This is a genomic window from Variovorax sp. GW531-E2, from assembly GCF_059423125.1.
The window spans coordinates 1-44,093 of record NZ_JBWKXQ010000059.1 but is presented as its reverse complement, the minus strand read 5'-3'; the positions used below and the strand labels follow the sequence as shown (position 1 = coordinate 44,093).

The following is a 44,093-nucleotide window of genomic DNA, read 5'->3' as shown; positions in this document are numbered from 1 at the left end:
ACCCCCAACACCGGCAGCACCCCGCCCCACCACGCGTGGCGCATCCGCACGCCGGGCCGGGCCAGCCGCTGCACCGTCACGAAGGCCGCCGCCGCGATGCACAGCGGAAACAGCACCTTGACCCAGAACATCGGCCAGAACATCGCCTGCACCAGGTCGGGCCGCAGCCCGTACTCGCCGAACAGGATCACGAACGACAGTGGCAGCGCGGCCAGCACCGCCAGCCCGATGCGCCCGCTGGCGCTGCGCCGCGGCACCGCCACCTCGCCGGCGGCCAGCAGATTGACGAGGTCGTCGGTCTTCATGGCGCGGCGCCTCCCCCGAACTTCGCGGCCAGGGCCTTGAGACCCCGGTGGATGCCGACCTTCACCGCCGACTCCGACATGCCCGTGAGGCTGGCCGTCTCGGCCACCGAGAGGCCTTCGATCTTCACGTGCACGATGGGCAGGCGCTGGCGTTCGGGCAGGGTCTGCAGCAGCCCGCCGAGGTCGCGCTTCGCATCGCTGGCCTCAGTGGCCGACGCGGCGAACACGGCCAGGTCGTCGTCCAGCGGGTCATGCAGGTCCTCGCGGACCGACTTGGCGCGCAGCAAGTCGATCATCTTGTAGCGCGCAATGGCATGCACCCAGGCCGTCAGCGGCTGGTCGCTCTGGTAGGTGTGGCGCTGGTTGTGCATGGCGAGCAGGCATTCCTGGACGAGGTCTTCCACTTCATCGGGCCAGCCGAACAGGCGCTTGCCCAGAAAAGCACGCAGGTGCGCGCTCAGTTTCTGCAGGAACTCGCGGTACGCGCCGGCGTCGCCATCGAGGCCGCGAAGGAACAGGCGGCGCAAGGCCGCTTCCGCGTCGCTCGGTGTCGTCCTGCTGTCTACGGTGTTTCGTGCCATCGGGCCGGCCGGTTACAGCCTGGTGAAAAAAGATTGCAAGGGATTGTGCCGCGCCCCCGGGGCGAGGCTTGCGCTAAGCTGCCCCGATGCTGGCCGGACTCGTCTCGCACCCCTGGGCCTACCCGGCGCTGGAGGCGGCGCACATCGTGGGCATCGCGCTGCTGTTCGGCGGCCTGCTGGTGTTCGAGCTGCGCGCCCTCGGCCTGGCCCGCGAGCTGCCGGCGCCGCTGCTGGCGCGCCTCACGCTGCGCCCCGCCCTGCTGGGCTTCGGCCTGTGCGCACTGACCGGCCTGACCATGTTCGCGAGCCAGCCGGGCGAGTTGCTGAACAACACGGCCTTTCGCGTCAAGCTGCTGCTGATCCTGCTGGCCGGTCTCAACGCCGCCTGGTTCCACCTGCGCGGCGACCTCGGCGGGCAGAGCGGATTCGCCAGGTTTCAATGCCTCCTGTCTTTGGGGTTTTGGCTCGCTGTCATCATCTGCGGGCGCTGGATTGCCTATGTCTGACCAAGGAGAACGCGATGCTGCATCGACGCATGTTCGTGACCGGTTCGATCGCACTGGCCCTGCCCGCCTGGGCCCACCACGGCTGGAGCAGTTTTGACCAGGAGCGCCCGCTCTATCTGGAAGGCCGCGCCACCAAGGTGAGCTGGCGCAATCCGCACGGCGAGCTGGAGATCGAGCTGCCCGAGAACCTCGCGCTGCCGCCCGACCTGAAGCAGCGGCCCGTGCCGAAGCAAAGCGCAACGGTCGACGGCGCGGCGCTGCTGGCCAAGGCGCAGCTGCCGACGCGACGCGACCGCAAGTGGCAGGTCGAGCTGGCCCCGCTCACGCGGCTGCAGGCCTGGGGCGTCGAGGAGATCAAGCCCGGCACGCCGGTGGCCGTGCTGGGCTTCACCTTCACCGGTGAGAAAGGCGACGCGGTGCTGCGCGCCGAGTACCTGTTCGTGCACGGCAAGACCTACGGCCTGCGCTCCTCGCCTGCCTGAACTCCCGCGCTGCAACAGCGCGGCGGGAGCGCACGGGCCCTCGCTTGCCAGCCGCACAAGTGCTCGGTACATTGCATTTTTTGAGGGCCTCAAATGTCCGCAGACAGTACCGCGCTCCCTTCCGCCTTGCCGACAGCGACTGGCGCGAGCCCGACGCAGAACCCTCCGCTCCACCCCTCGTCCTCGACCGGCCACATCCGCCTGACCTCGCATGCCGGCGGCTTCGGCGCGCTGCCGATCCACTGGGGCGCGGCCACCGCCACCGAGCGTGGCCCCGTGGTCGGCACCACCACCAAGCGCGCGCACCGCAACGTCATCGGCACGCACAGCGGCTCGTACAGCGTGTACCGCGCGCTGGCCGTGGCGGCCGGCGCCCTGAAGCGCGAACACAAGGCCGACCTCACCAACACCGCGCCCACCGACGTCATCGGCCCGTATCCGCAGTGGAGCGAGCCCGGGCGCATCGTCTCGCTCGACCCCTGGGGTGCGCTGGTGGCCGACGTGTTCTCCACCGAACTCGCGGCCGGCTACGACATCCGCCCGACCATCGCGATCACCAAGGCCCACGTGATCCTGCCCGAGGTGATCGAGGCGCTGCAAAGCGGGCGCCTCAAGGCCGACGGCCATTTCCTCACCACGGGCGGCGCCGCGATGGTCACCAAGGCGGCCATCGAACCCGTGTGGTACCTGCCCGAGGTGGCGCGCCGCTTCGGCTGCTCCGAAACCGACCTGCGCCGCACGCTCTTCGAGGAGACCGGCGGCATGTACCCCGAGCTCGTCACGCGCTCCGACCTCGAGGTGTTCCTGCCGCCCATCGGCGGGCAGACGCTCTACATCTTCGGCAACCCGCGCGACCTGGCCAACCCCGACGTGGAACTCACCGCCCGCATTCATGACGAGTGCAACGGCTCCGACGTGTTCGGCTCCGACATCTGCACCTGCCGCCCCTACCTCACGCACGCCATCGAAGAGTGCATCCAGGGCGCGCAGCGCGGCGGCGTGGGGCTCATCGCCTACTCGCGCAAGGAAGGCCGCGCGCTCGGCGAAGTGACCAAGTTCCTGGTCTACAACGCCCGCAAGCGCCAGGTCGGCGGCGACACGGCCGACCAGTATTTCGCGCGCACCGAGTGCGTTGCCGGCGTGCAGGACATGCGCTTCCAGGAGCTGATGCCCGACGTCTTCCACTGGCTGGGCATCAAGAAGATCCACCGCCTCGTGTCGATGAGCAACATGAAGTTCGACGCCATCACCGGCTCGGGCATCGAGATCGGCGAGCGCGTGAACATTCCCGACGAACTGATCCCGGCCGACGCCCGTGTCGAGATGGACGCCAAGATGGCGGCCGGCTACTTCACCCCCGGCCCGGTGCCGGACGCAGAGGAACTGAAAAAGGCCAAGGGCCGGGGATTGAGCGAATGAGCCGAAGCACCGACATCGACCTGCCCGCCGACGGTTCCGGCAGCCTGCGCCCCGGCGGCGCGGGCAATGTCGACCCGTCGATCGAATTCACTCCCGACACCGGCCACCCGGCCGGCGCCGCCAGCCTGCTGCGCACCACCACCGCCATCCGCCAGCGCGCGGGCGCCCTGCTGGCACGCGCGCGCCGCGGCGAGTCGCAGTGGTTCCGCATCGGCAGCGACGACGCGCTCGAAGACGCGGCGCGCACCGTGGCCGAGGTCACGCGCGAGCGCTACCCCTGGGACACCATCCCGTACCACAGCCGCTGGCGCCACTTCGAGGCCGGCGGCGTCGACCGCCGCCTGCAGCTCGACGCGCTGCTCGGCAAGGGCCTCGACGCCCGCCAGCGCGCCCGCGCCCACATCGACCTCACGCTGGTGAGCGTGCTGCTCGACGCCGGCGCCGGCCCGACCTGGCACTACACCGAACCGGCCACCGGCCTGCGCTTCACGCGCTCCGAAGGGCTGGGCGTGGCGTGCTTCCATGCGTTCACCAGCGGGCTCTTCTCGTCCGACCCGAACCACCCGCTGCAGGCCGACGCGGCCGGCCTGCGCGGCCTCGTGACCGAGCGCCTGGGCGACGCCTTCCAGGTGAGCGAGGTCAATCCGCTCGTCGGCCTGGCCGGGCGCGCCGTGCTGCTGCGCCGCCTGGGCGAGGCCATGAGCGAGCAGCCCGAGACCTTCGGCGACGATGGCCGGCCCGCCGGTCTTTTTGACGCACTCGTGGCCCCGCTGGGCGCGGCCTCGCCGCCCACGGCCGAGATCACGGCGCACCAGATTTTGTCGCTGCTGCTCGACACGCTGTCGCACATCTGGCCCTCGGCCAACGCCATCGACAGCCTGGCGGCCGACGGCAGCGACAACGCGGGCGGCATCGGCTCGGGCGACCCGGCCTTCGCGCTGGGCGACTGCTGGCGCCACAGCGCCGTCGCCGGCCCCGGGCTCACCAACGGCTGGATGCCGTTCCACAAGCTGTCGCAGTGGCTCACGTACTCGCTGCTCGAGCCCTTCGAATGGGCCGGCGTGAAGGTGCGCCACCTCGACGCGCTCACCGCCCTGCCCGAATACCGCAACGGCGGCCTGCTGATCGACAGCGGCGTGATCGTGCCGCGCGAGCCGGCCTTTCTCACCCGCCGCTGGAAGGCCGGCGACGAGTTCATCGTCGAATGGCGCGCCCTCACCGTGGCGCTGCTCGACGAAATCGCCCCGCGCGTGCGCAAGGTGCTCGACCGCACCGAGGAAGAGCTGCCCCTGGCCTGCGTGCTCGAAGGCGGCACCTGGGCCGCGGGCCGGGTGCTGGCACAGCGCTTGCGAAACGGTGCGCCACCGCTGCAGATCGAGAGCGACGGCACCGTCTTCTAGTCTTTTAGACTCTCCTGTTTTCCGCAACGGCACACCAAAAGAAGACTCCAATGAGCAACGTCCACCTCGTCGACCACCCTCTCGTCCAGCACAAGCTCACGCTGATGCGCCGCAAGGACGCCTCCACCAACAGCTTTCGCCGGCTCTTGAATGAAATCAGCATGCTGATGGCCTACGAGGTCACGCGCGACATGCCGATGCAGGACATCGAGGTCGAGACCCCGCTGGAGACCATGCAGGCCAAGGTCATCGACGGCAAGAAGGTGGTGCTGGTGTCGATCCTGCGGGCCGGCACGGGCATCCTGGACGGCATGCTCACGGTGGTGCCGGGCGCGCGCGTCGGCCACATCGGCCTGTACCGCGACCCCAAGACGCTCACGGCCGTCGAGTACTACTTCAAGATGCCCGGCGAGATGGAAAACCGCGACGTGATCGTGGTCGACCCCATGCTGGCCACCGGCAACTCGGCCGTGGCCGCGGTCGAGCGGTTGAAGGAACTCAACCCCAAGTCGATCAAGTTCGTCTGCCTGCTGACCTGCCCCGAAGGCGTGAAGACGATGCAGACCGCGCACCCCGACGTGCCGATCTACACCGCCGCCATCGACCGCGAGCTGGACAGCCACGGCTACATCCTGCCGGGCCTGGGCGACGCCGGCGACCGCATCTTCGGCACTAAATAGGCTCGCCCCCAGGCTTCGCGCACTTCGTGTCGCTTCGCCAACCCCCTACCGGGGGCAACACCTGAGGCCCGGCGGAGCCGGTTCCTCGGTGTTTGCTGGAAGGGAGCCCGCCGCGAGGGCGGGCTCTGTTGGTGGGCATGGGGATTGCAGGGTGGTTCTTTTATTTCAATCGAGGAGAAGACCGTGACAGCACGCCGTCAATTGATCGTTCGTTCCATCGCCGTCGCCGCAGCGCTTGCCGCGGGCGCCCCGGGCCTTGCGCTCGCGCAGGCCAAGCTCAAGGTGGCTGCCGTGTACACGGTGCCGTTCGAGCAGCAATGGGTGGGCCGCATCCACAAGGCGCTGAAGGCGGCCGAGGCGCGGGGGGAGATCGAGTACAAGGCCACCGAAAACGTGAGCAATGCCGACTACGAGCGCGTGATGCGCGAGTACGCCACGGGCGGCAACCAGCTGATCCTGGGCGAGGTGTTCGGGGTGGAAGCGGCGGCGCGCAAGGTCGCGAAGGACTTCCCCAAGGTGGCGTTCCTCATGGGCTCGTCGCTGAAGCCGCAGGCGCCGAACTTCTCGGTGTTCGACAACTACATCCAGGAGCCGGCCTACCTCAGCGGCATGGTCGCGGGCGGCATGACCAAGAGCAACCGCATCGGCATGGTCGGCGGCTTCCCGATTCCCGAGGTGAACCGGCTCATGAACGCGTTCATGGCGGGCGCGAAGGAAACGAACCCGAAGGTGGAGTTCAGCGTGAGCTTCATCAACAGCTGGTTCGACCCCCCGAAGGCCAAGGAAGCGGCCTTCGCGATGATCGACAAGGGCGCCGACATCATGTACGCCGAGCGCTTCGGCGTGTCGGACGCGGCCAAGGAAAAAGGCAAGCTCGCCATCGGCAACGTGATCGACACGCAGGCCCAGTACCCCGACACGGTGGTGGCCTCGGCGCTGTGGAACTTCGAGCCCTCGGCCGACCGCGCGATCAAGCTGGTGAAGGAAGGCAAGTTCGCCGCCGAAGACTACGGTGTGTACTCGCACATGAAGCACAAGGGCTCCGAGCTCGCGCCGCTGGGCACCTTCGAGAAGAAGGTGCCGGCCGACGTCGTGGCCAAGGTGAAGGCGAAGCAGGCCGACATCCTGGCCGGCAAGTTCACCGTGAAGGTGGACGACGCCCAGCCGAAGTCCACCGCCAAGTAACAAGCAGACAGACAAGCGAGCAGACCCGAACCCATGAAGCGTGCGCGATGGCAGACCGCAATCCATGGCGTGGCCATCGCGGCGTTGGCCGCCGGGCTCGCCGCCTGTCAACCTGAGCCGACGGCCCCGGCCACCGCCCCGGCGGCCGAGGCGCCCGCATCGGCCGCCTCGGCACCCGCTGCCGTTGCGCCGCCTGTGGTCGCGGCGCCGGTCGGCATTCCGGCCGCGCTGCAGGCACGCGCCGACGCCCTGCTCGCCGCGCACCGCCAGATGATCGTGCTGATGACCGGCGAGCGTGCGCTCGACGCGGCCGAGAAGCGCGCCGTCAGCGCCGTCGGGCAGCAGCTGTTCCACGAGATGCAGGAGCGCCAGCAGGCGCTGATCGCCCAGGCCGCGGACATGACAGACCCTGCCGCCGTGGCGGGCCTGAACGCGCTGCTCGACCGCATCGAAAGCGAGCCTAGCTGGTTCGATGCCGACCGGCTGGCGTTCAAGGAGTTTCTTTCGGAGCTGAGCACGCGCTACAGCCAGGCGCAGTCGCTGTCCGGGCTCAAGCTCGGCCGCCGCGCCAGCGAAGACCTGGCCGTGCTCGCCGAGATCGAGCAGGCCTATGACCGCGAGCTGAAAGACGTGTTCGGCCGCTTCGCGCAGCGCGGCATCGAGCCCAAGCGCGAGAAGTGGGCCGACTACGTGGCCAAGTTGCAGGGCCTGTACTCGCGCGAGCAGATCCTGAAAGACTTCGGCGCCATCGTTCCCTACACGCAGCCCCCAGGCGGCGCCAAGGAAAAGGACCGCGCGGACGCACGCGAGATCTTCGGCACCTCGCTGCCCGCCAAGACCGTCGTGCTGACCTTCGACGACGGCCCGCACGCCAAACACACCGACGAGATCCTCGAAATCCTGAAGCGCTACGACGCGCCCGCCATCTTCTTCCAGCTCGGGCGCAACCTGGGCAAGCTCGACGCGCAGGGCAAGGCCCAGCTCAGCGCCACCGGCGCGGCGGCCAAGCGCGTGCTGGCCGCCGGCCACGTGCTCGCCAACCACAGCTTCAGCCACGGCATGATGGCCAAGATGACGGACGACGCGGTGCGCGTCGAAGCCAGCGAGACCGAAACGCTGCTCGATGCCACCGGCCGGCCGCAGTCCACCCTCTTTCGCTTTCCGTACGGCGCGCGCAACGAGGCCAAGCTGAGCACGGTCGAGGCGCTCAAGCTGCGCTCCATGATGTGGACTGTCGACTCCATGGACTGGGCCGACCCGGTGCCCAAGTCGATCGCCGACCGCGTGCTGGCCGAGGTCGACAAGGCCAAGCGCGGCGTCATCCTGTTCCACGACATCCAGGGCCGCACCGTGCAGGCCCTGCCCACGGTGCTCGACCAGCTGGTGGCCGACGGCTACCGCTTCGCCACCTGGCGCGACGGCAAGTTCGTCGTCAGCGCATCGAAAAAGACCGCGCCCGACGACGGCGTGGCCGCCACCTCGGGCGACACGCTCTACCGCGAAAGCCACGCGCTGGTGATCGGCATCGACAAGTACGCCAAGTGGCCCGGCCTGCACCACGCGGTGCCCGACGCCAAGGCGATGGAGCAGCTGCTCGTGACGCGCTTCGGCTTCAAGCCCGAGAACATCACGGCGCTGTACGACGACCAGGCCACGCGCGCCAACATCCTGCGCGCGCTGAACGAAAAGCTGACCGACGGCAAGCGCGTGAAGCGCGACGACCGCGTGCTGGTGTTCTTTGCCGGCCACGGCAGCACCCGCAAGCTCGCGAGCGGGCGCGACGTCGGCTACATCGTGCCGGTCGACGCCACGCTGGACAACCTGCCGTCCGACGCCATCTCGATGCCGCAGCTGCAGGAGGTGGCCGAGGCGCTGTCGGCCAAGCACGTGCTGTTCCTCGTGGACGCCTGCTACTCGGGCCTGGGCCTCACGCGCGGCGGCGCGGCGCAGGGCAACAGGAATTTCCTGACCGACAACGCGCGCCGCATCGGCCGCCAGATGCTCACCGCCGGCGGCGCCGACCAGCAGGTGGCCGACGACGGCCCCGGCGGCCACTCGGTCTTCACCTGGACGATGCTGCAGGCGCTGTCGGGCAAGGCCGACATGAACGGCGACAACGTCATCACCGGCACCGAGCTCGCGGCCTACGTGGCGCCGGCGGTCTCGGCCATCGCGCGGCAGACGCCGGCCTTCGGCAGCCTGCCGGGCTCGGAGGGCGGCGAGTTCGTGTTCGCGCTGCCCGTCGAGCGCGAAGGCCTCAGTGGCGACAGCCTGCAGCTCGACGCCGCCGCCAGCCAGGTCAACAAGCGCATCGACCAGGCCAACGAGCAGGCCGTGCATGCGGCCGCAACACCCAAGGCGGCCAAGGCCGGCCCGGCCGCCGTCGAAGTGGTGGTGAAGAACCTCGAAGGCGCCGACACCAAGCTGACCATGCCGGCCGCCGCGCCGCTCACGCCGCGCGTGGCCGCCCAGCGCGCCAACGACCGCGGCCTGCAGCTGTACCGCGAGCGCCGCTACGACGAGGCAGAAGCCGCCTTCACCGAGGCGCTGAAGCTGCAGCCGCGTTTTGCACTCGCGGCCAACAACCTGGGCTTCGTGTACTTCAAGCGCGGCAAGCCGGTCGAGGCCGCGCGCTGGTTCGAGCAGGCCATCGACATGGACGGCAGCCGCGCCCTCGCCTACCTGAACCTGGGCGACGCCTACCTGCAGGCCGGCAACGACGCCAAGGCGCTCGCCGCCTACACCACCTTCGTCGGCCTGGCACCGAAGCACGCGCGCGTCGCCGCGCTGCAAGCCTGGATCGCCACGCCCGACGCCGCACACCGCCCCTCACTCCCGCCCACCAACTCCTGATGACCATGACGAACACTTCCTCGCTTCTCCAGCGCCTGCGCGGCCCGGTCCTGGCCGCCGCGCTCGGCCTCGTGCTGACGGGCTGCGTCGGCGTCTACAAGTCGGACGTCGTGAGCATCAACAGCAGCACGCGGCTGGACGACACGCCGCGCCTGGCCGTGATCTCGGCCTTCGAGCCCGAGCTCAAGCTGCTGCTCACGCGCCTGCAAGGCCCCCGCAAACACAGCGTGAACGGCGTCGAATTCACCACCGGCACGCTCGAAGGCAAGCCCGTGGTGCTGTTCCTCTCGGGCATCAGCATGACGAACGCGACCATGAACACGCAGCTCGTGCTCAACCGCTTTCGCATCAGCGGCATCGTGTTCAGCGGCATCGCGGGCGGCGTGAACCCGTCGCTGCACGTGGGCGATGTGACCGTGCCGGCCCAGTGGGGCCAGTACCTCGAGGTGCTCATGGCGCGCGAAACCGCGCCCGGCAAGTACAGCGCGCCGCCCTTCATCACCGACGCCACGCTGCCCAACTTCGGCATGAACTTCCCGCGCCCGGTCGAGGTGCGCTCGGCCGCCAGGCCGGGCATTGAGCGCAAGTTCTGGTTCGCGGCCGATCCGAAGATGCTCGAGGTGGCACGCAGCATCCGCAACGTCGAGCTGGCGAACTGCGGCGCCGGCAAGTGCCTGCCGCGCAAGCCGCAGCTGGTGGTGGGCGGCAACGGCGTGTCGGGCCAGGCCTTCATGGACAACAAGGCCTACCGCGAATACACCTACAAGACCTTCCAGGCCAACGTGCTCGACATGGAAACCGCGGCCGTGGGCATGGTCGCCTACAGCAACGGCGTGCCCTACATCGCCTTCCGCTCGCTCAGCGACCTCGCGGGCGGCGGCGACGGCGAGAACGAGATGGGCACCTTCATGAGCATCGCGGCCGACAACTCGGCCAAGGTCATGCTGGCCTTCCTGGCCGCGTGGAAGTGACGGTGGCGCCCGGGCGCCTGCCTCGTCTTGTCTTGCTGCCGGGCATGGACGGCACCGGCGATCTCTTCGCGCCGCTGGCGCAGGCCCTGGGGCCGCAGGCCGCCATCGACGTCGTGCGCTACCCGGGCCGCGAGGTGCTGGGCTACGACGAACTCGAGCCGCTGGTGCGCGCGCAACTGCCCACTAAGCAGCCCTTCGTGCTGCTCGGCGAATCGTTTTCCGGGCCGCTGGCCATCTCCCTCGCGGCCTCGCGCCCGCCGGGGTTGCGCGGCCTCATCCTGTGCTGCAGCTTCGCGCGCCGGCCCGCGCCCGGCCTGGCGCTGATGCGCGCGGGCCTGCTCGACCTGTCGATGCGCCTGCTGCATTCGAAGCTCATGCGCGCGCCGATGCGGCACCTGCTGCTGGGCGGCTCGGCGTCGCCGCACCTGTCGGACATGCTCCAGGCCTCGCTGAAGCAGGTGTCGGTCGCGGTCATGACCCACCGCATGAAGGAAGTGCAGCGCGTCGACGTGCGCGACAAGCTGCCGTTGGTGCGTGTGCCGGCGATGTACCTGCAGGCGCTGCAGGACCGCGTGGTGCCGCGCCGCGCGGTGGCCGCCATTCAGCGCGGGCTGTCGGCGTTGCACCTGGTGCAGCTCGACGGCCCCCACGGCCTGCTGCAAGCCTCGCCCGTCGCCTCCGCCCGGGCCATCGAGAATTTCTGCCGCGACCTGCCGTCGCCACCTGTCTGCCCATGAACCCCACCGTGCTCCGCCTCCAGGGCATCACCAAGCGCTTCGGCCCGCTCGTGGCCAACGACGCCATCTCCCTCGACCTGCAGGCCGGCGAAGTGCTCGCGCTGCTGGGCGAGAACGGTGCCGGCAAGTCGACGCTGATGTCGATCCTGTTCGGCCACTACGTCGCCGACGAAGGCCGCATCGAGGTCTTCGGCTCGCCCCTGCCGCCCGGCAACCCCAAGGCCGCGCTGGCCGCCGGCGTGGGCATGGTGCACCAGCACTTCACGCTGGCCGACAACCTCAGCGTGCTCGACAACGTGACGATGGGCACCGAGCCGCTGTGGCGCCCGGTCTCGCGCCGTGCGGCGGCCCGTGCGCGGTTGCTCGAGGTGGCGCAGCGCTTCGGCCTGCCGGTGCAACCCGACGCGACCATCGGCAGCCTCTCGGTCGGCGAGCGCCAGCGCGTGGAAATCCTCAAGGCGCTGTACCGCGGCGCGCGCATCCTGATCCTCGACGAGCCGACCGCCGTGCTCACGCCGCAGGAGAGCGAGGCGCTGTTCGCCACGCTCGCGCAGATGGTGGCGCAGGGCCTGTCGGTGATCTTCATCAGCCACAAGCTCGGCGAGGTGCTGCGCGTGTCGCACCGCATCGCGGTGCTGCGCGGCGGCAAGCTGGTCGCCGAGGCGCGCACGGCCGACACCACGCAGGCGCAGCTCGCGCTGTGGATGGTCGGCCACGCGGTCGAGGCACCGCAGCGCCGGCCCGCCAAGTCGGTGGGCGACGCGGTCTGCGTGCTCGATCACGTGAGCACTGCGTCAGCGAAAGACGGCGGACAGGATCGCCTGCGCGAGGTGTCGCTCACGCTGCGCGCGGGCGAAATCACCGCCATCGCGGGCGTCTCCGGCAACGGCCAGGTCGCGCTCGCCGAGCTGCTGAGCGGCACGCGACGCGCCGTCTCCGGCACCGCGCAATTCATGGGCCGTGCGCTGCCGCCCTCGCCCGCCCGGCTGGTGCAGCGCGGCGTGGCACGCATCCCTGAAGACCGCCACGCGGTCGGCGTGGTCGGCGATTTGCCGGTGTGGGAGAACGCCGTGTCCGAGCGGCTGCGCAGCCCGGTGTTCTCGCGCTGGTCGTTCATCGTCCGGCGCGCCGCCGCGCGGCTGCACGCCCGGCGCATCGAGAAAGCCTTCGACGTGCGCGGCGCCGGCCTGATGTCGCCGGCCCGTTCGCTCTCGGGCGGCAACATGCAGAAACTGATCCTGGGGCGGGCGCTGCTGGCGCCCGAGCAAGTGGAACAAGACACCGACAACAAGAAGTACCCGAACCGCGCTCCGCGCCTCATCGTGGCGCACCAGCCGACCTGGGGCCTGGACATCGGCGCCGTCGCCTACGTGCAGCAGCAGCTCATTGCCGCGCGCGATGCCGGCGCAGCGGTGCTCGTCATTTCCGATGACCTCGACGAAGTGCTCGCGCTCGGCGACCGCGTGGCCGTGATGCACGGCGGCCACCTCGGCGAAGCGCGCCCGGCCGCGGCCTGGACGCGCGAGGCCATCGGCCTGGCGATGGCCGGCGCCACGGCGCCGCAACGCCCGGGAGCCGCCGCATGATGCGCCTCGAACGACGCCACGAAAGCTCGCGCGCCGCGCTGGTGCTGGCCCCCATCGGCGCGGTCGTGTTCACGCTGCTGGTGAGCGCGCTGCTCGTGCGCTGGGCCGGCGCGCCGGTCGGGCGCACCTACGCGCTGCTGCTGCAAGGCGGCTTCGGCTCGGTGTTCGCATGGAGCGAGACGCTGACGCGGGCCATTCCGCTGATCCTCACCGGACTGGCCGCGACGGTCGCGTTCAAGGCGCGGCTCTTCAACATCGGCGCCGAGGGGCAGCTGTTCGCGGGCGCGCTCGCCGCCGTGGCCGTGGGCGGCATGCACGGCGGCACCGGCTTCGAGTTGTCGCCGTGGGTGCTGTTCCCATTGATGATGCTGGCCGCTGCGGTGGCCGGCGCGCTGATGCTGCTGGGCCCGGCGCTCATGAAGAACAAGCTCGGCGTCGACGAGGTCGTGACCACGCTGCTCATCAACTTCATCGTGTTGCTTGGCGTGTCGGCGCTGCTCGACGGGCCGATGAAAGACCCGACGGCGATGGGCTGGCCGCAGAGCGTGTCGCTGCAGTCCGACCTGGAGCTGGGCAAGCTCATCGCGCAGACGCGCGTGCACACCGGGCTGCTGTGGGCGGTGTCGCTCGCGGTGATCGTGTGGGCGATCTTCAAGTACACGGTGCTGGGTTTCGACATCCGCGCGGTCGGTGCGAATGCGCGCGCCGCCGCCTTCGCCGGCGTGCCGGTGACGCGCACCGTGGTGATGGTGGCGCTGCTCTCGGGCGCGCTGGCCGGGCTGGCCGGCGCCATCGAGGTGGCGGGCCGCACGAGCTACGTCACGCTCGACATGTCGCCGGGCTACGGCTACACGGGCATCGTGATCGCGATGCTCGCCGGGCTGCACCCGCTGGGCGTGATCGCCGCCGGCGTGTTCGTGGCCGGCGTGCTGGTCGGTGCCGACACCATGAGCCGCGCCGTGGGCGTGCCGACCTACATCGCCGACGTGATCGTCGCGGCCTCGCTGATCGCGGTGCTGGTGGCCACGCTGCTCACGCAGTACCGCGTGCGGGTGACGAAATGACCGACCTGCTCGACATTCTTTCCAACCCCGCCTTCTGGGTCGCGGTGCTGCGCATCGCCACGCCGCTCATCCTGGGCACGCTGGGCGTGCTGCTGTGCGAGCGCGCGGGCGTGCTCAACCTGGGCATCGAGGGGATCATGGTCGCGGGCGCCTTCACCGGCTGGCTCGCGGTGTACGCCGGCGCGCCGCTGTGGGCCGGCGTCGGCGTGGCCGCGCTCACGGGCATGGTGTTCGGATTGCTGCACGCCTTTTTGACCGTCGGGCTCGCGCTGTCGCAGCACGTCTCGGGGCTGGGCATCACGCTCTTGGCCACGGCGCTGAGCTACTTCGGCTACCGCGTGAGCTTTCCGAAGGTGAACACGCCGCCGACCATCACGCCCTTCGCGCCGATGGACTGGCTGCCCGTGCCCATCCTTGGCGCGCAGACCGCGCTCACGCTGTTCGCGCTGCTGCTGGTGCCGGCGGTGGCCTGGGTGCTGTACCGCACGCCGCTGGGCCTGGCGCTGCGCATGGTAGGCGAGAACCCGCAGGCGGCCGAGAGCCAGGGCGTGTCGGTCGCGGCCACGCGCACCGGCGCCATCGTGGCGGGCTCGGCGCTGATGGGCGTGGCCGGCGCGTTCCTCACGCTGTCGGCCTTCAACGCCTTCTTCTTCAACATGGTGAATGGCCGCGGCTGGATCTGCGTGGCGCTGGTGGTGTTCGCGTCGTGGCGACCCGGCAAGGCCCTGCTCGGCGCGCTGCTGTTCGCCTTCTTCGACGCGCTGCAGCTGCGGCTGCAACAATCGGGCGATGCCGTGCTGCCTTACCAGCTGTACCTGATGCTGCCCTACCTGCTGTCGATCCTGGCGCTGGTGCTGGTCGCGCGCAAGGCCAGCTACCCGCAGGCACTGATGAAACCCTATCGCAAGGGAGAACGCTGACATGCCGATGACGCAGCCCCGCCTCCGTCGCCTGCTGGCCACCGCGCTGCTCGCCCTGGCCGGCAACGGCGCTCATGCATTGGGTGCCGACTACGGCCCCGAGCGCTTCGCCACCCACGACGCCGTCACCTGGGTGCAGACCTGCGGCACCTGGGGCTCCGACCACCACGGCACCTACCGCGTGATCCACGCCGAAGCCTTCGCCCAGTCGTTCCTCTACGTGCAGTGGATGGCGCGCGGCGAGGCCGACCGCAGCTACAGCCTGTACGCCGTGCACACGACCGCCATCGCCGAGCTCGACAACGACCACGCGGAAATCTCCCTGAGCGAACTCACCTGCCGCGCCACGCCGCGCGGCATCGTGGTGACGGCCAAGGCCGACTCGGGCCACGACGACAAGCTGCGCCGCGTGACCATCGAGGTCGGGCCGGCCGCAGGGCAATACCGCTTCCGCGCGCAGCGCACGCGCTGAGCGCATGGACACCACACTCAGCCTGGACGCCACGAACGGTTGCATCGCGGCCTTCGGAATTGCCATCAGCGCAGGACTGGCCGCAAGCGCCCTTCCCACCGTTTTCACACAAGCGCGTGCCGCCATGCCCATCGACGGCAACCTCATCGATTGCACCCTCGCCCACGCGACCGGCTTTGTCGGCAACGTAGAGCTGGAACTCAACCTGCGTTTCGAAGAAGAAGCACTGGTCAGTGCAAGCCTCACGCTGACGCCCCACCGATTTCGCCAGCTCGATGACGAAGCCTTCTACAACAGCGTCGATGACCGGTATCGCTATCACCAACGCTGGTTGAGATCACAGGGCATTCCGGACATCTCACAGGTCTTTCCCTGGGGTATCGCGGGTGTCGCCAGGGACAAGAGCGAGAACGTCCATCTCTATGTTCTCTATCGCAAGGTCCCACCGCCGCATCGAGACGCAAAATAACGCGCTACAGACTGAAGACACCCCACCGATGCTCGACCTCCTCATCACCAACGCCACCCTCCCCGACGGCCGCACCGGCATGTCGGTCGCCGTGCAGGACGGCCGCATCGCCGAGGTCACTCCCGGCCTGGCCGCGCCCGCGCATGAAACGCTCGACGCCCAGGGCCTGCTGCTCGCGCCGCATTTCGTCGACCCGCATTTCCACATGGACGCCACGCTGAGCTACGGCCAGCCGCGCGTCAACCAGAGCGGCACGCTGCTCGAAGGCATTGCGCTGTGGGGCGAGCTCAAGCCGCTGCTCACGGCCGACGCGCTCATCGAACGTGCGCTCGCGTACTGCGACTGGGCCGTGGCCAAGGGCCTGCTGGCGATCCGCTCGCACGTGGACACCAGCGACCCCAGCCTGCTCGCGGTCGATGCGCTGCTCGACGTGAAGCGCCAGGTGGCGCCCTACATCGACCTGCAGCTGGTGGCCTTTCCACAAGACGGCGTGCTGCGCTCGCCGGGCGGCGTCGACAACCTCACGCGCGCGCTCGACAAGGGCGTGGACGTGGTCGGCGGCATTCCGCATTTCGAGCGCACCATGGCCGACGGCGCGGCCAGCGTGAAGCTGCTGTGCGAGCTGGCCGCCGAGCGCAGCAAGCTGGTCGACATGCACTGCGACGAGTCGGACGACCCGCTCTCGCGCCACATCGAGACGCTGGCCGCCGAGACGCTGCGCCTGGGCCTGCAGGGCCGCGTGACGGGCTCGCACTGCACGTCGATGCACTCGATGGACAACTACTACGTGAGCAAGCTGCTGCCGCTCATCGCCGAGAGCGGCGTGAGCGTGGTGTCGAACCCGCTCATCAACATCACGCTGCAGGGCCGCCACGACAGCTACCCCAAGCGCCGCGGCATGACGCGCGTGCCCGAGCTGCTGGCCGCCGGCGTGAACGTCGCCTTCGGCCACGACTGCGTGATGGACCCGTGGTACGGCATGGGCTCGGGCGACATGCTCGAGGTGGCCCACATGGGCCTGCACGTGGCGCAGATGACCGGCCAGGCCGGCATCCACCAGTGCTTCGAGGCCGTGACCACGCGCGCGGCGCGCGTGATGCACCTGGACGGCTACGGCCTGGAAGCCGGCTGCGACGCCAGCTTCGTGCTGCTGCAGGCACGCGACCCGGTCGAGGCCATCCGCCTGCGCGCGACGCGGCTCAAGGTGTTCCGCAAGGGCCGGCTGCTGGCCGAGACGCCCGCGGCCACGGCCGCGCTGCACCTGCCGGGGCGCGGCGACCGCACGCGCTGGATGCTCGGCGAGCGCTGATCCGGCGGCGGCTGGACAGGCGCCGCGCCTGCCGCGAACATCCGGGTTCCCCGATGACAAGGACACCCGACATGAGCGCCCCACCCCTGCTGCGCACGCTGTTCCAGTACCACGCGTGGGCCAACGACGAGCTGCTGGACCGTATGGCCAGCCTCGACCCCGTGCAGCACGCCGACGCCCGGCATGCCGCGATCCGCGTGGTCAACCATGCGCATGTGGTGAACCGGATCTTCGCGGGCCACCTCACGGGCACGCCGCACGGCTTCACCGACGACAACACGCCCGAAACGCCCACGCTGGCCGACCTGCGCGCGGCCGTGGCCGAGTCCGACCGCTGGTACCTCGCCTACCTGGACACGCTCACGCCTGCGCTGCTGGCCGAGCCGCTGCCCTTCGTGTTCACCGACGGCGACAAGGGCCGCATGACGCGCGAAGAAATGCTGGCCCATGTCGTGACGCACAACGGCTACCACCGGGGCGAAGCCGGCCGGCTGCTGGCGCAATGCGCGGTGCGCCCGCCGCGCGACACGCTGGCGGTGCACCTGCACCGCAGCGAACCCGCGCGCCGCGAACGCTCCTAGGTCAGGCGGCGTGGGTGGTCGCGACGGTCATCTCGACCTCGACCGTCGCGTTCTTCGGCAGCGCATAGACGCCGACCGCCGTGCGCACATGCACGCCGGCCTCGCCGAACACGCGGTGCAGCAGGTCGGACGCGGCATCGGCCACCTCGCTTTGCTGCGTGAAGTCGGCGGTGCACTGCACGAACACGCCCACGCGCAGCACCTTCTCGACCGCATCGAGCGAGCCGAGTGCGCGGCGCAGCAGCGCGAGGCTGCGCAGCGCGCAGATCTGGGCGCCTTCGCGCGCGGTGTCGAGCGACACGGCATCGCCCACGCGGCCGGTGACGACCACCGTGGTGCCCACGCGCGGCACCTGGCCGCTGAGGTAGACGGTGCGGCCGTCGCGCACCAGCGGCACGTAATGGCCGCCGGCCAGGATCTCGCCGTCGAAGCGGTGGCCCAGTTCGGTGGCGATCAGGTCGGCGATCTGGTCGCGGCTGTGTGGTTCTGTCATCGGATGTCCAGGAAAACGGGCTGTCATTGTCGCCAACCGGTCCGGTGCGAACCGATACAGATCACGCCGACCGCGGGCAGAACAGTTCAGCCTTCGAATGCCAGGAACACCCGCCCGCCCTCGATCTTCACCGGGTAGGTGCGCAGGTCTTCGGTGAGCGGCGCGCACATCGCCTTGCCGCTGCGCACGTCGAAGCGGCCCTGGTGCAGCGGGCATTCGATCTCGTGGCCTTCCAGGAAACCGTCGCACAGCCGCGCATGGCCGTGCGTGCAGATGTTGTCGGTGGCGTGGATGCCGTCGTCGGTGCCGTACAGCGCGATGTCGCGCCCCTGCACCTCGATGCCGACCACGTCGTCGGCGGGAACGTCGTCGACCGCCGCGGCGTCGACCCAGGTCATCGTGCTCATCGTGTGCTCCCTTTTCTCAATCGGGCTTGAGGCCGGCGCGGTCGATCACCGGCTTCCAGCGGCGCAGTTCCTCGTCCATGAACTTCGACAAACCTTCGGGCGTGCTGCCCACGGGGTCGAAGTACGCGGTCTGCAGGCGCTTGACTGTCTCGGGGTCTTTCAGCGCGGCGGCAATCTCACGGCTCATGCGCTGCACCACGTCGTTCGGCGTGCCCTTGGGCGCCATGTAGGCGAACCACGGCACGGCCTGGATGTCGGGCAGGCCCGATTCGCGCAGCGTGGGCAGCTCGGGCAGCAAGGCCGAACGCTCGGCCGAGGTGACGGCCAGCGCCTTCAGGCGGCCGGCCTTGGCCTGCGGCATCACCGTGACCGGCGGCAGGCAGGCGTACTGCACGTCGCCCTGCACGATGGCCGTCACGGCCTGGCCCGACGAGGCATACGGAATGTGCACCGCGAACGACTGCGTCTTCGCCTTGATGAGCTCCACGCCCAGGTGCGAGATCGAGCCGTTGCCGGTCGAGGCGAAGTTGAACTTGCCGGGGTTCTTCTTCATCGCCGCCAGCCAGCCCTTGACCGAATCGACGCCCATCGAATTCGAGACCGCGCAGACGTTCGGCGTGGTCGCGGCCAGCGACACCGGCACGAGGTCCTTGAACGGGTCGTACGGCAGGTTCTTGTAGAGGATGGTGTTGTAGACCAGCGGCGCGTTCACCGACAGCAGGAAGGTGTAGCCGTCGGGCTGCGCCTTCGAGACGGAATCGGTGCCGCTGTTGCCGCCCGCGCCGGGCTTGTTCTCGACGATCAGCGGCTGGCCGATGCGCGCCGCGAGCTTATCGTTGACGATGCGCGCCAGGATGTCGGGCGACGAACCCGCCGCGAACGGCACCACGATGCGCACGGGGCGCTGCGGCCAGTCCTGCGCATGGGCGGCCGCGGCCAGGGCCACGGCGGTGAAGGCGACGAAGAGGCGTGCGCGCGTCATGGCTGCCCCTCCACGTCGACCATGCCCACGTGGTCCTGCTGCTCGCGCGCGATGAAGCCGGCGATGAGCGCGCGGTAGGCGGCCTCGACCACCTCGGGGTAGGCGCCCTCCTTCTCGGCCAGCGCCTTCACCTTGTCGATCACTTCCTGCTGGCGCTGCGGCGCCGACACCTGGAAGGCGTCGCGCTTGAAGCGCGCGGCGTCCTTCACGTAGCGGCCGCGCTCGGCCAGCAGCGCGACGATCTGGCGGTCGAGCCGGTCGATGTTCTCGCGCACCTCGGCCAAGTTGGCGCACAGCGGCACGTAGGCCGGGTCGGTGAAGCGGCGCAGGGGCGCACCGTGGGTCTCTGGTTCTTTTTCTGGCATGGCTCTGTTTCAGATGGGGTAAATGATGGAATTCGGGATCATTTCGCTGTCGAACACGCACAGGCGCGACGCGAACTTCAGGCCTTCGGGCGTAGGCACGACCTTGTCGATGTAGCGCCCGACATTGAACACGGTCGACGGCCCATCGAGCTTGGTGCGGAACACCGCGTAGTTGGCCTCGCTGTGGATGGTGCCGTCGTCGTCGACGCGGTGCACCAGCGGCAGGCCCACCACGTGGCGCTGGTAGTACGGGTCGTGGAACAGCGTCTCCTTGATGCCGTAGACGCGGTCCTCGAGCATGCCCCGGCTTTCGAACGAGAGCGTGGCCAGCGGCAGGCCGCGTTCGTGGTTCTCGCGCGGCTGCAGGCGGTAGCTGCACTGCTCGGTGAAGAACGCGGGCCACAGGTCCCAGTCGCCCGAATCGACGGCGTGCGCGTACGCCGCATACAGGCGCGACAGGTCGAGGTAGGTGGACGTATCGAGCGTGCTCATGCGGCCTCCATTACTTCGCGCCAGTAGCGGTACATGCCGCGGATCAGCGTCTCGGTCACCATGTGGTCGGTGTTCTCCACCTCGCGCCCGCCGAGCTCGGCCAGCGTGCGGTGGTAGGGCTTCTGCTCGAAGCCTTCCTGCGAGAACTCGATCACCTCGCCGTCGTCGGCCGACACGAAGCCCGCCGGCCCGAACAGGTTGGCCTGGCGCAGGCGGCGCTGCGTCATCTCGGGCGTGTCGTCCTCGAAGCCGAAATGCGTCCAGACGAAATCGAAGGCGTCGTGGCCCACGGGCTGGATGTGGCGCGTCGACACGCTGTTGACCTGCTGCTGCAGGATCAGGCTGGGGAACAGCGTCATCATCACCGCCGTCGGCCCGCCCCACCAGGGCTCGGGCACGATGTCGAGAAAGCGCGGGTCTTTCAGCTGCATGCTTTCCTTGAAGCTCGACACCTGCGTCACCTGCGCGGCCTTGCCGGCGCTGCCGCGCGTGGAGATCATGGCGGCGTGGCGCCCGCGCGTGTCCATCTTCAGCTCCGACTTGTTGTCGGCGCGCCAGAGCCCGAAGGTCACGAACCAGGTGTGCAGCAGGCCCGGGTGGTACGGGTCCTTGATGTTCTCCTGCATGAGCTTCCAGTTGCCCGGAATGCGCTGGCGGCTGTAGCCCAGGATGGTGAGCTTGCGGCCGTCGAACAGGCGGTCGAAGTAATGCAGGATGTCGGGGCCGAGAAAGTCTTCGAACGATTCGATGTCGTGGTCGAATGACGCGAACACCACGCCGCCGCGCGACGCGACCTTGAGCTTGTTCAGGCCGTGGTCCTCGGTCTTGAAGTCGGCCGGCATGCCGCCGTGGACCTTGCCGTCCTGCTTCACGCCACGGCGAAACGGCACGCCCTGCAGGTCGCCCTTGAGCGTGTAGTTCCACTGGTGATACGGGCAGACGAACTCTTTCTTGTTGCCGTGGCGCTCTCGGCAGAACTGCATGCCGCGGTGGGCGCAGACGTTCTCGAACACGTGGATGGCGCCTTCTTCGTCGCGCGACAGGATGACCGAGCGCTCGCCGATGGCGGTGCGCTTGAAGTCGCCCGGGTTCGGAATCTCGGCTTCGAGGCCGACATAGCACCAGTGCTTGTCGTAGAAGAAGCGCTGCAGTTCCTTCTTGTGCAGCGCCTCGTCGGTGTAGGCCATGAAGGGAATGCGGCTGGTCTTTTCGCTCTCCCAGCGCAGTTCGATGGGGAAGACGGCTGGCGTGGTCATCGGGTCTCCTTTTCTCTTGTTCGGTTCTTCAGGTGCCTTGCAGATAGAAGGCATCGGCATGCGTCTGCTCGGGCGCCAGGCCGTGCGCCTGCACCAGCCGGCTCGCGGCCTCCACCATGGGCGGCGAACCGCACAGGTAGGCGCGCCAGCCTTCGAGCCCCGCGGGCAGGTCGGCGCGGATCGCGTCGGTGATGAGCCCCAGCCGCTGGCCGTCGCGCGCGGGGCCGGCGACCACCACCACGTGCACCTTCAGGCCGGGGTGCTGCGCCTGCAGTTCGCGCAGCTCGGGCAGGCCGTACACGTCGGCATCGGAACGCACGCCGAGGTAAAGGTGGATCGGCTGCACGAGCCCCGCCGCGACCGCGCCGCGCACGATCGACAGGATGGGCGCGAGCCCCGTGCCGCCCGCCGCGCAGAGCATCGGCCCGCGGTGCTTGGTCCGCAGGTAGGCGGTGCCCAGCGGGCCGCTCACGCGCACGGTGTCGCCCACGCGCAGCTGCTCGAAGATGTGGGCCGTGACGCGGCCGCCCGGCACGCGGCGCACATGGAATTCGAGCTCCGCGTCGCGGCTCAGCCCGGCCATCGAGTACGGCCGTGCCAACTCGGGGCCGAACTGCAGCTGCGCGTACTGGCCCGGCGAGAACGCCAGCGGCTTGTTGGGCTTGAGGCGCAGGCGGCGGATGTCGTGCGTGAGCACGTCGATGCCCGTGACCGTCGCCTTGAGCACGCGCGCCGGGTGCACCACCACCTCGTCGGGCTCGGGAATCTCGATGGTGCAGCTTTCGGTCAGCGTGCTCTGGCAGGCCAGCACGTAGCGCTCGCCCTGCCCGTCGGGCCGGATCGCGTCCTGGCCGCCGTCGAGCAGCTGACCCGACACCACCTTGCAGCGGCAGGTGCCGCAGCGCCCCGACATGCAGCTGTACGACACCGGCACCTGGTGCTCGCGCAGCACCTCGAGCAGGTTCGCGCCGGGGCGGACCTCGAGGGTGCGGGCAAGGGGGTGAATGTGCAGGTCCATCGTCGGGCTCTCTTTTTCTGGCGCCGGCGGCAGGGCCGGCTTGTCTCTGGGCACGGATGATGCGCGGCCTCTTCCGATTGACCAATAGAATCTGGTGAATCGGCTGTATCACCGGCATGAATAAAGGTGCGCCATGCAACTCAAGGACATCGACCTCAACCTGCTGCTGGTGTTCGACCGCATGCTGGCCGAGAAGCGCGTGTCGACCGTGGCCGAGTCGCTGGGCCTGTCGCAGCCCGCCATCAGCAACGCGCTGGCGCGCCTGCGCAAGCTGCTGGGCGACGAGCTTTTTCTGCGCACCGCGCGCGGCATGGAGCCCACGCCCTTCGCGCTGCAGCTGGCCGAGCCGGTGGCCTACGCCATGGGCGCGCTGCACACGGCACTCAACCAGCAGGTGGTGTTCGACCCCGCCACGAGCACGCGCAGCTTCACGCTCGCCATGACCGACATCGGCGAGATCTACTTCACGCCGCGCCTCATGGAAACGCTCTCGGCCGCCGCGCCGGGCGTGACCATCAGCACGCTGCGCAACAACACCGCGACCCACCTGCGCGACGACCTGGAGGCCGGCCATGTCGACATCGCCATCGGCCTGCTGCCGCAGCTCAAGTCGGGCGTGTTCCAGCGCCGGCTGTTCCTGCAGCGTTATGTGTGCCTGTTCGCCGGTACGCACCCGCTGGCGCGCAAGCGCAGCGTGTCACTGAAGGACTTCAGCGCAGCGGACCACGTGCAGGTGCAGGCCGCCGGCACGGGCCACGGCAAGGCCGACGACGTGATGGCGGCGCAGGGCATCCAGCGCCGCATCCGGCTCAAAGTGCCGCACTTCGTGGCCATCGGCCACATCCTGCAGTCGAGCGAGATGATCGCGACCGTGCCCGAGCGGCTGGCGCGCAGCATCGCCGAGCCCTTCGGCCTGGTGTGGCGACCGCACCCCGTGGCGCTGCCGCAGATCGCGATCAACCTGTTCTGGCACGCGAAGGTGCACCGCGACCCGGGCAACCAGTGGCTGCGCGGGCTGCTGTTCGATACCTTTGCGGATCAGGACGGCGCTTAGGCGGGCCAGCGGCCCAGCACCTCGTGCACGCCCTCGCCCACGTGGCTGTCGATGAGCACCAGCGAATGGGCGGCCCACCGCGCGGGCGCTTCGAGCGCGTGCTTTTCGAGCTTGCGCCGCGCATGGGCGACAGTCATGTGCGGCGTGAACGCGCGCGAGGGCTTCAGGCCGACATCGGCCAGCGCCTCGCCCAGGCGCTGCCTGAACGCGCACAACGCCGCGACGTTGGCCTCGTCGTCGGCGCACAGCACCAGCGCGCCCTTGGCGTAGCTCATGGACTTTTCGAAAACGACATCGAGCGCCGGCACGGGCACCGCGGCAGCCGCGGTCGATGCCTGGGCCACCTTGTCGGCGGGCACCTGGTCGTGGTTGCCGAGGTCGAGCAGCGTGACATGCAGGCGCGGCGCCTCGACCACCGTGCCCTTCAGGGCGTGTTGGGAGTTCATGCGCGCGCCGAGCGCGGCGATGGTTTCGGCGTCTTGCGGGGTGGGAAGCAGTGCGAAGAAAAGCGAGTGCGGCAGCGGCGCCTTGCGAGGGGCCTGGGTGCCGCGAGGCCGCGGCAGGGGCCGCGGCGGGGGATCGATTCCGGGAAGAAGAAGCTGAGCTGACATGTGTCGATCATCGCGCATGGCAAGGGCCCTTCATGAGGCCTTCAGCAAACGCGAAGCTCGTCTTCAGCTTGGTTTTTGAGAATCGTCGGACGGTGGCGGCAAGGCGAACAACGACAAGCCGCCCATCCACGCATTCATTCAATCGATCAATCAACCAACAGGATTTCATCTTGACGAAAACGCAAGCCCGCCTCGCACTCGCAGCCCTCTGGCTCGGCACCGCCTCCGTCGGCGCCTTCGCCGCCGGTCTGGACAAGGACACCGGGCTGTATGTCGGCGGCGCCATCGGCCGCTCCAGCTACAGCCTGTCGTCCTCGAAAAACGCCCCCGTGCCCGTGCCATGGGGCGGCAAGAAGGCCGACAAGAGCGGCACGTCCTACAAGCTGTATGGCGGCTACCGCCTGACCGAGCACTTCGGCGTGGAAGCCGGCTACGCCCGTCTCGGCAGCGTGAGCCAATGGAGCTCGGCCTACGGCGGCTCCCGGCTGCAGACCGGCACCGGCCAGGTCTTCTACGCCGCCGCCACCGCCCGCATGCCGCTGGGCGACGCCTTCGCCCTCAACGGCCGCCTCGGCGTGGCACGTGGACGCATCTCCGGCGACAACAAGTGGGCCCCGGCCAACCAGCGTATTTCGGGCAGCGGCACGGGCCTGATGGTCGGTGTCGGCGCCGAGTACCGCATGACGCAGAACCTCGCGATCACGGCCGACTACGACTACTTCGGCAAGCTGTCGAAGCAGGCCAAGGGCGGGATGTTCACGGTGGGGTTGAAGGCGAGCTTCTGATCATCGGGTCACCCGCCAAAGAAGAAAGGCGCCTTGCGGCGCCTTTCTTCTTTTCAGGAACTCATTCCCACTCGATCGTCGCCGGCGGCTTGCTCGACACGTCGTAGGTCACGCGGTTGATGCCGCGCACCTCGTTGATGATGCGGCCCGACACCTTCTTGAGCAGCGCGTACGGCAGCTCGGCCCAGTCGGCGGTCATGAAGTCGCTGGTCTGCACGGCGCGCAGCGCGACGACGTAGTCGTAGGTACGGCCGTCGCCCATCACGCCCACGCTCTTCACGGGCAGGAACACGGTGAAGGCCTGGCTCGTGAGGTCGTACCAGGTCTTGCCGGTCTCGGCGTCGGTGAAGTTGCGCAGCTCTTCGATGAAGATCGCGTCGGCACGGCGCAGCAGGTCGGCGTATTCCTTCTTCACTTCGCCCAGGATGCGCACGCCCAGACCCGGGCCGGGGAACGGGTGGCGGTACACCATCTCGGGCGGCAGGCCGAGGGCCACGCCGAGTTCGCGCACTTCGTCCTTGAACAGGTCGCGCAGCGGTTCGAGCAGCTTGAGGCCGAGCTGCTCGGGCAGGCCGCCCACGTTGTGGTGGCTCTTGATGGTGACGGCCTTCTTGCTCTTGGCGCCGCCCGACTCGATGACGTCGGGGTAGATCGTGCCCTGCGCCAGGAAGGTCGCGCCCTTGTGGCCGCCGTCGCCGGCCTTGAGTTTGGCGGCTTCCTGCTTGAACACGGTGACGAACTCGCCGCCGATGATCTTGCGCTTGGCTTCGGGGTCGCTCACGCCGGCGAGCTTGCCCAGGAACAGGTCGCTGGCATCGACGCGGATGACCTTCGCGTGCAGCTTGCCTTCGAACATCTCCATGACCATGTCGCCTTCGTTCAGGCGCAGCAGGCCGTGGTCGACGAACACGCAGGTGAGCTGGTCGCCGATGGCGCGGTGGATGAGCGCGGCAGCCACGCTCGAATCGACACCGCCCGAGAGGCCCAGGATGACTTCTTCATCGCCCACCTGCTCGCGGATCTTCTGCACGGCTTCGGCGATGTGGTCGCGCATGACCCAGTCGGGCTTGGCCTCGCAGATGCCGAGCACGAAGCGGTCGATGATGGCCTTGCCCTGCACCGTGTGCGTGACTTCAGGATGGAACTGCAGCGCGTAGTAGCGGCGCGCCTCGTCGGCCATGCCGGCGATGGGGCAGCTGTCGGTGCTGGCCATGAGCTTGAAGCCGGGCGGCAGCTCGGTGACCTTGTCGCCGTGGCTCATCCACACGTTGAGCATGCCGTGACCTTCGGGCGTGGTGAAGTCGGCGATGTCCTTCAGCAGCGCGGTGTGGCCATGGGCGCGCACGGCGGCGAAGCCGAACTCGCGCTTGTGGCCGCCTTCGACCTTGCCGCCGAGCTGGTGCGCCATGGTCTGCATGCCGTAGCAGATGCCGAGCACCGGAATGCCGAGGTCGAACACGGCTTGCGGGCACTTGTCGGTGGTCTCTTCGTACACGCTGGCGTGGCTGCCCGAGAGGATCACGCCCTTGAGGTGGCCGTCGGCCGCGTACTCGCGTACCCACTCGTCGGTGACGTCGCAGGGATGCACTTCGCTGAGCACGTGCGCTTCGCGCACGCGGCGTGCGATGAGCTGGGTGACTTGCGAGCCGAAGTCGAGGATGAGGATCTTGTCGTGTTGCATGGCGAAAGGACTCAGAGCGTTGAAATGTCGAACAGCTTGACGCCCGCGTGCGGCGCCGCCTGGATGAGGTGCTCGTCGAAGGTGGCGAGCGGAAGGTTGAGCGATTTGGCGAGCCAGAGGTAGCCCGCATCGTAGAGCGAGACGCCCGCGTCGATGGCCACGGCGAGCACGGCCTTGTGCTGGGCCGGCGCGAGGTCGTGCAACTCCACGCGGTGGCGGATGGCGTCGAGCACGCTCCACAAGCCCTCGACGGCCGATGCCGGGATGCGGCCGCTGCGCACGCCGTTGGCGAGGATGTTGGCGCACTCCCATTGCCAGGCATTGGGCGCCTGCGGCTCGACCTCGTCGCGGCGGATGGCGGCGTAGAGCCTGCGGGTGTGTTCGCTGGCCTGGTCGGGCAGCAGCCAGGCGGCAGTGACCGAGGCGTCCATGACGAAAGCGGTCATGGCTGGCGTCCCTGGTCCAGGAGTTCGCGGGTCGTGGGACCGGGCTGGATGGTGGCGTGCAGCGCGTCGATCTGCCCGAGCTCGCGGGCGATCTGCTCGTCGGTGATGACGGGTTTGCGCCGTACCGGCAGCATGCGCACGACTTCCTTGCCGTGGCGGGTGATGCGAACCTCCTCGCCCTTTTCGACCAGGTCGATCAGGGCCGAGAAGTTGTTCTTGGCTTCAGCGATGCCGATGGATTGCATTTGGGCCAGAAATTTTGAATCTGGCCCAAATTTTAAACCGAGTCTGGCCTGACTTTCAAGGTCTGGCCAGATTGGGCTTACTCAGCGCGGTAGTTCGGGGCTTCCTTCGTGATCTGCACGTCGTGGACGTGGCTCTCACGGATGCCGGCCGTGGTGATCTCGACGAACTCGGCCTTGTTCTGCATGTCCTCGATGGTCGCGCAGCCGCAGTAGCCCATGCTGGCGCGCACGCCGCCGGCCATCTGGTAGACGATGGAGACGATCGAGCCCTTGTAGGGCACGCGGCCTTCGATGCCTTCGGGCACGAGCTTGTCGGTGTTGGGGTTGCCGGTGGTCGATTCCTGGAAGTACCGGTCGGCACTGCCCTGCTGCATCGCGCCGATGGAGCCCATGCCGCGGTAGCTCTTGTAGCTGCGGCCCTGGTACAGCACGATTTCGCCCGGCGCCTCTTCGGTGCCGGCGAACATGCTGCCCATCATCACGGTGCTGGCGCCGGCCGCGATGGCCTTGGCGATGTCGCCCGAGTAGCGCACGCCGCCGTCGGAGATCAGCGGAATGCCCGTGCCGTGCAGCGCGGTGGCGACGCTGTCGACCGCCATGATCTGCGGCACGCCCACGCCGGCCACGATGCGGGTGGTGCAGATGGAACCCGGGCCGATGCCGACCTTGACGGCGTCGGCGCCGGCGTCGGCCAGTGCGCGTGCGGCGTCGCCGGTGGCGATGTTGCCGCCGATGACGTCGACCTGCGGATAGTTCTTCTTGACCCAGCGCACGCGCTCGATCACGCCGGCGCTGTGGCCGTGGGCGGTGTCGACCACGATGGCATCAACGCCGGCCTTCACCAGGGCTTCGACGCGCTCTTCGGTGCCGTCACCCACGCCGACCGCCGCGCCCACGCGCAGACGGCCGTTGGCGTCGCGTGCGGCATTGGGGAAGCTGGTCTGCTTGGTGATGTCCTTGACGGTGATGAGGCCCTTGAGCTCCCAGTCGCCGTTGATGACCAGCAGGCGCTCGAGCTTGTGCTTGTTCAGCAGCGCCTTGGCTTCGGCCAGCGTGGTGCCGTCGGGCACGGTGATGAGCCGGTCGCGCTGCGTCATGATTTCGCTGACGGGCACGTCGTAGCGGTTCTCGAAGCGCAGGTCGCGCCCCGTGACGATGCCGACGACCTTGCCGCCGTCGATCACCGGGAAACCCGAGATGCCGAGCTGGTCGGACAGTGCCATCACCTGGCGCACGGAGTGCGTCGGCGTGATCACCACCGGGTCGCGCAACACGCCCGACTCGTAGCGCTTGACGCGGGCCACTTCGGCGGCCTGTTGCTGCGCGGTGAGGTTCTTGTGCACGATGCCGATGCCACCCTCCTGCGCGATGGCGATCGCGAGGCGGGCTTCGGTCACGGTGTCCATGGCCGCCGAGACGAGCGGCAGGTTCAGCGTGATGTTGCGGGAGAACTTGGTGGCGAGAGACGTGTCCTTGGGCAGGACTTGGGAGAATGCTGGCACCAACAACACGTCGTCGAAGGTGAGCGCTTTGCCGAGAAGGCGCATGGGTGAGGCTCCAAAAGACGGATTGTAACGAGGCCCTCGCCCGCTTCGCCGGCGCGGGTTCTTTTTGACCGTTGCAAAACCGCCTATTCCGGATGTTGCAAAAAGTAAGGCCCAGCTAAACTCCGCGCATGAATCTCCTGCATTGGCTGGTACTGGGTTGCGCGTGCGCGCTGCCGCTCTCGGCGAGCGCGCAATGGCAATGGGTCGACAACAGCGGCAAGAAGGTCTTCAGCGACCAGCCGCCGCCCACCGACATCCCCGAAAAGAACATCCTGCGCCGCGCCGGCCCCTCGCCGTCGGCCCGGGCGCCCGCCCCGGCCACGCCGGCCGCCGAGGGAAGCAGCGAGACGGCGGCAGCCCCCAAGGCCGCGCCGCCGCCCAAGCCGACGGGCGTGGACAAGGAACTCGAGGAAAAGACCAAGAAGGCCGAGGCCGAGCAGAAGGCCAAGGAAGCGGCTGAAGCAGCCAAGATCGCCAAGGCCAAGGCCGACAACTGCGCCCGTGCGCGCGAGAACAAGAACACCATCGACAGCGGCATCCGCATCGCCAAGGTCAATGCCAAGGGCGAGCGCGAGTTCATGGACGACGCCGCACGCGCCGACGCGCAAAAGCGCGCTCAAACGGTCATCGACGCCGACTGCAAGTAAGCCGGCAACGGCGGCTGCTCAGTAGCCGTCCTTGCCGCCCTTGCGCTTGTTCGCAAACAGGCCCGTGCCGCGCGCCCCCTGGCGCTGGAAGCGTTCACGGCGCGCCACCTTCGGATCGACCGTGAGCGGACGGCACAGCTCGATGCGGTCGCCGTCCTTCAACGGCTGCTCCCACGCCACCGCCCGGCCCCAGATGCCCGGCGTCATGGCATGCCGCCAGTCCAGGTCGGGAAAGCGCTGCATGAGATCGCTGGCCTTCACCGCCTCGGCCACCGCGGTGCCGGGCGCGAGCTGCAGGACCTGCTCGAACACCTCGCGCGCCGCCGGCGAACAGCTCAGCGTGACCTCGATGCGGCGATCGGCCATCAGCCTTCGCCGTAGACCTGTTCGGCGCGCTTGACGAAGGCCTCGACCAGGCTCGAGGCGATGGTGTCGAACACCGGCCCCACCAGGGCCTGCAGCGCGAAGTTGCTGAAGCCGTAGCTCATCTGCAGCTCGACGCGGCAGGCGCGTTCACCCTGCTCGCCCACGGGGTGGAATTTCCAGGTGCCGTCGAGGTTGGAGAACGGCCCGTCGACCAGCTTCAGCTGCACCTCGCGGCCTGCGATGTGCGTGTTGCGGGTGGTGAAACTCTGGTGCAGCCCGGCGAAGGCCAGGCCGACTTCGGCGGTCATGCCGCCTTCGTCCTGCTCGATGACGCGCGACTTGTCGCACCAGGGCAGGAACTGCGGGTACTTCGCCACATCGGTGACGAGCGCGTACATTTCTTCGGCGCTGTACCAGATGAGGACGGACTTGTGGACTGTTTTCATAGAATCGGCACAGCGTGCGCGACGGATTGTATTGAAGCCATGCGCCCCCAACTTCTCGAGCCATGGCCACCAAGAAACAAGACACCTCCTCCCGCATCGCCGACAACAAGAAGGCCGCCTACAACTATTTCTTCGAAGAACGCTTCGAGGCCGGCATGGTCCTCGAGGGTTGGGAAGTCAAGTCGCTGCGTGAAGGCAAGGTGCAGCTGACCGACGGCTACGTGGTGATCCGCGACGGCGAGTTGTTCGTGGTCGGCTGCCAGATCAACCCGCTCAAGAGCGCCTCGACGCACGTCAATCCTGATTCGGTCCGCACCAAGAAGTTGCTGCTGCACAAGGAAGAGATCAAGCGCCTCGTCGGCAAGGTCGAGCAAAAGGGCTACACGCTGGTGCCGCTGAACCTGCACTGGAAGGCCGGCAAGGTGAAGTGCGAGATCGCGCTCGCCAAGGGCAAGGCCGAGCACGACAAGCGCGACACCATCAAGGACCGCGAAGGCAAGCGCGAAGTCGAGCGCGCGATGAAGAGCCGCAACCGCTGATTTTTCTTTTTTGGGCGGCATGGAATAAAACGCGCGCTGCGGGCGTTTGTGCGGTGTCATCGATCCTCGATGCCATCAACCCAGGAGTCTTTCCATGTCGCCTCTTCGCATGTCTTCCGCCGGCATCGCCGCCGCACTGCTCGGCAGCCTGCTCGCCCTCCCCGCGTTCGCCCAGCCCAAGGCCGCCGATGGCGCGCTGGTCGGTGCGAACGGCATGACGCTCTACACCTTCGACAAGGACACGGCCGGCAGCGGCAAGTCGGCCTGCAACGGCGGCTGCGCCACCAACTGGCCGCCCTTCATGGCAGCCGACAGCGACAAGCCGAGCGGCGACTTCACCATCGTCACGCGCGACGACGGCAAGAAGCAATGGGCCGCCAAGGGCTGGCCGCTGTACTACTGGGTGAAGGACACCAAGCCGGGCGACAAGACCGGCGACGGCGTCAACGGCACCTGGAAAACCGCCAAGCCCTGAGTCGGACAGGCTCCCGGCCCACCCATGGACGCCCGCCTGCTGGTCGAGCACATCCCGAGCCTGCGCCGCTATGCGCGCGCGCTCACGGGCAATGCCTGGGCGGCCGACGACCTGGTGCAGGACACGCTCGAGCGGGCCTGCGGCAAGTGGCGGCTCTGGGTGGTGGGCACCGACCTGCGCGCCTGGCTCTTCACGGTCATGCACAACCTCTTCGCCAGCCAGGTGCGACGCCGGCCGCCACCGCATGCGCTCGTGCCGCTGGACGATGTGGCGCCCGAGCAGTTGCAAGGCGGCGCTGACCCAAGCCTGGGCCTCGACCTGCAGCGCTGCCTGATGCAACTGCCCGAGGAGCAACGCGCCGTGCTGCTGCTGGTGACGCTCGAAGACCTGTCCTACGCCGAGGTGGCGAAGGTGCTCGGCATTCCGGTCGGCACCGTGATGTCGCGCCTCTCGCGCGCCCGCCTTCGCCTGCAGGAACTGATGGACGGCGCCGCCGCGTCCAGCCGCCCCGGCCTGCGCCGCCTCAAGTGATTTGAAGCACCCCGCCATGAACCACCCCACCCTGCCCCCCAACGACGACGAGCTGCACGCCTGGGTCGACGGCCAATTGCCGCCCGAACGTCGCGAGGCGGTCGAGGATGCGCTGGCGCGCGATCCGGAAGTGGCGGCCCGCGTGGCGGCCTGGCATGCCCAGCGCGACGCGTTGCGCCGCCTCCACGGCGGCCTGCTCGACGAACCCGTGCCTGCGCCGCTGATGGGCGTGCTCGAACGGCGCCGTGCCGAGGCCGGTCGCTCGACCCCCTGGCTGCGCTGGGGCGGCACGGCCGCGGGCCTGCTGGTCGCCTTCGCGGCCGGCTGGCTCGGCAATGCCCAGTGGTCGGGAGCACCGCGTGCGGCCGGGGCCTCCTTGGCGCGCGCACCGGCCGTGCGCGAGTTCGTGCGCGACGCCTCGGTGGCCCACGTCGTCTACACCCCCGAGAAGCGGCACCCCGTCGAAGTGGCCGCCGCCGAGCAGCAGCACCTGGTGCAGTGGCTGTCCAAGCGCCTCGACCACCCGCTCAAGGTGCCCGACCTGTCCTCGCTCGGCTACACGCTGGTCGGCGGACGCCTGCTGCCCGGCGAAACCGGCGCGCGCGCGCAGTTCATGTTCGAGGACGCGGCGGGTGAACGCATCACGCTGTACATCGGCACGCTCGACGCGCAGGCCGCAGATGCCACTGCCTCGCGCGAAACCGCCTTCCGTTTTGCTTCGGACAGCGCCGTGCCGAGCTTCTACTGGGTCGACCGGGGTTTCGGCTACGCCGTGGCCGGTCGCCTGCCGCGCGATGCGCTACTGAGACTCGCGACCCTGGCCTACCGCGAGTTATCGTAGCGACGGCATAAACTGCCGGTTCGCGCATTCACCTGGCTTGTTTTCGCGATTGATTTTTCAACTGAAGGAGAAACTGCATGAAATTGCTCAGCGCCTCGATCCTCGCAGCGGCACTGCTCGCCGGCTGCGGCGGCATGTCCACCAAGACCGCTGGAGCGCCCGACACGCCCACCCGCACCGCCGACGGCGTGCTGGTCGGCCCGAACGGCATGACGCTCTACACCTTCGCCCGCGACACCGCCAATGCCGGGACCTCTGCCTGCAACGGCCAATGCGCCACCAACTGGCCGCCGCTCGCCGTGGCCGACGCCGCCAAGCCCATGGGCGGCTACACCATCATCGTGCGTGAAGACGGCAAGAAGCAGTGGGCCTACAAGGGCTGGCCGCTGTACTACTGGGCCAAGGACACCAAGGCCGGCGACAAGACCGGTGACGGCGTGGCCAACGGTGCCTGGAAGGTTGCCCGTCCCTGATGCGGTCGATGTGATGGCGCCGGCCTGACCGGCGCCGCCACCCACGAAAGCCTCGGCATCCGCCGGGGCTTTTTTCATGGTGCACGGCAGAATGGCCCGATGACTTTTGCCGACACCACCCCGGATGCCTTCCACGCGCTTGTGTCTCACGGCCTCATCACCGACGCGCAGCACGATGCCGCGCTCGCACACCCCGAGGCCACAGCCCTGCCACCGATTCCCGGCCCCGCGCATGCACTGGCCTGGATGCGCCTCAAGAACCTGATCGCCGAGGAAGAACTGGATGCGGCTGTGGAACGCCTCGAAGCCGCCTCGCCGGCCGTCGCGGCGTTCACCGAAGCGGAAGACATCGCCTACGACGCAGACGACCTGCTGGACCTCGGCAAGACCGGCATCACGCACGAGGCCGTGATCGCGCTGTTCAACGAAGGACTGATCGACACCGAGACCCGCGACCTGGCGCTGCGTGCTGCGCCCCTGACCGGCGCGCCCGCCGCCCTGGGCCCCACACTGGGCTGGCTGGTGACCGACGGCCTGCTCGACACGGCGCCGTTCGAAGCGCTCCGCGCCCGTGTTGCCGCCGAGCCGGCCTTTGCGACGGCAGCCGACCATCGGCGCATCCTCGACGAGGCCCAGGCGATCGTCGCCGCCGACGAGCAGGAGACCGCCGACATGCTCAAAGAGTTCGCGCGCAGCCAGCAAGCCAGCTGGCGCAACTTCGGAATGATCGTGGTGGCCGTCGTGATCGTGATCGGCTGGTACCTCTTCGGCCGCTGAGGGCCAGCGGAGGGTCAGTGCGCGCCCGGCAGCGCGCTGTCCGCCAGCGTGGTGCGGCGCCCGCGCAGCGCGAGCAGCTCGTTGAACACCAGCGCGCCGATCACGAGCACGCCGCCCGTCAGCACGCTGGCCGCGGGCGTCTCGCCGGCGCCGAGCCAGGCCAGTGCGATGCCGAAGATCACCTCGAGCAGCGCCAGCAACGCCACCTCGGGCGCCTTGAGCACCTGCGCGCACAGCACCGAGAGCACGCAGGGAATCGCCAGCTGAAAGACACCCAGGAAGGCCAGCAGTCCCAGGTCATGGGGGCCGGCATGGAACGGCCAGGCCAGCGGCAAGGTGACGAGCGCGGAGAGGGTCGCGCCGATCAGCACCGCAGGCACCAGGTCGACATCCTGCCCCTTGGCGTGCGCATGCTGGACCACGGTCCATTGCGTCGCGCCGGCCAGCGGCACGCACAGCGCCACCAGCGTGCCGACGAGCGACCCACCGCCACCGCCCAGCAGCTGCGTGCCGTACATCCAGCCGATGCCCAGCCCGGCGACCACGATGGCCGCCCAGGTGCGCGCGGGAAGCTTGTGCCCGATGAAGAGGCGCGCGGCCAGTGCGGTGAACAGCGGCCCGAGCGACATCGTGACCAGCACGCTCGCGGTGGAGGTGAGGGTCAGCGCCACCATGAAGGCCGTGAACATCACGGCCCAGCAGACGCCCGAGATCCACAACGACCGCCCGCCGCGGCGCAGCAGCGAGAACACCGCCCGCCCCCGCCAAAGCGGCAAGATCACCAGCAGCGCCAGCATCGTGAAGAGGCTGCGCCAGAAGGTGATCTCGAAACTGTGCGCCTGCGCCAAGTGCCGCGTGACAACGCCCGCCGTGCCCCACATGAGGGTCACGACGACCATCAGCCCGACAGCGGCGCCGTGCGTCAAGCGCATGGCCGATCGAAGGCGATCAGCCGTTCGACGTGTCGCGGCCGGCGCGCTTGCGGTCGCTTTCCTTCAGGAAACGCTTGCGCAGGCGCACGCTCTTGGGCGTGATTTCGACCAGCTCGTCGTCCTCGATGAACTCGACGCCGTATTCCAGCGTGAGGTCGATTGGGGGCGTGATCTTGATCGCGTCTTCCTTGCCCGAGACGCGGAAGTTGGTCAGCTGCTTGGTGCGCGTGGCGTTCACGACCAGGTCGTTGTCGCGGCTGTGGATGCCGACGATCATGCCTTCGTACACCGGATCGTTCGCCTTCACGAACATGCGACCGCGGTCGTCCAGCTTGCCCAGCGCGTAGGTGAAGATTTCACCGTCGTCCATCGAGATCAGCACGCCGTTCTTGCGGCTGCCGATCTCGCCCTTGTGGGCTTCGTAGCTGTCGAAGATGTTGCTGATGAGGCCCGAGCCACGCGTCAGGTTCAGGAATTCGTTCGTGAAGCCGATGAGGCCACGCGCCGGAATGCGGTACTCCAGGCGCACGCGGCCACGGCCGTCCGGTTCCATGTTGACCAGCTCGCCCTTGCGTTCGCCCAGTGCCTGCATCACGCCACCCTGGTGGGTTTCCTCGATGTCGGCCGTGACCAATTCGATAGGCTCGTGCTTTTCGCCGTTCACGGTGCGGAACACCACGCGCGGCTTGGACACGGCCATTTCATAGCCTTCGCGGCGCATGTTTTCCAGCAGGATGGTCAGGTGCAGTTCGCCGCGGCCCATGACTTCGAAGATGCCTTCTTCGTCGGTCTCGCTCACGCGCAGGGCCACGTTGTGCTGCAGTTCCTTTTGCAGGCGGTCCCAGATCTGGCGGCTGGTCACGAACTTGCCTTCGCGGCCGGCCAGCGGGCTGGTGTTCACGCAGAAGTTCATGGTCAGGGTCGGTTCGTCGACCTTGAGCATGGGCAGCGGCGCAGGCTTGTCCTTGTCGGTAACGGTGACGCCGATGCCGATGTCGGCGATGCCGTTGATCAGCACGATTTCGCCGGGGCCGGCTTCGGTCGATTGCACGCGATCCAGGCCCTGGAAGGTCAGCACCTGGTTGACGCGGCCCTTGACGGTCTTGCCGTCCGGACCTTCCATGACCAGCACGTCGGTCATGGGCTTGAGCGTGCCCTGGCTGATGCGGCCCACGCCGATGCGGCCCACGAAGGTCGAGAAGTCGAGGGCGGAAATCTGCAGCTGCAGCGGCGCGTTCGGGTCACCCTTTTGCGACGGCACGTGCTTCAGGATGGTGTTGAACAGGGCCGACATGTCGGGGCCCCACTGCTCACCGGGGGCGCCTTCTTCGAGCGACGACCAGCCGTTGATGCCCGAGGCGTACACCACGGGGAAGTCGAGCTGTTCGTCGGTCGCGCCGAGCTTGTCGAACAGGTCGAAGGCGGCATTGACCACCTTGTCGGGGTTCGCGCCGGGCTTGTCGACCTTGTTCACGACCAGGATGGGCTTCAGGCCCAGGGCCAGCGCCTTCTTGGTCACGAAACGCGTCTGGGGCATCGGGCCTTCCTGCGCGTCGATCAGCAGCACCACGCCGTCGACCATCGACAGTGCGCGTTCCACTTCACCGCCGAAGTCCGCGTGGCCCGGGGTGTCGACGATGTTGATGTGCGTGCCTTCCCAGGTCACGGCGCAGTTCTTGGCCAGGATCGTGATGCCACGTTCCTTTTCGATCGCGTTGTTGTCCATCACCGTGTCGACGACCTTCTCGTGCTCGGCGAAGGTGCCCGACTGGCGCAGCAGCTGGTCGACCATGGTGGTCTTGCCATGGTCCACGTGGGCAATGATGGCGATATTGCGGATTTGCTTGGTACTCATGGTGTCGCTTCGGTCTGTGGTGCGTTCAAAAGAATTTGCTGAATTTCGATGGGGTTCAGCAAGCGCCCCGGGATCAGTTCGCCGGCGCTCACGTGGGCGGTGCCCAGGAACGCCTGCGGTTCGGTGCCGAACACGGCCACCGCCTCGGCATCGGCCCAGCCGCCGCGGCGGCGCAGGCCCGAGAGAAAACGTGCGGCATCTTCGGCCGCGAGCGTGACGCGGCTGTGGCCGTCGACCAGCGCTTCGGGAGGCAACAGGCGTGCCAGGCGCTCGTCTTCGGTCATGGCTTCGAGCGCTTCGATGGTGACGCACTGCGCCTGCCCGAAGCCGCCCGTGGCCGTGCGGCGCAGCGAGGTCAGGTGCGCGCCGCAACCCAGGGCCTCGCCGATGTCCTCGCCCAGGGTGCGAATGTAGGTGCCCTTGCTCACGCTCGCAACGATGCGAATGCTGGTGTCATCCAGCTGCGTCAGCGTGAGTTGGTGAATGACGACGTCGCGCGGCGCGCGCTCGATCTCGATGCCTTCGCGGGCGTACTCGTACAGCGCCTTGCCGTCTTTCTTGAGCGCGCTGTGCATCGGCGGCACCTGGCGGATCGGGCCGGTGAATTGGGCCTGGACACGGGCCAGGTCTTCTGGCGACACCTGCACCGGGCGTTCGGCGATCACCTCGCCCTCGGCGTCACCGGTGGCGGTCTTGACACCCAGGCGCGCGACCGCCTCGTAGGTCTTGTCGGCGTCCAGGTGCAGCTGGCTGAATTTGGTGGCGGCGCCGAAACACAGCGGCAGCACGCCTGTGGCGAGCGGATCGAGCGTGCCGGTGTGGCCCGCTTTTTCGGCGCGCAGCAACCACTTGGCCTTTTGCAAGGCCTGGTTGCTGGAAAACCCCAGCGGCTTGTCGAGCAGCAACACCCCATGCACAGGGCGCCGCTGCACCCGTGTGCGTGGCGCGTTCATCGCTAGTCGTCTTTCGAGCGCGAAGCAACGGCCTGTGCGATGAGCGCATTCATGTCGGCCGCACGCTCGGTGGTGCGGTCGAACAGAAAGTGCAGCGTCGGCACGGTGTGGATGTGCAGGCGCTTGAACAGGCCGTTGCGCAGGAAGCCCGCGGCCTGGTTCAGCGCTTCGGTGGTCTCGGCCACGTCGCCCGTGAGCAGGCTGAAGAAGACCTTCGCATGCGCATAGTCGGGCGTGACTTCGACCGCCTGGATCGTGACCATGCCCACGCGCGGGTCCTTCAACTCGCGCGCGATCAGCTCCGTCAGATCGCGCTGGATCTGGTCGGCGACCTTGAACGCGCGGTTGGGTGCGGCTGCTTTTCTTTTCGGCATGGCCTCTTTCGCGTCGAACGCTTACAGCGTCCGGGCGATTTCCTTGATCTCGAAGAATTCGAGCTGATCGCCCTCTTTGATGTCGTTGTAGTTCTTGAGCTTGATACCGCACTCAAAACCTTCGCGGACTTCGCGGACATCGTCCTTCATGCGCTTGATCGAGTCGACTTCGCCGGTGTAGATCACCACGTTGTCGCGCAGCAGGCGGAAATGCGCGCTGCGGTTGACCGAGCCCGAAGTGACGTACGAGCCGGCCACGGTGCCGATCTTCGAGGCCACGAACACCGTGCGGATCTCGGCCGAGCCGATGATCTCTTCGCGGCGCTCCGGTGCCAGCATGCCCGACATCGCGACCTTGATCTCGTCGACGGCGTCGTAAATGATGCTGTAGTAGTTCAGCTGAACGCCATTGCCTTCGGCCAGCTTGCGCGCACCGGCATCGGCACGCACGTTGAAGCCGATGACTACCGCCTTCGACGCGATCGCGAGGTTGATGTCGCTTTCGCTGATGCCGCCGACGCCGGCGTACACGATCTGCACCTTGACTTCTTCGGTCGCCAGCTTGAGCAGCGACTGGGCCAGTGCTTCCTGCGAGCCCTGAACGTCAGCCTTGATGATGATGCGCAGCGTCTGCACTTCGCCCGCCGACAGGTCGGTGAACATGTTCTGCAGGTTCGCGGCTTGCGCCCTCGCCAGCTTGGTGTTGCGGAACTTGCCGGCACGGTAGGTGGCGATTTCGCGCGCACGGCGCTCGTCGGCCATCACCATGAACTCGTCGCCCGCTTGCGGCACTTCGGTCAGACCCTGGATTTCGACCGGGATCGACGGACCTGCCGACTTGGTGGCCTTGCCGTCTTCGTCCAGCATGGCGCGCACGCGGCCATAGGTCGAGCCAGCCAGCACCACGTCGCCGGTCTTGAGCGTGCCGGACTGAACCAGCACGGTCGCGACCGGGCCGCGGCCCTTGTCGAGCTGGGCTTCGATGACCAGGCCCTTGGCGGCGGCATCCACCGGCGCCTTGAGTTCCAGCACTTCGGCCTGCAGCAGCACCTGCTCGAGCAGGTCGTCGATGCCCTGGCCGGTCTTGGCCGACACCGGCACGAACGGCACGTCGCCGCCGTACTCTTCGGGCACGACCTCTTCGGCCACCAGTTCCTGCTTCACGCGGTCCAGGTTGGCGTCGGGCTTGTCCACCTTGTTGATCGCAACCACGATCGGCACACCCGCCGCCTTCGCGTGCTTGATGGCTTCCTTGGTCTGGGGCATGACGCCGTCGTCGGCCGCCACCACCAGGATCACGATGTCGGTGGCCTGCGCACCGCGGGCACGCATGGCGGTGAACGCCTCGTGACCCGGGGTGTCGAGGAACGACACCATGCCGCGTTCGGTTTCGACGTGGTACGCACCAATGTGCTGCGTGATGCCGCCGGCTTCGCCCGCGGCGACCTTGGCGCGGCGGATGTAGTCCAGCAGCGAGGTCTTGCCGTGGTCGACGTGACCCATGACGGTCACGACCGGTGCGCGCGGCAGGGCTTCGGCCTGTTGCGCCGACACGTCCTCGTCGGTGAAGGCTTCGGGGTCGTCCAGCGCGGCAACCACCGCGTTGTGGCCCATTTCCTCCACGATGATCATCGCGGTGTCCTGGTCGAGCGACTGGTTGATGGTCGCCATCATGCCCAGCTTCATCAATTGCTTGATGACTTCCTGCGCCTTCACGGCCATCTTGTGCGCGAGCTCGGCGACCGTGATGGTCTCGGGCACGTGCACTTCGAGCACGCGCGCCTCGACCGGTGCGGCCGGTGCGTGCTGCTCGTCATGACCGCCACGGTCGTTGCCGCGACGGCCACGCGGGCCGCCGCGCCAGTTGCCGCGGCTGACACCGCCGCTGGCATCGCCGCGGGTCTTGATTTCCTTCTTCTTGGCAGGATCGCCGGCCCAGCTCGACGAGAGCTTGGCGGACTTGACTTCCTTGCCGGCACCGGCAGCGGCCGGCGCTGCGGCGCCAGGGGCCGCAGGGGCGCCCGGACGGCCCGGCGGCGTGGCTGGCTTGTGCAGCGTGCCCTTGACCGTCGACTTTTCAGGCTGCGGCTTCTCGGGCGCCTTGTGCGGCACCAGCACGCGGGCCGGTGCGTTCATCATGGCGCGGATGGCTTCGGCTTCGGCCAGGGCCTTGCGGCGACGCTCGTCGAGGTCCTTGGCGCGGGCGGCTTCTTCATCGGCACGGGCCTTCGATTCGGCGGCGGCCTTGGCCTTGGCGTCTTCCTTGGCTTGCGTGGCGGCGTTCTGGGCGGCCAGCTTGGTGTCGGCGGCCTGCTTTTCGGCAACGGCAGCGGTTTCTGCAGCTGCAGCAGCGGCAGCCACAGCGGCCGGTGCGGCCGGGGCAGCCACCGGCTGCTTCGCGGCTTCCTTGGCCGAAGCGGCGACGGCTTCAGCGGCCTTCTTCTCGGCGGCGATGCGCGCAGCTTCCTGCTCAGCCTGTTCGGCGCGCTCGGCCTTTTCGGCCTGCTCGCGTTCGCGGGCTTCGGTTTCTTCGCGCTGGCGACGCTTCTCGGCCAGCTCTTCTTCCTGGCGGCGGATCAGCTCGGCCTGGCGGCGTGCGTCTTCCTCGCGGCGGGCCAGTTCGGCTTCGTCGATCTGGGACGCGGCCGGTGCGGCGGACGTTTCGGCCGCCTGCTGCTGCGCGCCTTCGGCCGTGGCCGGGTGGCCTTCATCGCGCTGGATGAAGGTGCGCTTCTTGCGCACTTCGACCTGGATGGTGCGCGCGCGACCGGTGGCGTCGGCCTGCTTGATCTCGCTGGTCGATTTCTTGGTCAGCGTGATCTTCTTGCGCTCGGGCTCGGCCGTGCCGTGGCTGGCCTTCAGGAAGCCGAGCAAGCGCTGCTTGTCGGCCTCCGTGAGTGCATCGGTGGCGGCCGCTTTGGGCACGCCTGCGCTCTTGAGCTGGTCAAGCAAGGTTTCGGGAGTCTTCTTGAGCTCGTTCGCGAACTCGGCGACAGTGGTACTGGACATATTGCTTTCGTGCCTCCATACCGTCACTCTTGGCCGGCGAACCAATGTTCGCGGGCTTTCAAGATGAGGGCTTTGGCGTCATCGGCGCTCAGGCCGGTGATTTCGGTGAGTTCATCGACCGCGAGGTCGGCCAGGTCGTCACGGGTGTTCACACCCGCTTCAGCCAGCTGCGGAATCAGGTCGGGATTGAGGCCTTCGAGGTCGCGCAGGTTCTGCGAGACGGTTTCGACACCTTCTTCCTTGGCGATTTCCATGGTCAGCAACGCATCCTTTGCACGGGCGCGCAGCTCATTGATGGTGTCTTCGTCGAAGGCCTCGATCTCAAGCATCTCGGAGATCGGCACGTAGGCCACCTCTTCGAGGCTGTTGAAACCTTCCGAAATCAGGATGTCGGCGATTTCCTCGTCGACATCGAGCTTTTCCATGAAGAGCTTGCGGCTGGCATCGGTCTCGGTCGCCTGCTTCTGGGCCGACTCGTTCGCGTCCATGATGTTGATCTTCCAACCGGTGAGGTCGGAAGCCAGGCGCACGTTCTGGCCGCCGCGGCCGATGGCGATCGCGAGGTTTTCCTCGTCCACCACCACGTCCATGGCGTGTTTTTCTTCGTCGACCACGATCGACGAAACATTCGCCGGCGCCAGGGCGCCGATCACGAACTGGGCCGGGTCTTCGCTCCACAGCACGATGTCCACGCGTTCGCCGGCGAGCTCGTTCGTGACGGCGTTGACGCGGGTGCCGCGCACGCCGACGCAGGTGCCGATCGGGTCGACACGCTTGTCGTGCGAGAGCACGGCGATCTTGGCGCGCGAACCGGGGTCGCGGGCGCAACTCTTGATCTCAAGCAGGCCTTGCTCGATCTCGGGCACTTCCTGGCGGAACAGCTCGATCATGAACTCGGGGGCCGAGCGCGACAGGATGATCGGCGCGCCGCGCAGCGTCAGGTCGACCTCCATGATCATGGCCCGCACGCGGTCGCCGTTGCGCAGGTTTTCCTTGGCGATCATTTCGCTGCGGCGCAGGCGGCCTTCGACGCGCCCGGCTTCCACGATGATGTCGCCCTTGTCCAGACGCTTGACGGTACCCACGAAGATCTTGTCGCCGCGCGACATGAAGTCGTTGAGCAGCATCTCGCGCTCGGCGTCGCGGATCTTCTGCAGGATGACCTGCTTGGCAGCCATGGCACCGATGCGCCCGATCGGCACCGAATCGACGGATTCCTCGATGTATTCGTCGACCTCGATGTCGGGCATCTCCTCACGAGCCTCGAAGAGCAGGATCTCCTGGTCGGGCAGTTGCAGGCCGGCTTCGTCGGGAACGACGTGCCAGCGACGGAAAGTTTCGTAGTCGCCGCTGTCGCGATCGACCGCCACGCGGATATCCACGTCACCCTGATGGAGCTTCTTGGTGGCTTGCGCCAGTGCGGATTCGACCGCGCCGAAGACCACGTCGCGCTCGACGTTCTTCTCGCGCGAGATCGCATCCACCAACATCAACATTTCGCGATTCATGCCACCACTCCTCTTGTTCAGTCCGGAACGTTCGTTCCGTCGTCAATATCCGAAAAACCCGGTTGGGTTTTGGCCTTGCGGCCCTTGAAATCCACAATCGGCGCGAGCCGCGCATCGCGCAGCTCGTCCAATACGAAGCCCAGCGCATGCAACGGTGCAGGCGCGCGCTTCTTGCTCACTTTTTGACCCGGCTTGGTCTCGGGCGCATCGCTCCAGACGATCTGCCAACCCGAACCGCCTTCAGCACGCTCCAGCGTGCCGCGAAACTTCTTGCGATTGGCCGACACCTGGCCCGCCGCGGCAGCGCCCATGGGCGCCTTGAGGGTGATGTCGATCACCGCGCCCACGAATCGATCGAAATCCTGTTCATTGCGCAAGGGGCGATCGATACCGGGCGAGGAGACCTCGAGCCGCTTGTAATCGACCGCATCGACTTCCAGCGCGAATTGCAGCTGGCGCGTGACCTTCTCGCAGTCTTCCACCGTCACGAAGGGTTCGGGCACGCCGGCCGCCACATCTTCAGAGGTGGGGGGCGTCCAGGGCAAATCAATCGTCACGCGCAGCAATCCACCGGCCGAGCGTTCGACCTCGACCAGGTCGTAGCCGAGACCGGCCACGGTTTGTTCTACTGTTTGCTGCAATGCCACGTGTTTGAAAGCGCCTTCTGAATCAATGCCCAAGCCGCAGCACCCGCCCACCACGGATGCCACGACGCCAAATAATTGCTGCTTGAGAATGCATAGACCAAAAAAAACGGGCGGTTGGTACCCGCCCGTTTGGTCGTGAGCCTCGAATTATATGCTATTCGCGTGCATAAATGAAGGACATCGGTATTCAGGCGGCCACAGGGCGCCGGTATTTCGACCAGACCACGGCAAACAGCACCGCGCCCAAGGCCAATGCGGCTGCCGCCACCAGCAAAGGCAGCTCGAAAGAACCGGTGCGCTGGGCCAATGGCGCCGCAAACAGCGGCCCGATGATCTGCCCCACCCCGTAGGACGCCGTGGCATAGCCGATCAGCCCGGCCGCGGCATTGCCGCGCAGCCGTCGGGCTTCCCGCATGGCGAAAAGCGTGATGGCGGTGAAAGGCATGCCGAGCAGCAGGCTGCCGAGCGCAAAACCCGCAATGGTCGGCCAGGCCACCGAAAAAACGACGCCGAGCGCCTGCAATGCATAAGCGGCGGCCAGCAGCAGCCGGTTGTCCCAATGCACCGGGGCGCGGGCGCCGATCAATGCGCCCGGAATGATGGCCGCCCCGAACAGCGGCCAGAAGAAATCCGGCCACGGCGATCCCGGCAGCGCCTGCCGGGCGATCACTGGCAGGAATGTGGCGGTAATGATGTAACCAAAGCCTGCCAGCCCATAGAGCGCAACCAGCCAGATCGCATCGCTGCGCGCTGACGTCGATCCCGAAGCACTGCCCGCAGCAACGGCCGGACTCGCCGCCGCCCCGCCCACCGTCGCC

At 67.9% G+C, this 44,093-nt stretch carries 49 protein-coding genes; 25 read left to right on the top strand and 24 right to left on the bottom strand.

Annotated elements, in window-relative coordinates; genetic code table 11:
* Both AC07XP_RS25930 and AC07XP_RS25925 read right to left on the bottom strand, forming a co-directional pair.
* On the bottom strand, positions 1-305 hold a 305-nt coding region (locus tag AC07XP_RS25930; RefSeq protein WP_495266294.1), incomplete at its 3' end, for an NrsF family protein.
* Positions 302-886 (bottom strand): sigma-70 family RNA polymerase sigma factor, encoded by a 585-nt coding sequence (locus tag AC07XP_RS25925; RefSeq protein WP_095948594.1) that lies wholly within the window; start codon positions 884-886, stop codon positions 302-304. The genes AC07XP_RS25930 and AC07XP_RS25925, both read right to left, overlap by 4 nt.
* Positions 887-972: 86 nt before the next feature.
* Between AC07XP_RS25925 and AC07XP_RS25920 the strand changes: the two genes are divergently transcribed.
* The 16 genes from AC07XP_RS25920 to AC07XP_RS25845 all read left to right on the top strand — a co-directional run bounded on the left by AC07XP_RS25920 (position 973) and on the right by AC07XP_RS25845 (position 17,520).
* Positions 973-1,392 (top strand): hypothetical protein, encoded by a 420-nt coding sequence (locus AC07XP_RS25920; RefSeq protein ID WP_070060743.1) that lies wholly within the window; start codon positions 973-975, stop codon positions 1,390-1,392.
* Positions 1,393-1,406: 14 nt separating this feature from the next.
* Complete coding sequence (locus tag AC07XP_RS25915) at positions 1,407-1,874, top strand: DUF6152 family protein (RefSeq protein ID WP_495266293.1); 468 nt, start codon at positions 1,407-1,409, stop codon at positions 1,872-1,874.
* Positions 1,875-1,967: 93 nt separating this feature from the next.
* Positions 1,968-3,293 (top strand): GTP cyclohydrolase II, encoded by a 1,326-nt coding sequence (locus AC07XP_RS25910; protein ID WP_495266292.1) that lies wholly within the window; start codon positions 1,968-1,970, stop codon positions 3,291-3,293.
* Positions 3,290-4,693: a URC4/urg3 family protein gene (locus AC07XP_RS25905; RefSeq protein ID WP_070060745.1), complete on the top strand. Its 1,404-nt coding sequence runs from the start codon at positions 3,290-3,292 to the stop codon at positions 4,691-4,693. The genes AC07XP_RS25910 and AC07XP_RS25905 overlap by 4 nt, the downstream gene beginning before the upstream one ends.
* A gap of 50 nt (positions 4,694-4,743) precedes the next feature.
* Entirely contained in the window at positions 4,744-5,373 is a 630-nt protein-coding gene (upp, locus tag AC07XP_RS25900) for a uracil phosphoribosyltransferase (protein ID WP_062477764.1), read from the top strand.
* 183 nt (positions 5,374-5,556) lie between these two features.
* Positions 5,557-6,558, top strand: coding sequence for a BMP family protein (locus tag AC07XP_RS25895; protein ID WP_056582550.1), 1,002 nt, complete (start codon positions 5,557-5,559; stop codon positions 6,556-6,558).
* Between the two features lie 33 nt (positions 6,559-6,591).
* Positions 6,592-9,411 (top strand): polysaccharide deacetylase family protein, encoded by a 2,820-nt coding sequence (locus tag AC07XP_RS25890; RefSeq protein ID WP_495266291.1) that lies wholly within the window; start codon positions 6,592-6,594, stop codon positions 9,409-9,411.
* Entirely contained in the window at positions 9,411-10,382 is a 972-nt protein-coding gene (locus AC07XP_RS25885; RefSeq protein WP_495266290.1) for a 5'-methylthioadenosine/S-adenosylhomocysteine nucleosidase, read from the top strand. Before AC07XP_RS25890 ends, AC07XP_RS25885 begins: the two co-directional genes overlap by 1 nt.
* Positions 10,373-11,119 carry an alpha/beta fold hydrolase gene (locus AC07XP_RS25880; protein ID WP_495266289.1) on the top strand — a complete coding sequence of 249 codons (747 nt, stop codon included), beginning with the start codon at positions 10,373-10,375 and terminating at the stop codon, positions 11,117-11,119. Before AC07XP_RS25885 ends, AC07XP_RS25880 begins: the two co-directional genes overlap by 10 nt.
* Positions 11,116-12,705: an ABC transporter ATP-binding protein gene (locus AC07XP_RS25875; RefSeq protein ID WP_495266288.1), complete on the top strand. Its 1,590-nt coding sequence runs from the start codon at positions 11,116-11,118 to the stop codon at positions 12,703-12,705. Before AC07XP_RS25880 ends, AC07XP_RS25875 begins: the two co-directional genes overlap by 4 nt.
* The gene (locus tag AC07XP_RS25870; RefSeq protein ID WP_390349899.1) at positions 12,705-13,769 is read left to right on the top strand and encodes an ABC transporter permease; all 1,065 of its coding nucleotides are present in this window, start codon (positions 12,705-12,707) and stop codon (positions 13,767-13,769) included. The genes AC07XP_RS25875 and AC07XP_RS25870 overlap by 1 nt, the downstream gene beginning before the upstream one ends.
* The gene (locus tag AC07XP_RS25865; RefSeq protein ID WP_062477785.1) at positions 13,766-14,689 is read left to right on the top strand and encodes an ABC transporter permease; all 924 of its coding nucleotides are present in this window, start codon (positions 13,766-13,768) and stop codon (positions 14,687-14,689) included. The genes AC07XP_RS25870 and AC07XP_RS25865 overlap by 4 nt, the downstream gene beginning before the upstream one ends.
* 7 nt (positions 14,690-14,696) lie before the next feature.
* On the top strand, positions 14,697-15,161 hold the full coding sequence (locus AC07XP_RS25860; protein WP_495266287.1) for a hypothetical protein: 465 nt from the start codon (positions 14,697-14,699) through the stop codon (positions 15,159-15,161).
* A 4-nt stretch (positions 15,162-15,165) separates the two neighbouring features.
* On the top strand, positions 15,166-15,630 hold the full coding sequence (locus AC07XP_RS25855) for a hypothetical protein (RefSeq protein WP_495266286.1): 465 nt from the start codon (positions 15,166-15,168) through the stop codon (positions 15,628-15,630).
* 28 nt (positions 15,631-15,658) lie between these two features.
* Complete coding sequence (locus tag AC07XP_RS25850) at positions 15,659-16,939, top strand: amidohydrolase family protein (protein ID WP_495266285.1); 1,281 nt, start codon at positions 15,659-15,661, stop codon at positions 16,937-16,939.
* Between the two features lie 71 nt (positions 16,940-17,010).
* A complete protein-coding gene (locus AC07XP_RS25845; RefSeq protein WP_062477792.1) occupies positions 17,011-17,520 on the top strand; it encodes a DinB family protein in 510 nt (169 codons plus the stop codon).
* A gap of 1 nt (position 17,521) precedes the next feature.
* Here AC07XP_RS25845 and AC07XP_RS25840 read toward each other — a convergent pair whose 3' ends face one another.
* The 7 genes from AC07XP_RS25840 to AC07XP_RS25810 all read right to left on the bottom strand — a co-directional run bounded on the left by AC07XP_RS25840 (position 17,522) and on the right by AC07XP_RS25810 (position 22,533).
* The gene (locus AC07XP_RS25840) at positions 17,522-18,013 is read right to left on the bottom strand and encodes a RidA family protein (RefSeq protein WP_495262514.1); all 492 of its coding nucleotides are present in this window, start codon (positions 18,011-18,013) and stop codon (positions 17,522-17,524) included.
* 86 nt (positions 18,014-18,099) lie between these two features.
* Positions 18,100-18,420, bottom strand: a complete 321-nt coding sequence (locus AC07XP_RS25835) for a non-heme iron oxygenase ferredoxin subunit (protein ID WP_056580656.1) — start codon at positions 18,418-18,420, stop codon at positions 18,100-18,102.
* Positions 18,421-18,436: 16 nt separating this feature from the next.
* Entirely contained in the window at positions 18,437-19,402 is a 966-nt protein-coding gene (locus tag AC07XP_RS25830) for a Bug family tripartite tricarboxylate transporter substrate binding protein (protein WP_495266284.1), read from the bottom strand.
* Positions 19,399-19,767: a chorismate mutase gene (locus AC07XP_RS25825; RefSeq protein WP_495266283.1), complete on the bottom strand. Its 369-nt coding sequence runs from the start codon at positions 19,765-19,767 to the stop codon at positions 19,399-19,401. Before AC07XP_RS25825 ends, AC07XP_RS25830 begins: the two co-directional genes overlap by 4 nt.
* Positions 19,768-19,776: 9 nt before the next feature.
* Positions 19,777-20,259 carry an aromatic-ring-hydroxylating dioxygenase subunit beta gene (locus AC07XP_RS25820; protein ID WP_070060755.1) on the bottom strand — a complete coding sequence of 161 codons (483 nt, stop codon included), beginning with the start codon at positions 20,257-20,259 and terminating at the stop codon, positions 19,777-19,779.
* Positions 20,256-21,515, bottom strand: coding sequence for an aromatic ring-hydroxylating dioxygenase subunit alpha (locus AC07XP_RS25815; RefSeq protein WP_495266282.1), 1,260 nt, complete (start codon positions 21,513-21,515; stop codon positions 20,256-20,258). Before AC07XP_RS25815 ends, AC07XP_RS25820 begins: the two co-directional genes overlap by 4 nt.
* 28 nt (positions 21,516-21,543) lie before the next feature.
* Positions 21,544-22,533 (bottom strand): 2Fe-2S iron-sulfur cluster-binding protein, encoded by a 990-nt coding sequence (locus AC07XP_RS25810; RefSeq protein WP_495266281.1) that lies wholly within the window; start codon positions 22,531-22,533, stop codon positions 21,544-21,546.
* A gap of 133 nt (positions 22,534-22,666) precedes the next feature.
* Here AC07XP_RS25810 and AC07XP_RS25805 point away from each other — a divergent pair, with 133 nt between their 5' ends.
* Positions 22,667-23,587: a LysR family transcriptional regulator gene (locus tag AC07XP_RS25805; protein ID WP_495266280.1), complete on the top strand. Its 921-nt coding sequence runs from the start codon at positions 22,667-22,669 to the stop codon at positions 23,585-23,587.
* On the opposite strand, the gene AC07XP_RS25800 is transcribed toward AC07XP_RS25805, so the two are convergent.
* Positions 23,584-24,033, bottom strand: a complete 450-nt coding sequence (locus AC07XP_RS25800; RefSeq protein ID WP_495266279.1) for a 2'-5' RNA ligase family protein — start codon at positions 24,031-24,033, stop codon at positions 23,584-23,586. The two genes, AC07XP_RS25805 and AC07XP_RS25800, sit on opposite strands and share 4 nt — an antisense overlap.
* A gap of 335 nt (positions 24,034-24,368) precedes the next feature.
* Here AC07XP_RS25800 and AC07XP_RS25795 point away from each other — a divergent pair, with 335 nt between their 5' ends.
* On the top strand, positions 24,369-24,983 hold the full coding sequence (locus tag AC07XP_RS25795; protein ID WP_070060760.1) for a porin family protein: 615 nt from the start codon (positions 24,369-24,371) through the stop codon (positions 24,981-24,983).
* Between the two features lie 61 nt (positions 24,984-25,044).
* Here the strand turns inward: AC07XP_RS25795 and guaA are convergent, their stop codons facing one another.
* The 4 genes from guaA to guaB all read right to left on the bottom strand — a co-directional run bounded on the left by guaA (position 25,045) and on the right by guaB (position 28,902).
* A complete protein-coding gene (guaA, locus tag AC07XP_RS25790) occupies positions 25,045-26,664 on the bottom strand; it encodes a glutamine-hydrolyzing GMP synthase (protein ID WP_487846896.1) in 1,620 nt (539 codons plus the stop codon).
* A gap of 11 nt (positions 26,665-26,675) precedes the next feature.
* Positions 26,676-27,110 carry a type II toxin-antitoxin system VapC family toxin gene (locus AC07XP_RS25785; protein WP_070060761.1) on the bottom strand — a complete coding sequence of 145 codons (435 nt, stop codon included), beginning with the start codon at positions 27,108-27,110 and terminating at the stop codon, positions 26,676-26,678.
* A complete protein-coding gene (locus tag AC07XP_RS25780; protein ID WP_070060762.1) occupies positions 27,107-27,355 on the bottom strand; it encodes a type II toxin-antitoxin system Phd/YefM family antitoxin in 249 nt (82 codons plus the stop codon). Before AC07XP_RS25780 ends, AC07XP_RS25785 begins: the two co-directional genes overlap by 4 nt.
* A gap of 77 nt (positions 27,356-27,432) precedes the next feature.
* Positions 27,433-28,902: an IMP dehydrogenase gene (gene guaB / locus AC07XP_RS25775; protein ID WP_095948611.1), complete on the bottom strand. Its 1,470-nt coding sequence runs from the start codon at positions 28,900-28,902 to the stop codon at positions 27,433-27,435.
* Positions 28,903-29,030: 128 nt separating this feature from the next.
* Between guaB and AC07XP_RS25770 the strand changes: the two genes are divergently transcribed.
* On the top strand, positions 29,031-29,549 hold the full coding sequence (locus AC07XP_RS25770; protein ID WP_495266278.1) for a DUF4124 domain-containing protein: 519 nt from the start codon (positions 29,031-29,033) through the stop codon (positions 29,547-29,549).
* An 18-nt stretch (positions 29,550-29,567) separates the two neighbouring features.
* Here AC07XP_RS25770 and AC07XP_RS25765 read toward each other — a convergent pair whose 3' ends face one another.
* Both AC07XP_RS25765 and AC07XP_RS25760 read right to left on the bottom strand, forming a co-directional pair.
* Positions 29,568-29,915, bottom strand: a complete 348-nt coding sequence (locus AC07XP_RS25765; RefSeq protein ID WP_062477848.1) for an RnfH family protein — start codon at positions 29,913-29,915, stop codon at positions 29,568-29,570.
* Positions 29,915-30,361: a type II toxin-antitoxin system RatA family toxin gene (locus tag AC07XP_RS25760; RefSeq protein WP_062477851.1), complete on the bottom strand. Its 447-nt coding sequence runs from the start codon at positions 30,359-30,361 to the stop codon at positions 29,915-29,917. The genes AC07XP_RS25765 and AC07XP_RS25760 overlap by 1 nt, the downstream gene beginning before the upstream one ends.
* A gap of 62 nt (positions 30,362-30,423) precedes the next feature.
* On the opposite strand from AC07XP_RS25760, the gene smpB reads away from it, so the two are divergent.
* The 6 genes from smpB to AC07XP_RS25730 all read left to right on the top strand — a co-directional run bounded on the left by smpB (position 30,424) and on the right by AC07XP_RS25730 (position 33,997).
* Entirely contained in the window at positions 30,424-30,900 is a 477-nt protein-coding gene (smpB, locus tag AC07XP_RS25755; protein ID WP_062477854.1) for an SsrA-binding protein SmpB, read from the top strand.
* 94 nt (positions 30,901-30,994) lie between these two features.
* Positions 30,995-31,375, top strand: coding sequence for a COG4315 family predicted lipoprotein (locus tag AC07XP_RS25750; protein ID WP_495266277.1), 381 nt, complete (start codon positions 30,995-30,997; stop codon positions 31,373-31,375).
* Between the two features lie 24 nt (positions 31,376-31,399).
* Positions 31,400-31,906 (top strand): RNA polymerase sigma factor, encoded by a 507-nt coding sequence (locus AC07XP_RS25745; RefSeq protein WP_495266276.1) that lies wholly within the window; start codon positions 31,400-31,402, stop codon positions 31,904-31,906.
* 16 nt (positions 31,907-31,922) lie between these two features.
* Positions 31,923-32,747: an anti-sigma factor family protein gene (locus AC07XP_RS25740; protein ID WP_495266275.1), complete on the top strand. Its 825-nt coding sequence runs from the start codon at positions 31,923-31,925 to the stop codon at positions 32,745-32,747.
* 77 nt (positions 32,748-32,824) lie between these two features.
* Positions 32,825-33,220 carry a COG4315 family predicted lipoprotein gene (locus AC07XP_RS25735; RefSeq protein WP_062479812.1) on the top strand — a complete coding sequence of 132 codons (396 nt, stop codon included), beginning with the start codon at positions 32,825-32,827 and terminating at the stop codon, positions 33,218-33,220.
* A gap of 99 nt (positions 33,221-33,319) precedes the next feature.
* Entirely contained in the window at positions 33,320-33,997 is a 678-nt protein-coding gene (locus AC07XP_RS25730) for a hypothetical protein (RefSeq protein ID WP_095948615.1), read from the top strand.
* A 14-nt stretch (positions 33,998-34,011) separates the two neighbouring features.
* On the opposite strand, the gene AC07XP_RS25725 is transcribed toward AC07XP_RS25730, so the two are convergent.
* The 8 genes from AC07XP_RS25725 to AC07XP_RS25690 form a co-directional block, all read right to left on the bottom strand.
* Entirely contained in the window at positions 34,012-34,929 is a 918-nt protein-coding gene (locus AC07XP_RS25725; RefSeq protein WP_495266274.1) for a DMT family transporter, read from the bottom strand.
* A 16-nt stretch (positions 34,930-34,945) separates the two neighbouring features.
* Positions 34,946-36,784 (bottom strand): translational GTPase TypA, encoded by a 1,839-nt coding sequence (gene typA / locus AC07XP_RS25720; protein ID WP_095745387.1) that lies wholly within the window; start codon positions 36,782-36,784, stop codon positions 34,946-34,948.
* Positions 36,781-37,737, bottom strand: a complete 957-nt coding sequence (gene truB, locus AC07XP_RS25715) for a tRNA pseudouridine(55) synthase TruB (protein ID WP_495266273.1) — start codon at positions 37,735-37,737, stop codon at positions 36,781-36,783. Before truB ends, typA begins: the two co-directional genes overlap by 4 nt.
* 2 nt (positions 37,738-37,739) lie before the next feature.
* On the bottom strand, positions 37,740-38,111 hold the full coding sequence (gene rbfA / locus AC07XP_RS25710) for a 30S ribosome-binding factor RbfA (RefSeq protein ID WP_070060772.1): 372 nt from the start codon (positions 38,109-38,111) through the stop codon (positions 37,740-37,742).
* 21 nt (positions 38,112-38,132) lie between these two features.
* Complete coding sequence (infB, locus tag AC07XP_RS25705) at positions 38,133-41,120, bottom strand: translation initiation factor IF-2 (protein WP_495266272.1); 2,988 nt, start codon at positions 41,118-41,120, stop codon at positions 38,133-38,135.
* Positions 41,121-41,143: 23 nt separating this feature from the next.
* The gene (nusA, locus tag AC07XP_RS25700; RefSeq protein WP_062479821.1) at positions 41,144-42,628 is read right to left on the bottom strand and encodes a transcription termination factor NusA; all 1,485 of its coding nucleotides are present in this window, start codon (positions 42,626-42,628) and stop codon (positions 41,144-41,146) included.
* A gap of 17 nt (positions 42,629-42,645) precedes the next feature.
* Positions 42,646-43,275: a ribosome maturation factor RimP gene (rimP, locus tag AC07XP_RS25695; RefSeq protein ID WP_495266271.1), complete on the bottom strand. Its 630-nt coding sequence runs from the start codon at positions 43,273-43,275 to the stop codon at positions 42,646-42,648.
* A gap of 187 nt (positions 43,276-43,462) precedes the next feature.
* Positions 43,463-44,093 (bottom strand): YbfB/YjiJ family MFS transporter (locus AC07XP_RS25690; protein WP_495266270.1); only part of this gene is annotated, 631 nt, incomplete at its 5' end.

Coding starts and splice junctions, on each gene's coding strand:
- AC07XP_RS25925 (WP_095948594.1), bottom strand. CDS start 886: ATGGCACGAAACACCGTAGACAGCAGGACGACACCGAGCGACGCGGAA.
- AC07XP_RS25920 (WP_070060743.1), top strand. CDS start 973: ATGCTGGCCGGACTCGTCTCGCACCCCTGGGCCTACCCGGCGCTGGAG.
- AC07XP_RS25915 (WP_495266293.1), top strand. CDS start 1,407: ATGCTGCATCGACGCATGTTCGTGACCGGTTCGATCGCACTGGCCCTG.
- AC07XP_RS25910 (WP_495266292.1), top strand. CDS start 1,968: ATGTCCGCAGACAGTACCGCGCTCCCTTCCGCCTTGCCGACAGCGACT.
- AC07XP_RS25905 (WP_070060745.1), top strand. CDS start 3,290: ATGAGCCGAAGCACCGACATCGACCTGCCCGCCGACGGTTCCGGCAGC.
- upp (WP_062477764.1), top strand. CDS start 4,744: ATGAGCAACGTCCACCTCGTCGACCACCCTCTCGTCCAGCACAAGCTC.
- AC07XP_RS25890 (WP_495266291.1), top strand. CDS start 6,592: ATGAAGCGTGCGCGATGGCAGACCGCAATCCATGGCGTGGCCATCGCG.
- AC07XP_RS25885 (WP_495266290.1), top strand. CDS start 9,411: ATGACCATGACGAACACTTCCTCGCTTCTCCAGCGCCTGCGCGGCCCG.
- AC07XP_RS25875 (WP_495266288.1), top strand. CDS start 11,116: ATGAACCCCACCGTGCTCCGCCTCCAGGGCATCACCAAGCGCTTCGGC.
- AC07XP_RS25870 (WP_390349899.1), top strand. CDS start 12,705: ATGCGCCTCGAACGACGCCACGAAAGCTCGCGCGCCGCGCTGGTGCTG.
- AC07XP_RS25865 (WP_062477785.1), top strand. CDS start 13,766: ATGACCGACCTGCTCGACATTCTTTCCAACCCCGCCTTCTGGGTCGCG.
- AC07XP_RS25860 (WP_495266287.1), top strand. CDS start 14,697: ATGACGCAGCCCCGCCTCCGTCGCCTGCTGGCCACCGCGCTGCTCGCC.
- AC07XP_RS25855 (WP_495266286.1), top strand. CDS start 15,166: ATGGACACCACACTCAGCCTGGACGCCACGAACGGTTGCATCGCGGCC.
- AC07XP_RS25850 (WP_495266285.1), top strand. CDS start 15,659: ATGCTCGACCTCCTCATCACCAACGCCACCCTCCCCGACGGCCGCACC.
- AC07XP_RS25845 (WP_062477792.1), top strand. CDS start 17,011: ATGAGCGCCCCACCCCTGCTGCGCACGCTGTTCCAGTACCACGCGTGG.
- AC07XP_RS25840 (WP_495262514.1), bottom strand. CDS start 18,013: ATGACAGAACCACACAGCCGCGACCAGATCGCCGACCTGATCGCCACC.
- AC07XP_RS25835 (WP_056580656.1), bottom strand. CDS start 18,420: ATGAGCACGATGACCTGGGTCGACGCCGCGGCGGTCGACGACGTTCCC.
- AC07XP_RS25830 (WP_495266284.1), bottom strand. CDS start 19,402: ATGACGCGCGCACGCCTCTTCGTCGCCTTCACCGCCGTGGCCCTGGCC.
- AC07XP_RS25825 (WP_495266283.1), bottom strand. CDS start 19,767: ATGCCAGAAAAAGAACCAGAGACCCACGGTGCGCCCCTGCGCCGCTTC.
- AC07XP_RS25820 (WP_070060755.1), bottom strand. CDS start 20,259: ATGAGCACGCTCGATACGTCCACCTACCTCGACCTGTCGCGCCTGTAT.
- AC07XP_RS25815 (WP_495266282.1), bottom strand. CDS start 21,515: ATGACCACGCCAGCCGTCTTCCCCATCGAACTGCGCTGGGAGAGCGAA.
- AC07XP_RS25810 (WP_495266281.1), bottom strand. CDS start 22,533: ATGGACCTGCACATTCACCCCCTTGCCCGCACCCTCGAGGTCCGCCCC.
- AC07XP_RS25805 (WP_495266280.1), top strand. CDS start 22,667: ATGCAACTCAAGGACATCGACCTCAACCTGCTGCTGGTGTTCGACCGC.
- AC07XP_RS25800 (WP_495266279.1), bottom strand. CDS start 24,033: ATGAACTCCCAACACGCCCTGAAGGGCACGGTGGTCGAGGCGCCGCGC.
- guaA (WP_487846896.1), bottom strand. CDS start 26,664: ATGCAACACGACAAGATCCTCATCCTCGACTTCGGCTCGCAAGTCACC.
- AC07XP_RS25785 (WP_070060761.1), bottom strand. CDS start 27,110: ATGACCGCTTTCGTCATGGACGCCTCGGTCACTGCCGCCTGGCTGCTG.
- AC07XP_RS25780 (WP_070060762.1), bottom strand. CDS start 27,355: ATGCAATCCATCGGCATCGCTGAAGCCAAGAACAACTTCTCGGCCCTG.
- guaB (WP_095948611.1), bottom strand. CDS start 28,902: ATGCGCCTTCTCGGCAAAGCGCTCACCTTCGACGACGTGTTGTTGGTG.
- AC07XP_RS25770 (WP_495266278.1), top strand. CDS start 29,031: ATGAATCTCCTGCATTGGCTGGTACTGGGTTGCGCGTGCGCGCTGCCG.
- AC07XP_RS25765 (WP_062477848.1), bottom strand. CDS start 29,915: ATGGCCGATCGCCGCATCGAGGTCACGCTGAGCTGTTCGCCGGCGGCG.
- AC07XP_RS25760 (WP_062477851.1), bottom strand. CDS start 30,361: ATGAAAACAGTCCACAAGTCCGTCCTCATCTGGTACAGCGCCGAAGAA.
- smpB (WP_062477854.1), top strand. CDS start 30,424: ATGGCCACCAAGAAACAAGACACCTCCTCCCGCATCGCCGACAACAAG.
- AC07XP_RS25750 (WP_495266277.1), top strand. CDS start 30,995: ATGTCGCCTCTTCGCATGTCTTCCGCCGGCATCGCCGCCGCACTGCTC.
- AC07XP_RS25745 (WP_495266276.1), top strand. CDS start 31,400: ATGGACGCCCGCCTGCTGGTCGAGCACATCCCGAGCCTGCGCCGCTAT.
- AC07XP_RS25740 (WP_495266275.1), top strand. CDS start 31,923: ATGAACCACCCCACCCTGCCCCCCAACGACGACGAGCTGCACGCCTGG.
- AC07XP_RS25735 (WP_062479812.1), top strand. CDS start 32,825: ATGAAATTGCTCAGCGCCTCGATCCTCGCAGCGGCACTGCTCGCCGGC.
- AC07XP_RS25730 (WP_095948615.1), top strand. CDS start 33,320: ATGACTTTTGCCGACACCACCCCGGATGCCTTCCACGCGCTTGTGTCT.
- AC07XP_RS25725 (WP_495266274.1), bottom strand. CDS start 34,929: ATGCGCTTGACGCACGGCGCCGCTGTCGGGCTGATGGTCGTCGTGACC.
- typA (WP_095745387.1), bottom strand. CDS start 36,784: ATGAGTACCAAGCAAATCCGCAATATCGCCATCATTGCCCACGTGGAC.
- truB (WP_495266273.1), bottom strand. CDS start 37,737: ATGAACGCGCCACGCACACGGGTGCAGCGGCGCCCTGTGCATGGGGTG.
- rbfA (WP_070060772.1), bottom strand. CDS start 38,111: ATGCCGAAAAGAAAAGCAGCCGCACCCAACCGCGCGTTCAAGGTCGCC.
- infB (WP_495266272.1), bottom strand. CDS start 41,120: ATGTCCAGTACCACTGTCGCCGAGTTCGCGAACGAGCTCAAGAAGACT.
- nusA (WP_062479821.1), bottom strand. CDS start 42,628: ATGAATCGCGAAATGTTGATGTTGGTGGATGCGATCTCGCGCGAGAAG.